Raw genomic sequence first — 57671 nt, 5'->3', positions numbered from 1 at the left:
TGAGAGTTTTAATTTATTTTCTTCTCCCCTAATCAGCCTTTTTATATTCTCCCTATGCCTATATATTACCAAAATAAAGAATAGTATACAGAACCATACACCCAATAGGTCTGCCCTAATATACATCAGTATTGGAAATAATAGGACTCCAAATATAGAGCCCACTGATACATACCTAGTAATCGAAACTAGTATTATAAAAAACAGCATCGCAAACAGTGTTGATAGGGGTGAGATAGCAAGCATAGCTCCATAAGTAGTAGCAACACCCTTACCACCTCTAAATTTTAGAAATACTGGCCAACAATGACCTATCACCACACTAAGAGCTGCCAAATACCTACATAAATCAATGTCTACCCTAAAGTAGCCAGCAATAAAGTAGGCAATTAATACAGCTATAGTCCCCTTGAAATAGTCACCCAAAAAAGTCAGGAGCCCTGCCTTAAAACCAAATACCCTAAGAGCATTTGTAGTGCCTGGATTTTTTGATCCCTTGGTTCTTATATCACTGTCAAATACATACTTGCTAATAATATATGAACTTGATATATTACCTAGCAAATAAGACAAAATAACAATTAAAATATATACTAGCATTGTAAATTCCCCCAACTATCTTCTTTTTTGTTTATAATCAATTCTAATTGAAGTACCCTCATATCCAAAGTTTTCTCTCATCCTATTCTCAATATATCTTGTGTATGAGAAGTGAGTAAGCTCCTTGTCATTTATAAATAGGGTAAATGTAGGCGGTTTTACTCCTGTCTGAGTACCGTAGTATATCTTTAGCCTTCTACCCTTGTCAGACGGTGGCTGGTTAAGCATAACAGCCTCTGCTATTACCTGGTTAAGAACTGATGTAGATACCCTCTTATTCTGCTCGGATGATACATATACAACAGTCTCTAGTATTTTTGCTATTCTCTGGTTAGTTACAGCTGAAACAAATACTATAGGTGCATAGGACATGAATGGGAACTTCTCCCTAATACTCATCTTGTAATTACCCATAGTCTTGTTGTCCTTTTCTACTAGGTCCCACTTGTTGACTACGAATATACATGCCTTCCCTTCATCATGGGCAATACCGGCTATCTTGGTATCCTGTTCAGTAACACCCTCAGTTGCATCTATTACTATAAGTACTACATCAGCCCTATCTACAGCTGACATAGACCTGATTACAGAGAACCTCTCTACATTTTCATATACCTTTGAACGTCTCCTGATACCTGCAGTATCTATTAGGAGGAACTTGTTGTCTCCCTGCTCAAAGTATGTGTCTATGGCATCTCTTGTAGTTCCTGCTATTGGAGATACTATTACCCTCTCCTCACCTAGGATATTATTTAAAATTGAAGATTTACCTGCATTTGGCTTACCAGTTATGGCTACCTTTATCACATCTTCATCGTATTCAGTATTTAAACCATCTGGAAAATTCTTTACGATTTCATCTAGTAAGTCACCAAGACCTATTGCATTGGCTCCTGATACAGCAAATGGCATATCAAGTCCAAGCTCGTAAAAGTCATATACATTGTCCCACTGGCTCTTAGAGTCAATCTTGTTGACAACTAGTAATACTGGCTTGTTAGTCTTTCTAAGTATGTCTGCAACCTCCCTGTCAGCAGCAGTAAGACCGCCCTTACCATCTACTACAAATAGGATTACATGGGCCATATCGACTGCTAGCATAGCCTGGTTTCTCATCTGAGATATGATTATATCATCGGATTCAGGTTCTATACCACCAGTGTCTATTATTGTAAAGTACTTGTTTAACCACTCTACTTCACCAAATATTCTATCTCTTGTGACACCTGGAGTGTCCTCTACTATCGATATCTTCGTTCCTGTCAATTTATTGAATAAGGTAGACTTACCAACATTAGGTCTACCAACTATTGCTACTATCGGTCTATTATCCATATTTTCACTTCCTTTTCTTATATAAATATACGCTCTTTACCACAATATACTATTATACATTATATTCAATCAAATATGTTAAAATTAGCCATATTTAACAAAAATTTTGTCTTGACTTATTCTTCCTCTTGTCTTTTTCTTATTTTTACAAGGTCAAACTCTATCGTAAATTTGGTGCCTAATCCCAGCTCAGACTCTACAAAAATCTTTGCATCCAATGACCTGACTATATGCTTGACTATAGCCAGTCCTAGCCCAGTACCCTCAATATTTTGAGACCTAGACCTAGACACCCTATAAAACCTTTCAAAGATCCTATCTATGTCATCCTTGTCTATACCTATCCCATTGTCCTCTATTTCAAGCACAAGCCTTGTAGCATCTTGCCTATACTTTATTTCTACCTTGCCGCCCTTTTGATTGTACTTGATTCCATTGGTCACTAGGTTTATCAAGAGGTCCTTGAAGTACTCCTTTTGAGTATAGATTAGGTCGTCTATATTTGAGTAGTCAAAATTAACTGATACTGAGTAACGCTCAGCCTTTTCATTTAATAGGTCGCCGACATACTCACTGACTTCCCTAATAGAAAACTCTTCTTTAGTAAGCTCTACTTGACCCTCTATTGACGATATCAAGAGTATATCATTTATCAATATTGTAAGCCTCCTAGACTCATTCTCTATAATATCTAAAAATCTTTTTCTAACCTCTGGGCTGATATCCTCATCCTTACTCTTTAATGTCTCAACAAATCCCTGTATGGAAGTAAGAGGGGTCTTTAATTCATGACTCACATTGGCTGCAAAGTCTCGTCTTACATTTTCAAGCTTCCTCATCTCAGTCACATCTTCAATATTTACAACAGTAGATATGCTCAGGTTGTCTATATCCTGCATTCTGACTGGATCTATCTTGACCCTATATATCCTGTTTCCTTCAACCTTTAACTCCTTGGTTATAGAGTAGTTTATACCTATATTATACACCAAAAAGTCCTTTAGTCCCCCATCTCGTATAACGTCGATTACATATTCACCCTCTACAATAGCTTGTGAATCACAACCTAAGAGTAATTTTGCTTCTTTGTTTGCAAGATATATCTTCTTGTTTATGTCCACGACAAGTATTCCGTTTGTAACAGACTTGATGATAGCATCCAACTGGTCATTCTTACTCTGAACCTCATTGAAATACCTATCTATCATCTTTGCCATCCTATTTAGGTTCTTTGCCAGCCTATTGGTGTACCTAGATTTTGGTATATCCATCCTAGCCTTAAAATCCTTGTTCCTAACCCTATTTGTAAACTTCATCATGGTCTTTGTAAACATCCTAACCTCCATGAAATTCTTGTACATAAATAATATTGCAGTCCAAGAAGCCACTAAAAGGATAGCTATCAAGTATAGTGTTGTTTTCATTTTTTCCCTTTCACTTCAATAAAAATAGGATAATAAATCTAGTTTACTACCCCATAAAAACTTATTTTATTTTGTAGCCAAGCCCACGGATAGTGTCGATAAAATTTTCATCTTCTCCTAGTTTTTTTCTAAGATAACGAATATGGACATCCACAGTTCTAGTCTCTCCAAAATAGTCATAGCCCCATATCTTTTCAAGAATATGTTCTCTGGATATTACCCTACCCTTGTTCTCAAGTAGTAGCTTGAGTATACCATATTCCTTGACAGTTAGGTCTATCAACCTGTCTCTCAAATATACCTCATGCCTATCAAGTTCCAAGATCAAATCTCCAGCTTTTAACTTGTTTGAACCTAGCTTGTTGGTTTTGTTGTTAGAATCTTGCTTATTGTACCTCTTTAGGATATTCTTGACCCTAGCAGACAACTCCTTGATACTAAAGGGCTTGGTCACATAGTCATCCGCCCCTATGGTAAGCCCCTCTAATTTGTCTTCTTCCATGTTCTTGGCAGTCAACATTATAACTGCTATGTCGTCATAGTCTTCATCGCTTCTAATAATATTCAAAAGCTCTATACCACTCATCTTGGGCAACATCCAGTCTAGTAAAACTAGGTCGGGCTTGTCTTGCTTGATTATATCTAGACCGTCAAGACTTGACATAGTGGTTATAACTTCATATCCCTCCAGGCTAAGGTTAAAGTCTAGAAGTTCTAATATATGTTCTTCATCATCTATTATTAATATTCTATCCAAATTTCCCCTCCTAGCATTAAAGTATCTCTATAATTGTACCTATTCTCTTGTCTGTTTTGTTATGAGCTCTATATGAATAAAATAGGTCTGAATTTTCTACAGTACATATATTCAGCTTGTTTATATTTTCTGATTTGACTCCCAAAGCAAGCATTAAAAGTTCGTTAATCCTACCAAGATCTAGATGGTAACTAAAACCTATCTTGTCATATGCAGTCTGCCAATCAGACATAGATATAGACTTTTCTTTCATAAACTCTTCAAACTTGTAGTATAGGTCATCCCCTACCTCAAAATTGCCTAGTCCTATAAAGGGACCTATATAGGCATGTAGGTCGCCCGGTTCAGTATTGTATTCTTTTTCCATCATCGAAATTGACTCTTCAACTATGGAGCCATAAGTACCCCTCCATCCAGCATGAATAGCCGCTACAGCCTTGTTAATAGGGTCTATCAATACTACAGGAACACAATCGGCCGTATATATTATAAGACCAGTATCTTCAATATTGCTAGTCATAGCATCTGCATCTTTGATATAAGTTCTAGTGCTTTCGTCAATTTTTCTGACAAGGTTTGAATGTATCTGATGGTTAGATACTATCCTAGAATTGTTTATACCGACCTGGTCAGCCAGTTGACCTATGTCATCTGAAGACTTGGCATCTATTGATGAAAGTGTATAGGTCAACCTAAAATTATTATTCTTTAGGACTATGCAGTTATCACAAATGTCTATATCACTTAATAAGGCTTCTTCTAATTTATTGTTTGAGAAGAGCCTCTTAACTTTATCGACATCAATCACTTTTTTATTCGTCTTCTCCACCAAACCTATCTCCTCTTTCCTTAAGGATATTTTCTAGCTCATTGACAAAGGTATTTAAGTCCTTAAACTGCCTATATACAGATGCAAACCTAACATAGGCTACCTCATCGACTTCTTTTAGCCTCTCCATCACCATTTCTCCTATCTTCTGTGACTCTATCTCATCAAGAAACATCTTATTTATTTCAGTCTCAATTGAATCCACTAGGTTCTCTATTGTGGCAACGGATACAGGTCTTTTTTCACATGACCTAATTAATCCAAATTTTATCTTATCTCTATCGAATGACTCTCTTCTGCCATCCTTTTTGATCACCATAACAGGTATCATTTCAATTTTTTCATATGTTGTAAATCTTTTCTTGCATTTTTCACATTCACGACGACGTCTTATAGAACCGCTGTCTATGTGCCTTGAGTCTAGCACTTTAGACTCTTTATGTTCACAATAAGGACAAAGCATATTTTCTCCCTTCTGGATACTAGTGATTTTTAACTAGTCCCTCAAAAATACAAAGTATCTGCACCCTCAATTATAAGTTATATTTATAAGGGGTCGTTTTTATAAAAATAGGCTCAACTATAAGCTGAGCCTTTATTCTTAGATATTATTTATTATTTTTTTCTTCTTAAAAATGTAGGTATCACCATATCATCATCACCAGCAGTTACAGGCTCATCGAAACTATTTGTAAATGTCTTTTCTGGTGCTGGTGCTGGCTTAGGCTGTTCAGTTGCCCTTGGTATTTCGTTATACTTTGGTGTAACTGGCTGTGCCTGTCTTCTAAGCTGTGGAGATGTAAATAAATCATCAGCATTGTCCTGTAGGCCGGTAGCAACAACTGTAATCACTATTTCATCACCAAAGTCTTCTCTTGTAGCAGCACCGAATATAATCATTGCATCCGGATCGCACTTCTGTCTTATGATATCAGTCGCTTCACTGACTTCAAGTAGACCAAGGTCTTTACCACCTGTAACGTTGATAAGAACTCCCTTAGCTCCATCTATTGTAGTCTCAAGAAGTGGAGACTCAATAGCCTGCTTAGCTGCAGCAATAGCCCTGTCTTCTCCTGAAGCTGTACCCATACCCATATGAGCAAGTCCCTGGTCCTTCATGATGGCTTCAACGTCTGCGAAGTCTAGGTTGATTAGGGCTGCTTCTGAGATTAGTCCTGATATAGACTGGATACCCTGCTTTAATATATCATCTGCCTTTGAAAGGGCATCTGTAATACTTGTTCTCTTTTCTATTATCTGAAGAATCTTGTCATTTGGTATAGTGATTAATGTATCAACATTCTTTCTTAGCTCTGCTATACCTTCTTCAGCCTTGTTCATCCTTACCCTACCTTCAAATGAGAATGGCTTAGTAACTACCGCTACTGTTAAGGCTCCTACACTCTTGGCTATCTGGGCAACTACTGGAGCAGCACCTGTACCTGTACCACCACCCATACCAGCAGTGATAAATACCATGTCTGTTCCTTCTAATTCTTTCTTGATTTCATCTGCAGATTCTTCAGCTGCCTTCTTACCCTTGTCAGGATTAGCACCAGCTCCCAAACCCTTAGTTAATTTTTCACCTATCTGTAATATATGATCAGCCTTAGATGACTCTAGGGCCTGCTTATCTGTATTTACAGCTACATATTCTACTCCTCTAACACCAGAGTTAATCATTACGTTGACAGCATTATTACCGCCGCCACCTACTCCGATAACTTTAATTTTAGCAGCACCAGTCTGCTCTTCAACAAAGTTCAACATTTGTAAACCCCCATTCGCTTATGTATTATGTCTAATTCATTTTAACTTATCAATTTAATAAATAGTATTTCTCCTAAGTAAAAAGTTTTTGACCCTAATCCTTATGAATTTGGGGAATTTAAACTTTTCAGTTGAAATATAAAGACATTCCGTCTATTCTATGATAACCCATTTTAGTATATAAATGCAATATTTTTTTTAAGTTTTTTACTTATTTAAGGCATTTTCTATATGCTTATATATTATTTTTAGTGCATCAGGCTTTCCAAATTCCTTCGAAGCCTTTGACATGGCTGCCAACCTATCACCATCATTTATTAAGGAGAATATAGCCCTGTCAAGTGACTCTGGATTTAGTTCTTTTTCAGTTATGCATATTCCCGCTCCAGCAGCCTCCAAACTCTTGGCATTGTACTCTTGGTGGTTCTCTGCTGTATAAGCCTTTGGTACTATTATAGCTGGTATACCCACTGCTGTTATCTCAGCAAGGGATATGGCGCCTGCACTACCTATAGTAAGGTCAGCTGCAACCAGGTTATTGGCCATATCATCTAGGTATGGTACTATCTTCTGGTCTTGATCTAGGCTTAGGTGTCCATAGTCAGCCATAAATTTGTCATAGTAGGTCCTACCTGTGGCTACCATAAAGGCTATTTTATCCTCTACCATCTTTGGTAGGGCTAACTTTAGGGCGTCATTGATTTCCTCTGAACCCCCACTACCCCCAGACACTAGGACCATCCTCTTGTCTGTATCTATTCCAAGTTTTTTTCTGGCATCTTCTTTTTTGGTAGTCAATATATCATCTCTGACTGGGTTGCCTGTAAGCCTAAGCTTGCCCCTGACTCCCTCAGCAAACCTCTTATGAGAATCCTCGAAACTAGTCATGACAAAATCCACATTTTTAGACAACATCTTATTTGTCATGCCTGGAAAAGAATTCTGCTCATGGATACAAGTCTTGATTCCCATCTTGCTTGCCCTAAGTACAACAGAGCCACTTACATAGCCTCCTGTGCCGATTACCATGTCAGGCTTAAACTTTTTAATTATTCTTTTTGAGTCAGACAGGGATTTTATAAACATTAGGACTCTTTTTACGTTTTCAAAATCTATCTTTCTCTTAAATCCTTTTACTCTTATATATTCAATATCATATCCGTACTTTGGTACTATTTCAGACTCTATGCCTTCTTTAGTACCCACAAAGAGAATCTCTGCGTCCGGATTATTCTCTTTTATTTTATTTGCAATGGCTATGGCTGGATATACATGACCACCAGTTCCACCACCTGATAATATCACTCTCATAAACTCCTCTTTTCATCTTATCCTATAGACCCTTTAAACAAAATTACTTTTCTAGGTCAGCTACTAGGTTTTTGAACTCCCTACCTCTTTCTTCATAGTTGTTGTACATACCCCAGCTAGCACAAGCAGGAGATAGGAGTACTATATCTTTTTCATTGGCAATTTGGGCTGATTTTTCAACTGCTTCTTTTAGGTCATTAACCCTATAAAGGTCGGTAAAACCATGCTTTCTTGCTGTCTCTTCTATCAAATCTCCAGTCTGACCTAGTATAACAACTGACCTTACATAGTCTTTTGCTATCTCAAAGAGTTCGTTAAAGTCACTACCCTTGTCATAACCACCAGCTATTAGGATTATTGGATCCTTGTAAGATTGGACTGCCTTGATAGTTGAGTCTGGATTAGTTCCCTTTGAATCATTGACATATTTTACACCCTTAACAGTGTCCACATACTCCAACCTATGCTCTACAGCCTTGAAGGTCTTTAGGACTTTGACTAGCACTTCTATTTCTACTCCTAGGGCTAGGGTCAAACCAATGGCAGCCATACAGTTTTCTAGGTTGTGGCCACCTGGTAGGCTTAGTTCGTCTGCCTTTAAAAGGGCAATTTCTTCTATTTCATTGTTGACAATTATATTATTATCGTCATCTAGGTAGATTCCTCTTTCAAACTTGTCTTTTCTTGAGAAAAATACAACATCAGCATGACATCCTTCTGCCATTGACCTTGTAGTAAGATCGTCATAGTTCAGTATACAGACAGTATCGTCAATCTGGTTCTCAAATATTCTCGCCTTGGCCATAGCATAGTTTTCCATTGTGTGGTGTCTATTCAAATGGTCCTCTGTAAGATTAAGAACTGTAGATGCTGTAGGAGAAAACATATCTATGCTCTCAAGCTGGAAGGAAGATAGTTCTGTTACAAGGACAGCACCATCTCCAGCCATTTCAACTGCCTCTATAGCTGGATTGCCTATATTACCTACTACATAAGTCTCAACACCCTGGGCCTTAAATATCTCACCTACTAACGAAGTTGTAGTAGTCTTACCATTTGTTCCGGTTATGCCTACAAACCTAATATTCTTTTTAAGTCCTGCTTGGTAGGCAAGCTCTATCTCACTTATAACCTTTTTTCTATTATTTTTAATGGCCATGATATAATCAAGGTCTAGGGGTACTCCCGGAGATACCACTGCCATATCAATATCTTGTACTTCATCAGTATTAGGATTTCGTCCAAGTATAAATCTAACATCACCCATAGACTCTAATTCTTGACATATACCCTTTAAGTCCTCTTCAGACTTTGAGTCATTGACAACTAGGACAGCACCCTGCCTTAGAAGGTACCTTGCTGCAGCTAGACCAGACCTGGCCATACCAACCACAAGTATTTTTTTATTTTCGTACATATAAAACACCTCTATCTATATACATTTTTGGTATAAAAACAATCATTCAAAGTATATTATATCACAAAAAAATATAAATAAGGGAAATTAACATTAATGTAAGCACTAAAATTATCTACTAACTAATCTGTAACAAGCATGCCCATTAGTATATCTACCTAATCAAAGTATGCTTCCTGATCCGGGTGAAAAATCCTAAGCAAAATCAATGTCTGTAGCATCTGATTACGATAGAAGTCTAGAGGCTTGCTGGTCCATAAGCTTTAATTATTATCTCTCTGTTTCAAAAGTCTCTCGTACTCTGCTTCTAATTCTTCTCTTTCTTCTTTTGGAATCTCACTTGCCAAACGATTATTAATGGCAGTTAATCTAAATTCTATAAGAAAATCATTAGAATTTTTATTTTCTTTCAACTTTTCTCTACAATTTTGATACTGAGCTAGATTGCCCGAAAAACTCTCTATCTTTTTGTTCTTAATGATAATAAGTCCATCCGCTATGTTATTTATAAACGAGACATCGTGGGTCACAAACAGTAGCGGTCTATCATATCCTATCAACAAATCTTCTAACGCTTCAATTGCTCTAATATCCAGGAAGTTCGTTGGTTCATCCATAATTAAAAAATTAAAATCAGATGTGACAAGATTTGCTAGTTTTACCTTTGCTCTTTCCCCATCGCTTAGAACATCTACTTTCTTAAATACCTCATCTTCTTTGAATCCTAACCTAGCTAAAATAATTCTAGTCATCGTTTGATCATAGATTGAGCTTTCAAAAACATTTTCTAATACTGTTTTCTTTTCATCAATAATTTCACCCAACTGACTATAATAGCCAATTTTAAGATTAGGATGACACCATACTTCTTTGTCTACAATCATATTTAAAAGAGTTGTTTTTCCTGAACCGTTATCTCCTAATAAAGCTATCTTTTTGTTATTTGAGATTTCAAGATTAGCATTATCGAAAAGAACTTTATCATCAAAGCTTTTACTTAATTTTTCAGATCTTACTAGTACTTTGGAAAATATTTTATCCTTTTCATCAATAGTTAATTTAATTTCAGCTTCTTCTTTTGGCTTTTCTTTAACTTCAAGCTGATCTATTCTTGATTTAACAGATCTAACTTGCTTATCTAGTTTTTTCTTATTGCCTTGTCCACCCATTTTATGGAGTCTAGCTTCTGAATTCCCCATTCTTTTGGGAGTTGTTCTCACTTTTGACGATTGAACTTTTATGTCATTTGCTATTCCTGTCAATCTTTTCTTTTCATTAACATAGCCTTCGTATTCTTTCTGAGCGAATTTCTTCCTCTTAACTCTTTCATCCAGGTAGAAAGAATAGTCACCATTAAATACTTCTAGTTCTCCATGTGATAATTCAAAAATCTTATCACATGTTTGGTTTATAAAATCACGGTCGTGAGAAATAAGAATATAACCTTTATCTCTATTTCTTAGACTTTCTGCTAACTTTTTCTTCTGTTTAATATCCAAATGAGATGTTGGTTCATCAATCAATAAAAAACTATGTTCATTCGATAAGAGTTTCGCTAGCTTCAGTCTTTGGTATTCACCAGGACTAAATTTTTCCTCTTTATTAAGTTTAGCTTTAACATAGTTATCATGTGAAAATTTTTCTTCTTCATAGTCATTTAAAAGATGGGCTATTTTAATTTGTACATCAATTTTCTCACTGTAGTCTCCATCTTGGCCTATTAGAATTTTAAAGAAACTTGTTTTACCAGCTCCATTATCACCGATTAAACCAATTTTATTGTCTTCTCCAATGGTTAAATTTTTTATTTCAAATAACGTTCTTGTGTTAATTTCTTTTTTTAGATTATCTATATATATCATAAATCCTCCTTATTTTTTGAGAGGACTTAACCTCTCGTATTATTCAAAATAAAATTTATTAATTTTCATCTGTATATACCTCCAAATTCTTTGAAACTTATATCCTTATTTTATCAAACACTTTCATAATTTTAAAATATTATTCATTATTTAGTGAATAAAATCATTCATAATTTTTGTGTTTTAATATGATTTTGTTCCATAAATACTCTATCTATTCAGGTGAATTACTAATACTACAAACTGGGAGTCAATGATTTATTTTTACCCAAAATATGGCATAACTGATTGAAACATAAAAGCAATTACAATTGATAATCCTAAAACAAGAGCAAATTCTTTTGGCTTCCTATATAAGATAATTATACCTAGTATCCATGTGATCACTTCCATAAGGCTATACATATAAAAACCTTGTGATGGGCTAAGGCTAAAAGCCTGAGATAATAATATCCCAATAATGATGCTCGAAATGAAAATTGCAATAGGTCCTTTTCCTTTTGCATACCAACATATGTATGCCATAAAAAATGATCCAAATGACATTACTGTCCATATCATCATATAAGTTCTTGGCAGGAATCCCAAAACAAAATTACTAAACAAATAATAGCCTGACAACATACTTATATAGAACGAAAATGTATTAATTGAAGCTCTTAAAGGTGATTTCGAATAAACAGAAATTATCGTACCTAACAAAATCCATATTGCCAATCTACCAAAGTAATTACTAATATCAAGTTGTTGAAAAATCATTGGTAAGTAGTTACTAGCTGTACCGTCAATCCACTTCTGAAACACACCAAGTGCAAAGCCAAATAATACAAATCCCGCAGTTGCCAATATTTGTTTTGACATATCACCCTTTTGGGGCATTCTTATTTTTTCAAGGAATGCTTTCATTCACTATTCCTCCACAAATTCAAATTTATTTATTCAATTACAAACTAACAGTTATTATTACTTTCCTTCTAATCTTTTAATGCCACTATCACCAAGTTTTTGCAGTGATATTAATTGTGTTCTAGCAAGTTTTCTAAGTTCCATCATTCTTTCTTTTTGCTCCATACCTTTTCCAATAAGAATCGCATTATAACTTTCCATATTGGCAAGTACAAGTAACTCATTCAGACTTGCATAATCTCTCATATTACCTTTTAGATCTGGATTTTCTTCACGCCACTGTTTCGCTCTTTTGTTAAATAAAGCAACATTAAGCATATCTGCTTCACTTGCATATTTATAAGATAACTGTTCGTTGGTAAGATCTTTTAAGAGATATTCTTTGATTGCGTCTGTTTTTTCTACCCATTTCTTAGGTGACAGTGTAAAGGAATTATATCCAGCTTCCGATTTAATTCGGTCGAATTCGACCGAATTGAAATTCATGTTGTTTAAGCTTTCCCATAAACCAAGAAATTCAATTGTATCTTTTCTTCTCATCCAATTTTTAATTACATCACTTGGTTCATCGCTTTTATATCTAGCAATATCCGTAAGACTTATATAGTCATTTTTAAAGTCTTCAGTATAAATCTGAATAGCAAATCCTTTTGCTTCAATCGTCTCTTTTTTTACCTTAGACATATAAGTTCCTCCTTTATGCTGATGTACTGTTTAGAATATTTATTTTCATAATAACTGCTCTAAACAGCACACCAACTATTTATTTTTTTATAATAGCTTTTATGAAACATTCTCCACAAAACCACTGTTTGTATTTTTCATCAACCTTTTCCTCATCCTTTAACGCAAAAAATGGTAAAGGGTGTGAAAAAGAAATTAGCATTCCACATATCTCTTCAAACAAATCTCCCTCATCTGAAACATTAATATTCAACTCATCACATATTGGAAATAAGGGTTCATCATCATTATCATAAGCACCAAAATAAAATTCTTCATGATACTTTGGAATACCACATAAGTCTCCACAAATTATTGCACGAATCATATAAATCTCAGAAAATAGACTTTCTTCCTCATTTTCTGGAATTGAGCAATGTTTTATCATAACTTTAGATAAGTCGATACCAAACTTCTCAAAGAAATATTTTTGCTCTAAAGTTAATATATCACTTATATTTATATTATCATCACATTCATTACCTTCTGAGCAAAATTTTTTGTAATAATCTTGTGTAGCATCAATATCTATGCTTATTTCCCAATCCCCGAACTTTTCAAACTTTTTCAACTAACTTCTCCTAACTTCAAAAATTTTTCAAATCATTATGTTAAATATTCATATTATTTCCTTTTATTGTCTTCATGATAACATTCTAACTATAACTAGTCAATAATATTTATTAAAATGCAAAAAAACGGACTAGGGGAAAATCCTCTAATCCGAATATTTATAGGTATTTTATTATTAACATAATCTATGATTTTTACTAAACCTTCTACACTATATCTTATAGATCCATTAAAACATGGCTACTACTCCGATTATAGCAAGTAGGGCTGCCACCAACCAGAAGATAAATACTACCTTAGTCTCTGGCCACCCACACTGTTCGTAGTGGTGGTGAAGGGGCGCCATCTTAAATACTCTCTTTCTTGTCTTCTTGAAATAAAGTACCTGTATTATAACTGATAGGGCCTCAGCAAAGTATATGCCTCCAACTATCGGTATCAGTAGGGCTGAATTGGTAAATAGGGCAAAGGCTGTAACTGCACCACCAAGTGCCATAGAACCAGTATCTCCCATAAATACCTTGGCTGGGTTGACATTGAACCACATAAAACCTATACAGGCTCCAAGAGTTGCAGCTGCAAATTGGCTTATCTCTACATTCTGCACAACTATAAAGGCAAATATTGTAAAGAACAATGCAACTATTGCTGTTATACCAGATGCTAGTCCATCTAGTCCGTCTGTTAGGTTAACTGCATTTACAGTACCTAGGACTACTATCATCATAAATGGAATATAGGCAATACCTATATTTATCTCAGCCTGGACAAATGGAACAATAAACTGACTACCATCTCCTACGACCTTATACTGGTAGTATGAAACAGCAAAGGCAAGAATCACCTGTAATAGAATTTTCTGCTTGGCTGTCAGTCCTAGAGACCTAGTCATCTTGATCTTCACAAGGTCATCCATCAGACCTATTAGACCAAATCCTAGCATACACAAGAGCGCCATCAAAACATTGGCATTAATGCCCGCTCTCAACAATGTAACCGCTGTAATAGCAACCATAAACATGACTCCACCCATTGTTGGTGTTCCATTCTTCTTTAGGTGGGACTGGGGACCATCGTCTCTTACAGTCTGTCCAAATTTCATCTTGTGCAATACTGGTATCAAGAAAGGTCCCATAACCATAACTAGGATATATGACATCAATACAGTAATTGCTATACTTCTAAATCCAATCATTTACTATTTTGCCTCCTTCAAATAGTTGACTATATCTTCAAAAGCCATCCCTCTAGATGCTTTGACAAGTATAGCATCCTGATCTTCAAGTATGTTTTTCAAATCTTCTATCAACTCTTCTTTTGTATCAAAATGGTATATATTGCTTAGGTCAAATCCATGTTCCTGAGCCTCAATACCTATAAACCTAGCAGCCTTTCCCTGAGTTATTATAACGTCAGACCTTCTGACTGACTGTAGGCCGACCCTTCTGTGGCCTTCTTCTTCATAGTCTCCCATCTCAAGACAGTCTCCCAAGATAGCAACCTTTCTCCTGTCCTTATTTAAGGCAAGTACCTTTAGAGAAGCTATCATAGAATCTGGGCTTGCATTGTATACATCATTTATGACAAGGTACTTACCAGTATCTATAATATTTTGTCTGTCACCAGTGGCAACAAAATTCATAAGACCCTGTCTGATCTCATCAATGTTCATACCTAGTCTTAGGCCAACCAAGATAGCTGACATGGCATTGTATACATTGTGTTCTCCAACGGTAGGTATAGAGAACTCCTCTTCCTTATCTTCAATCTTGACTACAAAGTTAGTCTTGTTGTCAAGATTTTCAATAGACTTAAGGACTATTGTATTTTTCCAATCCTTACCAAAGCTACAAAGTGAGTAGCTAATAGCGTCTTTTTCAGCCCTTAGCTTGGATAGGTATTCATCGTCTCCATTTACAATCAGGCAACTATCCTCAGAGAAATAGTCACTTATCTCCATCTTGGCCTTGAATATGCCCTCTTGAGATCCTAGATGTTCTATGTGTGATGTACCTATATTAGATATAACAGCTATGTCTGGTCTCACTATATCAGCTAGGTAGTCTATTTCACCAAAACCTGACATACCCATTTCAATAACCGCACACTCATATGAACTATCTAGGTTGAAAATTGTAAGTGGAACTCCAAACTGATTGTTTAAGTTCTTCTCATTTTTTAAAGTCCTAAACTTGTTTGACACAACAGCATATACCATGTCCCTAGTTGTAGTCTTACCTACACTACCTGTTATACCGACAACTGGTATGTCAAACTTATTCTTATAGTATTTTGCAAGTTGTCCCATAGCTAGTTCAGTATTGTCTACACAAACTATACTAGATCCATCTAGCTGGTCTAAAATATCCAATTCTTGACTAACCATAAAAGTCCTGCAACCAAGATCATAGGCAGACTTGATATACTTGTGTCCATCAGTATTCTCACCTATAATGGCTATAAACATAGTATCCGGTCCAGCCTGTCTACTGTCTATAACAATAGAACTAAGACTAGCCTCAAGGTCTCCTATGACTAATCTTCCATTTGACTTTTGACCCCTTGTAGCTTCTAGCACTTCTTTGATTTTTAAGCTAATCATTTCTTGCCTCCATCTAAATATATTACTTCCTAATCACTATTTTTTCTCTGCAACCCTTAGCTTGGCACTCCTAGAGCGTGGGTTGACCTCTATCTCTTGTTTACTTGGTAGAATAGGCTTTCTAGTAATTATCTTAACCTCGCTGACCTTGTCACATGAACAAAATGGTAGTTCTGGTGGACAGATACAGTCTAAACTCAAGTACTTATACTCATTTTTCACTATCCTGTCCTCCAAAGAATGGAAGGTAATAATACATATCCTTCCCCCAGGATTCATCATGGATACTGAATCATCTATCATCTTTTTGATGACACCAAGCTCATTATTTACCTCGATTCTAATGGCCTGGAAAGTCCTTTTGGCTGGATGTGGACCATCTATTCTAGCCTTTTTAGGTATGGCCTTTTTGATGATGTCCACCAACTCAAAAGTAGTATTTATATCTTTTTCTTTTCTCTCTTCTACAATAAACTGGGCAATTCTACTGGCCCAATTTTCTTCCCCGTAGTCTTTGATAATCCTATGTAGGTCTTCCTGTGAATAAGTATTTACAACATCCCAGGCAGACATAGAATTTCTATCATCCATTCTCATATCCAAGGATGCATCATTCATATAGGAAAAGCCCCTGAACGCTTCATCCAATTGGTGGGAAGACACACCTAGATCTGCAAGAACACCATCGATACTGTCGATGTTTCTTTCAAGGAGTTCTTCTTTAATATTCTCGAAATTGCTATGGACTAGGATTACCCTGTCTTTAAACTCTGCTAGTCTTTCTTTGGCTACATTGATGGCGTTTATATCCTGGTCAAAACATATCAGACGTCCATTTTCACCCAAACGCTTGGCAATTTCCTTGCTATGGCCTGCTCCACCCATAGTGCAATCCACATAGGTACCGTCTGGATTAATATTTAAATTGTCAATACACTCATCCAATAATACTGACACGTGCTTAAATTCCATCTTTACACCTCTTTTTTAATATAAAATGCAGGCAAAGTCCAAAAGCAATGCCTAATAGACTTACAAACTGAGCCATTCTTATAGGACCAAACATAAGTGAATCTGTCCTAAGCCCCTCTATAAAGAACCTTCCAAAAGAATACACAGTCATATATACTGCCATCAGTTGTCCCTGGTATTTCTTGTTCTTTCTAAGCTTCATTAAGACTGCAAATAGGACAAGGTTCCATATAGATTCATATAGAAAAGTAGGGTGTACTTTTTGTCCATCTACAATTATACCCCATGGTAGGTCTGTTGGTCCACCGTGGGCCTCCTTATTGATAAAGTTGCCCCACCTACCTATTGCCTGGGCAAGGGGTAGTCCTAGTACAACTATATCCATCAGCTTGAAGAAATCCAGTTTTTTTATTTTTGAATATATAAAAGCAGTAAGTAGACCTGCTATAATTCCACCGTGAATAGCTAGACCACCGCCCCTGATATTGAATATCTCAGACAAGTTGCCAGCATAGTCCTGCCATGAAAATATAACATAATAGGCCCTTGCACCAATTATTCCAATAGGTATCATAAATAGGCAAAGATCCATTATATAGTCTTCGTTATAACCTACTCTTTTAGCTTCTTTTGTGGCTATAAATACAGCTAGCATCATACCTATCGCAATCAATATTCCATACCACATAACGTCTATGCCCCATAGGCTAAATGCTACTCTATCCATCTTACCTCCAAAATTTCTTAACACTTCTTTAATACATATGGCTTATACAAACAGGCTTTTGACTATAAAGCTTATAAATATATCCCTTATTGCCAGTCAAACAATAGATTATTGGCTATAGAACTAGCCAATAACCTATTATATAACAAATTTATAAATTTTACTAGTTATCCTTTTTAGGACTAACTATAGATATGACACTCATATCCTCTTTAAAATATTCTCTCAACCTAGCATCTATCTCTTCAAGTTCTATACTCTTAAGTACTTCCAAATAGTCTAAGAAGTTTATCCCCCTAAAGGAATATGATAATAGGTTGTGAGCTACATAGCTAATTGAGTCAAAGGACTTTAAGAAACCACCTATTTTTTTCTTCTTGTTGATTTCAAATTCACTCTTGTCTATGCCCTTTTGTCTCAAATCCAATATATAGTCATCAACTACTGACTTTAACCTTCTAGGATCCTTTGATGAACCTGAAACCAAGGCATAAGAGTAGTCCTTCTGTGCAAGGTAGCCACCATTTAGGTTGCCCATGACAAGGCCCTGCTCATATAGTTGGTTATATAAGTCTCCACTTTCGGAAAATATGATGTCGTACAAGATATCACTCACTATCTCTTTTCTAAGTACATCTTCCGGCTTAGTCTTGTCCACTATATCCTTGTATCCTATATAGAACATAGGCATGGAAACCTTGAACTCTTCCTCAATTTCTTTTTTATTTATCTTGTCGGGCTCTTTTGGCATAAATCTCTTAATATTTTTTTCAACCATCAAGTCATTCTTATTAGATGCTTTGACAGATTTTATTATTTGATCTGGATCCAAATCACCCACTATAAATAGCTTCATATTTGAAGGGTTGTAAAAAGTCCTATAGCACTTATATAGCTCTTCTGGATTAATTTCCTGAATCGACTCGACACTACCAGCTATATCTATATTGACATGGTGGTCTGAGTACATGGCCTTTAGGCAGTTCATGTAGACATTCCACTCTGGATCATCATTGTACATCTTTATTTCTTGGGCTATTATACCCTTCTCCTTATTGACATTCTTGTCTGTATAATAAGGTGTCTGTACATAGTCTATCAAATGCTCCAAAGACTCATAGAAGTTATCTGTTGCAGAGAATAGATAAGCAGTCATATTGAAACCAGTAAAGGCATTGGCACTCGCACCAAATGCAGAGAACTTATCAAATGCATTGGTCTCATCTGGTTGTTCAAACATCTTATGTTCTAAGAAATGGGCTATACCATCACTCACCCTTATCCTCTCATTTTCTCCAATCGGAAGAAATTCCAGGTCTACAGACCCAAAATCAACACCTAGTATCGCATACTTATTTACAAAGCCCTTTTTTCTCAAATAATATACCTCAAGACCATTGTCCATAGTCTCTGAATATAGCTCTTCATTAATAATTTCGTTGTATACTCTCTTCATCCTAGACCTCCTATCTCAAGAAATACACTGTATCTTCAATTACTTCTTGTGATACGTCTATTATATCTTGTCTGGTAACCTTGGAAACATAAGCTATAACCTGGTCCAATGTCAGGTCATTTCTCGATATGTGCTGGTTGTATATAAAATCTGTCTCTCCAGATATAGAATCATATCCAGCCTTCATAGAGTTTATTATGCTTCTTTTTGCATTTTCTATTTCAAGGTCAGTAAAGTTACCCAACTTGACATCTTCTAATTCTTTTCTTATAAGTTTAAGAGCACGATCGTACTGGTCAGGGTCTATACCTGAGTTGACCATCATAAGTCCCTTACACTTTTCAAGACCAGAATTTGCATAATAGCATATAGATTCTTTTTCTCTTACATTGTTAAATAGCTTAGAGTGGGGACCTCCTCCAAAAATAGAATTTGCTACTAAAAGACTATAGTATTTATCAAATTCTTGGTGGTCTACATTAGTTCTGTGACCTATGACCAACTTGCCCTGCTTGTTGCCAAAGTCTTCCTGGAAATACCTAGTTTCCTTTGGCTTGTTCAGGTAGTTAGAACGCCTGATTTCCTCTATATTGCCCCTCTTAAACCTAAACTTTTCCCTGCAAATTCTCTCTACATATTCCTCATCAAAGTCCCCTTCGACAACAACAAAAATAGGAGATGTCTCAACCAGTCTCTTATATATATCATACATTTGTTCTGGACTTATGGAGTCAATGTCTTCTACATAACCGCTAGAGTTGATTGCATACGGCTCGCCCTCGCACATGAGGCTGATACACTTAGATGATGCGTAGGCTTTTTTATCGTTTATCTTTGATTCTATCTCTTCTCTTAAGTTTTCCTTTTCTATATCTATAGCCTTTGGATTCAACTTAGAATCTACAACCAAGGGATTGAGCACAATTTCATTTACAAAGTCTATGACGTCCTCAAATATAGGCTGGTCTAAATAAGCATCGGATATAGTCAAAAACTTAAAAGAAATTAGCAACTTTTCTCCATGCTTTGACACACCATTTGTCATAGACATTCCGTACAGGTCATCCAATCTCATGGATACCTGCTTCATATTCTGGTACTTCTTAGTTCCAACCACCATCATATTCGATAACAGGGATAGGGCTGTCACTTCTGACCTGTCTATATTTCTTTCAAAATAAACGGATACCAAATTAGATTTAAATTTTTCATTTTTAATGAGTCCCAGTGTCAGGCCATCATCCAACTTTATTTTTCTAATATTTGACATTTCGTCACCTTCTTTACTTTATCACTTATTTGGCAGTCTAAATTTTCAATTTATTTTTTTACAAACCTTATATGACGTAGGGGTAGCTTGTTCTCTATGTCTGTACCCTTGATATTTATTGAGTCTATATTGGCTATATCATTTAGGGCCATAACGTCTTTTATATTATTATAGGAAATATTAAGTGATTCAAGCCTCCTAAGGCCTTCTAGTGGCCATATATCCTCGACTTTATTCTTATGAAAATCCAATATTTCAAGTTTAGAACACTCTTTAAGAGGACTGATATCCTCAACTTCATTATTGCCCATATAAAGCAACCTAAGGTTTGTAGCTTTTTCTATTCCACCTAAGTTTGTTATACCCTTATTATCTAGGTCTAATAAATCAAACTTATCCATCATCTCCTGAGTGACTTCACTACCATCAAAAGACTTGTCAATTTTGTCTCTATAGTTTTCTATTATTGCATTTTTCAAATTGTCACACTTAAATTCCACAAACATAATAATATACCTCCTAAAATCACAAAACCACTGGCTGATTCTACTAGTAAACCTAAGACAATAAGCCAGTTTTCTATTTACTTTTAACAGTCTATCCTAATTGCCCTTATACATTAAACTTGAATAGTATAACGTCTCCGTCTTTAACTATATATTCCTTACCTTCAAGTCTTACTAGTCCCTTTTCCTTGGCTGCTGCCATAGTTCCATGCTCAATAAGATCCTCATAAGCTATTGTTTCAGCCTTGATAAATCCTCTTTCTATATCTGAGTGGATCTTTCCTCCAGCTTCTGGTGCCTTAGCTCCATTTCTTATAGTCCAAGCCCTTACTTCCTGAACACCTGCTGTTAGGAATGATATAAGTCCTAGTAGGTGGTATGATGACTTGATCAACTTGTCTAGACCTGACTGTTCAAGTCCTAGAGTCTCTAAGAACTCTAATTTTTCTTCATCAGTTTCAAGTTCAGATATTTCAGCCTCAATCTGGGCACAGATTACAACAACCTCTGAATTTTCAGTTGCTGCAAATTCTCTAACAGCTGCCACCATCTGGTTGTCAGCACCATCATTTGCTAAGTCATCTTCAGATACGTTAGCTACGTATATTACAGGCTTTGAAGATAATAGGTCTAGTCCATTTACAAACTTCCACTCGTCTTCACTAAGGTCCATAGTTCTTATTGACTTACCTTCTTCAAGGGTTTCCTTCAAGTTCTTTAGTATGTCTAATTCACCCTGTAGAGTCTTGTCTGCCTTTAGGGCCTTTGTTGTCTTTGTAATCCTTCTATCTAGTATTTCCATATCTGAGAATATAAGTTCAAGGTTTATTGTTTCAATATCCCTAAGAGAGTTGATTGATCCATCAACGTGAACTACATTTGAGTCTTCAAAACATCTTACAACGTGAACTATGGCATCTACTTCTCTTATGTTTGATAGGAACTTGTTACCAAGACCTTCACCCTTTGACGCACCCTTTACTAGACCTGCTATGTCTACAAACTCTATAGCAGTCTGCACTATCTTCTTAGAGTTGTATAGGTCCTTTAGGACATTTAGTCTCTGGTCTGGCACTGATACCACACCTACATTTGGGTCTATTGTACAGAATGGGTAGTTTGCTGATTCAGCACCCGCCTGTGTTATTGCATTAAAAAGGGTACTCTTACCAACATTGGGTAAACCCACTATACCTAATTTCATATATTACTTCCTCCAATTTCAATTTATATAATTAATACTTTTATTTATATAATCCATATCTCAATTTAACTTATTATATATACTATTTCATTCTATATTCTATTTTATTCTATATTCTATACAATTCATATATAAATATGATATTATCTGTTTGATCTGTTTTCCATAACCTTTTTACCAGCCTTGATAACCTCAGCCTTTTCGTCATAGAATACCCTTTGACCATGGATGTACTGGTATTTTTCATGACCCTTACCAGTCACAAGCACCATATCTCCATCCTCAGCCATCTCTAGGGCCTTGTAAATAGCCTCTGCCCTATCTACAACCTTATGCACTTCAGAATCTGACCCAACATATGACTCAGCTATCTCATCTATTATCTTCATTGGGTCTTCGTCATCTGGATTGTCAGTTGTTATTATTGAAACATCACATAATCTAGCTGCAACATCACCTAACTCTTTTCTTCTGATGGCTGCCCTACCACCTATTGATCCATATACACATATCATCCTATTGTGGTCATACTTTAAAAGAGTATCAAGTACATTTTCAAGACTTAGACCATTGTGGGCATAATCAAGTATTACAGTTGCATTGTCAAGCACAGGTATAACCTCTACCCTGCCATCAACCTTTGCATCTGATAGGGCCTCTAGCATCTTGTCCTTGTCTATACCAAAATGGTCACACACGCCTATTACAGCAAGGGCATTGTAGATTGAGAACTCTCCAGGAGAACAGATATGAGTCCTTACAGTATCCTGGTCCTTTAGCTTGTAGTCAAAATCAACACCCAAGCTAGCACTAGACCTAGTAAGCTCAATATTACCAGCCTTGATATCAGATTCCTTGTCTATAGAAAAACCACAAGTAGGACACTTAGCATGGTCTACCATATACTGGGCGTTTTCGTCGTCCACATTTATGATTCCATACTTGCATAGTCCAAACAATCTTGACTTACACTCCCTGTAGTGTTCAAATGTAGGGTGTTCCTTAGGTCCTATATGGTCAGGAGATAGGTTGGTATATACACCTATATCAAAATCTATATCGTCTACCCTACCCATCATAAGTCCACTTGAAGATACCTCCATGGCTACACATTCAACTCCTGCATCCAGCATTTCCTTTATAGTCTTTTGTAGTTCGTATGATTCTGGAGTAGTGTTAAGAGTCTTTTCAGCAACATCATTGTAGAATACTCCATTTGTACCTATAACACCTGTGTTCATACCCGATTTAGTAAGGACAGTCTTTATGTAGTTACTAATAGTTGTCTTTCCCTTTGTTCCAGTTATACCAACAACCTTAAGCTTTTTTGTAGGCTCAGAGAAGAATATTGCTGACATTCTTGATAGGACCCTTCTGCTATCAGGTACTATTATCTTTATTGCATCATCTTCTATTTCAAGGTCATGATTGATTATAAAGACCCTAGAGCCCTTGTCATAGGCTCCCTTTATGTAGTCATGTCCATCTACTGTTTCGCCCTTGATAGCCACAAATATGCTATCTTTTACAGCCTTTCTAGAATCGTATACTATATCGCTGATTTCTATATCTTCTAACTGACTTTCCTTAATGTTGCTTATATACTCTATATCTTTCAATAGGTCTTTTAGTTTCATTATTACACCTCGTTTTATTTACTAGAAAACTCTTCCTTTAAGTATGCTCCTGCCTTTTCTATTGACTTGATTACCAAAATCTCTGTTGAGTCGACAAAGAAGTCATCAGGAAGCTTCTCATCCTTTTTGATAATAGATAGCTCAGTACAGCCCAAAATCGCACAGTCGCATCCATTAGCCTTTAATACATCCACTATTTCGTTGAACACATCCATATCTGCCTTTTTACCAGCCTTGACATCATCATATATTATTTTCATGACCTTTTTCTGCATATCATCATCAAGGATATAGTAGTCAACTCCCTTTGACTGACACATAGACTGGTATAGACCTGTTTTAATATTGCCAGTAGTTGCCATGATTCCGATCTTTTTGTGACCCTTCTTAATGGCATGACCAACTGTCTCCTCCAACATATTGAGAATTGGAACATTGATTGAGTCCTTGATCTTATCATAGAAGTAGTGGGCTGTATTACAAGTCAATACCATAAAATCAACCCCACAAGCCTCTAATCTCTTTGCATCCTCTATTATATAGTCTAAGGGACTATCATCTGATTGGCCAACTATGTAGGCTGTCCTATCAGGTGTGGATGCCCTATTTACTATTATCATGTCTACATGGTCCTGGTCACACTTGGCATCTGTCATCTCTACCATCAAATCGTAAAAATAAACTGTCGCCATTGGTCCAAGTCCACCTAGCACACCAATTGTCTTATTTGCTTTCATATAATTCTCCATCATCTTAACTAGTTCAAGTCTTAAATACAAGTTCTAAGATAGAACCTATATATAAACAAACTCCTAGTATTTTGTACAGTATTTATTAAATTTCCTTCTCTGGTTCAGTCCAAATAAGAATATATATAGACTCCTCTTGAAGTTACCAGATAGATCATATTTGTAGTGGTAGGCAGAACCGCTCTTACCTTCCTTAACTAGGACCTTACATCTCTTAACCAAGGTCTTGTCCTTTACAAAATCATAGACAACACTCGCTGGTATTACATGCCAGAAAAATGGGTCCTTCTGTATCTTCAGATCCATTTCCTTATTGTATACCCTGTCCTCTACAACATACTTGGCTATATTGTTGCCTGATGCAGTGACATAGTTGTTAGACCTACCCTGTCTAAGGTTGATTTCAAATACCTTGAACTTACCATCCCTATCATCATACTTGATATCAAAATTGGAGAAACCTACATAACCTATCTTCTCCAAGAATTCCTTGTACTTTTCCATCAACTCTTTTTCGTACTCCGTTATGATGGCTGCATGGTTACCTATTCCCTTTGGAGTATGCTCCTCTAGTAGGACGTGGCCTAGACACATCATCTTTACCTTGCCATTTTGGTCTGAGTAGCAAGTCAATACCCTCATATGGTCATCTTCACCAGGTATTAGGTCCTGGATTATCATTGACTTTTCATAGCCATGTGAATAACAGTCCTTGATGATCTTGTCAAACTCTTCCTGGTTGTTGGCAACATAGGCCTTATTCATACCCTCAAATGGGTTCTGGAAGAACGATATAGAATCAGATGCCTTTACTATTACTGGATAGTTAAAACCAAAGTCCCTAGTAGCATCTCCCTTGTTGTATATGTAAGTCTTTGGGTAATCAAGACCATATTCCTCACATACATTATAGAATGATTCCTTTTCAACAAGTCTGTTTTTAAGGTCTGAGCAAATGTAAGGAACAATAAAATACTTACTTAATTCATCTCTATGGTCGATTATTAGTTCAGCATACTCGTCAGTGCAACCCATCAGTATCAACTTTTCGTCATCAGAATGTTTCTTGGCTTCGTCAATTAATATGCCTACAAACTTATCAGGGTCATTGATGTCAGGAGTCACCCTAAAATCTATAAACCTACTATCCTTTGTAGCACCGAGATAGTACCTTCCAAAAGCTATAGACGTAACACCGTAAGCTTCATGGTAGGCCCTTGCAACAGAATAGCAATTTAAATCTCCACCGCATAGTATTGGCTGAATCTTAATATTTTCCATTTGTATTCACCTCTTATATTTATTGTATATTAATTACTAGTTTGTCCTTGTATATCCTATAGGTAGATTGCCCTAACGACACTACTACCCATTAAATATAATATCTCATAATGGATATATTTGCAAGGTTTGGGGCAAATAAAAGGGGTATAGTATCAATACTAACCCCTCTTTACATTTTTTATAAAGTTAACACCTATATTTTTACCTATCTGCCTTACATATTTTAAATCCGCTAATAATAGCATCTCCCACAAGGTCATCTGTCCCATTTACTATCCTGTCCCTATATGATATATCTGCTGGAGACCCACTTGGCCACCTAGAATCAAACCACTCCAAAAACCTATCCCTATCATACCTAATAGGAAGTGCCTCTATATATAGACCATCCAAACATTCCCTATATATAGCCTTGTCACTAGCCCTCTTAGATATCCTCGTAAGCAATCCAAAATTTTCACCCTCAAAATTAGGCATCCCCGATGCACCATTGTTTATAACTGCATTTTTACCATCTGAATACGCAGCTGGAGCACAAGTATGGGTACAAGCTATTATATCTATATCGTGTTCTTCAAACCAAGCCTTAAGGTCTTCTTGCCTAGATTTATCCGATAGATTTTCTCTAGAACACTTCCAACCTGCCAAAGACTCCTCATCCCCATGTGTGATAGCTATCCTTTTACCTCCAAGAGAAACTACCATGGCCTTTTGCCTTTCCTTTAAGATGTCTATCATTTCTTTTTCTTGGTAGATATTAGACTTCATCATGGAATGAATGAGGTTTGACCTATCTACTGCGCCATCATCTACACAGTCTGGATATGAACAACCACAACCAACATTTATATCAGATTCCCTGATTAGCTCGGCCTCAACATTACCCAATATCTCATAATGACTAGGCTTATTCACATCAGAATCAAAACTTATATTATTTATACCTTCTTCTATTTTTTTGAAGTCTTTTAACTCTATGTCAAACCAATGTATATCTCCATTAAACATTATAATTGGTTCATAATCTTCATCAAGTCTCATTTTCTCAATTTCCTTGAGAGCCTCATGATTACCGTACAGGCCTCCTACAACATATATGGTATCTGCATTTATATCATTTGTTTTATCAGTATATATTCTTTGGTCTACCCTATAATCTATGGGGCAAGTTCTACCTGGTCTATTCATAACTTATCTCCTTTAATCATCTATATATATATTATTATACCCTGTATAGCTAATAAAAGCAAAATACAGGGCCTTAATAATGTCTTTTTTATATAGTTTTTAACTTGTCTTTTCACCAAAAACTAGGCCAGCCACAATATAAGCTAATGTACAAGCAATCAAGCCATATAGGTTGACTCCTAGTAACATTGCATACTTTCCTGTGCCTATATCAAACCAAGCTGGTATAGCATTAAAGGTCATTGCAAATCCCAATATGATTCCTATCCAAAAACTAAGGTGGAAGCCTATTTTAGTAGGTCTAACAAGGCCATGCAATAAGAATACTGGAGCAAGACCAATGACCATTGTACCACTTATAGTAGTAGCTTTTAGGATGTCTGTTCCTAAGATCATAGGCAGATTACCTACTAAAGCTATAATCACCATAACCAACATACCTAATTTTCTAGACTTATCTCCAAGATCTCTTCCTGTCATTCTAGGAAGATCATAGGCAGTAAGCTTGGCCAAACTTGAAAATGTCGAATCTAGAGTAGATCCTGCTGCCGATACCATTACAGCTATCATAAGGAAATAGGCCCCTGTACCAAGAGTCCTTCCTAAGTCTGCAGGTACATTGTCTGATATAGCCATACCTGTGATTTTGGCATGTATACCTATAAAGGAAAATACAACAATAGCTATAAATCCTAGCAACCCTGAAACTATAAAGGCCTTTAACATTGTTTTTTCTTCAGATACAAAACCTCTATCAGTAAGAACTGGATCATGAAATGGATAAGAAAATATCTGTAGAATTGATACTAGTAACATATCTACACCTGCATCAATCTTCCAACTACCTGTTGTTAGCATTTCTCCTACAGTATGGTGTGGCATGATTATAGCTACAACCCACACTACAAATACTACAAAAATTATTGCCTGTATAGTGTCTGTAACTATAGAACTTCTTAGACCACCCTTCATTGAATATACCAAGGTAATAAGGGTAAATACCACTGCTGCAATTATAAACTCCTTGCTACCTGACTTACCGTAATATCCACCGACAACTGATGTATTTGACCAGACTTCATTAAATAATCTAATAAGTATAGCAGCTGAAAATGCAACCGCTGCTCCATGGCCGTAGTTTTCAGTCAAGAAACTCACAAGACCCTTGGCAGCATATCTAGTCCTCAACCTATAAATAGCAAAACCAGCTAGCGGTATACACAACCAGTAGGCTGCATAGGCAACTCCACCCACTATTCCATAAGTAGCTCCTAAGTTTGCAGCATTTGTAACTGATTTGGCAAATATCCAACTTATAAAAATACTTGCTGTCAGCATAAATGGAGATGCTGATTTTCCATCCTTATCATGCCCCATAAAAAATCCGCCGACACTTTCTACTTTTGGAGACAGTACCATCATTATAAGTCCATATACTATCAAGAATCCCCAAAATAATAACCCGATTTCCATCTAAATAAATTACCTCCTGTTAATAAAATATAATGACTGTCTACACTACTTATAATTGACAGTTACTCTATATAATAACATGATTTTAAATTGTTTTAATATACCTTGTATAATATTTTGTAATTTTTAAGTTTTTCTTAAAAAACGCCCCTTGGGTTTAAAACCCAAGAGACGAATATTCCGTGTTTTTTCAAATTGTCTATATATTTATACAGATCAAACTATCTAATACCAACTCTTCCAGCTTCTGCCTTAACAGACTTGCCTTCTGATACTTCTATAGTCTTACCAGCTTCAAGGTTTGTAAATATAACAGGTGTTATAGTTTCATAACCCTTTGACTTTATAAATTCAAGGTCCATATGAGCTAACTTGTCTCCAGCCTTTACCTTATCGCCAACTGAGCAGAATAATTCAAATCCTTCTCCTTCTAGCTTAACTGTATCTATACCCATATGAATTAATACCTCTAATCCATCGTCTGTAGCTACTATTATAGCATGCTTTGTAGGGAATATCATTCCTACTTCACCGCTTACTGGTGAGTATATATCTCCATCTTCTGTCTGGGCTGCAAATCCTTCACCCATTAGCTTCTGTGAGAATACTTCATCATTAACCTTTGATAGGTCATGGATAGTTCCATTAACTGGTGCCAAAACTTCTAGAGATGAGTCTAAATCAAGTATTTTCTTAGGTTCTTCTTCAACCTTAGTTGCCATACCATCAACATAAGCATCTTCTACTGTTGAGCTTTCAAGATATTCTTCAAGGTTTGACTTGATTATAGATACCTTTGGTCCGTATATAACCTGAACACCTGAACCAGACTTGATGACACCAGCAGCTCCTGTAGCCTTAAGTACGTCATCCTTTACCTTCTTAGAATCAACAACAACACACCTAAGTCTTGTAATACAGTTGTCAACACTTTCTATGTTTGACTTTCCACCTAGACCATGAACTATAGCTATTGATAATTCATCATCACTTGCATTTGCACCCTTTGAAGATGCCTTACCCTTTTTAGCATTTACATCAGCCTTAGTATATAACTTAACTTCAGCATTTGCATCATCTTCTCTACCCGGAGTCTTAAGGTTAAACTTCTTTATTAGGAAGCTGAATAGGAAGTAGTAAACTACAAAGTAACCTATACCTGCTATAACTATTCCAATCCAGTTTGTCTTTGACTGACCCTGTAGTATACCAAATAGTGTCATATCTATTAGACCACCTGAGAATGTCATACCAACTGCAACCTTCATGATGTGCATTAACATATAAGCTAGACCTGCAAATATACAGTGAATTAGATATAGGAAAGGAGCAACGAATAAGAATGTGAATTCTATTGGCTCAGTTATACCTGTAAGCATTGATGTAAGTGCTGCTGAGAATAAAAGACCACCTACTAGCTTTCTCTTTTCAGGCTTTGCAGTTTTGTACATAGCAAGAGCTGCACCTGGTAAACCAAATATCATTAGTGGGAACTTACCAGCCATAAATCTTGTAGCATCAACACTGAACTTCTGTACTGTCGGATCAGCTAGCTGAGCAAAGAATATATTCTGAGCACCTTCCACCATCTTCCCACCAACTTCTAGAGTACCACCAACTGATGTCTGCCAGAAAGGTAGGTAGAACACGTGGTGAAGACCGAATGGTATTAGGATTCTTTCCATGAAACCATATATCCAAGTACCAAAGTATCCAGATACTCTTACCAACTGACCAACCTGGTTGATACCTAACTGAACTGTAGGCCATACGTAGAACATTAATATACCAACAACTAAGTATACTATAGCTGTTATAATTGGCACAAATCTAGTTCCTGAGAAGAATGATAATGCCTGTGGTAACTGGATCTTGTAGAACTTGTTGTGTAGATAAGCGACACCAAGACCAACTATGATACCACCGAATACACCCATCTGAAGTGACTGGATACCAACTGTCATAGCAACAGAACCTGCAAGCATCTTGTCCGCTCCACCATTAACTGTAATCATAGCTGCTATAGCAGTATGCATAATGAAGAATGATAGCGCACCAGCAAGTGCTGCAACAGCCTTTTCAGCCTTAGCCATACCTATTGCAACACCCATCGCAAATAGGATTGGAAGATTGGCGAATACTACTTCACCTGCCTGAGACATAACTGTTAGCAATGAGTTTGCAAATGTCCCAGGACCTAATACTGCTGTTAAATTGTAGGCTTCTATTGTTGTTGGATTAGTAAATGAACCACCTATACCCAAGAAAAGACCAGCTACTGGTAGAATTGCTATTGGAAGCATGAATGATCTACCAATTCTTTGTAAAATACCAAAAATTTTGCTTTCTCCCATGAGAAATACCTCCTATAATTTTATAAATATATTTTTGAAAATTAAATGCCGATTACTAAAATTCCAAATTTCAAGAGTGCAAGATTACGAGCTCTAAAACTTACTAGTGCAGGCAAAATTCAAACTGTTTAAATAACAAAATAAAAAGACCTAAGTAATGGATTTTGCAAAATAGACAGCGCCCTATACCACAGTGCTAGCACCAAAATATAGAGATAAATAATACCAATAAATAAATTAAGATATATACTCACTCACCCTATTTACACAAATCTTCCATACACCTAAGTCTTGCCTTCTTCAGTAACAACCCCAGAATCATGTATCTTGAATTTGTTTGAGACCCTCTCGATATGCATAGTCAAATACAGCTTTTCATCATCCGACAAATACTGTCCATAGTTGTTGGATACATACTCCTCTATTTTTTCTACACAACCGTAGGCCTTATCATATTTAATTTTCACAACTTCAAACAATTCTCGACTATTGTCTTCCCTGTGATCGCTAGCCAGAAGTCTCTTTGCAAAAAATCTAACGTGCGTCACAAGCCTTTCATAGTCCAAATCGCTCTCTCTGTAGTCTATTTTATAATAATATCGTATAATATTCAAGACATCCTTTAAAATTTTCAAAACTTTTATATCTTGCTGATATTTTTCAGACTTACCCTGGTAGTAAGAATTTACTATGTGGACTGCAATAAAGGCGGCTTCGTCCTGTCCCAAGTCAATACCGAGTCTATCCTTTATATAGTTTACAGCTATCATACCTGCCTCAAACTCCTTGGAATAAACACGCTTAATTTGGTATAGAATAGTATTTCTAACCACAATCCCCTCTTTGTTCCTTTTTAGAGCAAATGCGATATGGTCTGCAAGGGCTGGATATATGTATTCATACAAGTTTTCCCCTAGAAAATCTTCGATCCTATTCACTATAGAGTTGGTCATTTCAAATATTTCAGGATCTATTTCACTTGCAAGACTGACAATCCTATTCATGATACTATCATCACTAGATATAAACTTCTTTTCTATCTTCTCAATGTCAACCTGCATACCCTTCTTTTTCTGAAAACCAATACCTGCACCAGTAAGTATAAATTCTTTGCCCTCTATATCATCTCTGACAAGGACGACATTATTATTAAAAATTTGCTTTATTACCATACTACTCCACCCCTACTGATTAAAGATATACTCACTATTGTCAATTATACCCCAAAAATATCTATATAGCAAATATATTTACTAAAATCTCCTATATATTTTAAATTTCCACTTATATATTTAGCCATATTTGTTAGCTATATTATAAGGCTAATATTTGTAGTATTTATCTATATATTTTCTATATAGTTCCATTGTGTTTTATACTTATTTGCAATCGTTGATACTAGAATAAAACATCGGTGGCCAAATCCAATTAAGGACTTGACCACCGACGCTATTATTTTTTTATTTTTAATTTGCAAATGACTTGTTTAACAAGATTTATTTTTCAGCTAATTTCTTGTAGCCTTCATATCTATCACGAGCATTTTCTTCAGCCATAGTGAATAGTTCTTCTGACTGTTCTGGGAACATCTTAGCTATTGAAGCATATCTGTTCTGACCCAATATGAACTCTCTGAATGATTCAGTTGGTTCCTTAGAATCAAGGATGAATGGGTTCTTACCTTCAGCCTTAAGTTCTGGGTTAAATCTGTATAGGTGCCAGTATCCAGCCTTAACTGCATCAGCTTCGTTTTCAACTGATTTACCCATACCCTTCTTAATACCGTGGTTGATACATGGAGCGTAAGCTATGATTAGAGATGGTCCATCATGCTTTTCAGCTTCCATTATAGCCTTAAGAACCTGGTTCTTATCAGCACCGATAGCAACCTGAGCAACGTATACGTTACCGTAAGTAGCAGCCATCATACCAAGGTCTTTCTTCTTAGATCTCTTACCTGAAGCAGCGAACTTAGCCATGGCAGCAGCTGGAGTAGCCTTAGAAGACTGTCCACCAGTATTTGAGTAAACTTCTGTATCGAATACAAGTACGTTTACATCTTCACCTGATGCAAGAACGTGGTCAAGTCCACCGTAACCGATGTCATATGCCCAACCGTCTCCACCAAGAATCCAGTTAGATCTCTTAACAAAGTAGTCTTTTAATTCTACAAGTGGCTTAACTACTTCTGGGAACTTACCTTCTCTATCTAAATCTTCAACTAAAGTTGTGAATACATTACTTGTAGCTATTGTAGTTTCACCGTTGAACATATTTTCAAGGTATGAATCAACAACATTCTTGTCATCTCCAGATACTAGTTCAGATAATTCCTTAGCTAGACCTTCTACCTTGCTTCTAAGCTGAGTAACAGCTAGGTACATACCATATCCATATTCAGCATTGTCTTCGAATAGTGAGTTTGCCCATGATGGACCCTTACCTTCGTGGTTAACTGTGTATGGAGTTGATGGAGCTGAAGCACCCCAGATTGAAGAACAACCTGTAGCATTTGCAACCATCATTCTTGGTCCAAATAACTGAGTAACAAGCTTCATGTAAGCTGTTTCACCACAACCAGCACAAGCACCTGAGAACTCAAGAAGTGGCTGTCTGAACTGTGATCCCTTTATAGTTGTAGCAGGCATTACATCTGGCTTAGCAGATACCTTAGAGAAGTCAGTTGCAAAGTACCAGTTTTCTTCCTGTACTTCCTTCTGTTCTTCCATTGGCTTCATAACAAGAGCCTTAGTCTTAGCTGGACAAACGTCAGCACAGTTACCACAACCTGTACAGTCCATAGCAGATACCTGTATTCTGTACTGTAGGTTTTCTAAGCCCTTACCCATTGCCTTCTTAGTATTGAAGTTTTCTGGAGCATTCTTAGCTTCTTCTTCTGTTAATAAGAATGGTCTAATAGCAGCGTGTGGACATACTAATGAACACTGGTTACACTGGATACAGTTGTCTATCTGCCATTCAGGAACATCAACAGCTATACATCTCTTTTCGTATGCAGCAGTACCCTGAGGGAATCTACCGTCTTCTCTACCTAAGAATGCAGATACTGGAAGTGAGTTACCTTCAACAGCTGTCATTGGTCTTAGGATATTCTTGATGAATTCTGGTTCGTTGTTATCAACTACTGCTTCTTCATCTGCAACGTCAGCCCAAGAAGCTGGAACATCTATCTTAACAAGAGCATCTATACCCTTATCAACTGCAGCATAGTTCATGTTGACAACCTTGTCACCCTTCTTGCCGTAAGTCTTCTTTATAGAATCCTTTAGGTATCCAACAGCATCTTCTACTGGTATTATATCAGCTAGTTTGAAGAATGCTGACTGACAGATCATGTTTATTCTGTTTCCTAGTCCTATTTCCTTAGCTATGTTAACAGCATCTATAGTGTAGAACTGGATGTCATTTCTAGCTATGTATCTCTTTAACTTAGCTGGTAAATGTTCTTCTATTTCTTCTGGTGACCAGATAGTGTTAAGTACGAATGTACCACCCTTTCTTAGTCCCTTGATTACATCATACTGATATACGTAGCTCTGCTTATGACATGCTATATAATCAGCTTCGTCAAGTAGGTAAGTAGCTCTGATTGGAGTATCACCGAATCTTAAGTGAGACATTGTTATACCACCAGACTTCTTAGAGTCATAGTCAAAGTAAGCCTGAGCGTACTTGTTAGTGTTGTCACCGATAATCTTGATAGCCTGCTTGTTAGCACCAACAGTACCGTCTGAGCCAAGACCCCAGAACTTACATCTTACAGTACCAGGAGCAGCAATCTTAACTTCTTCTGAAGAAGAGATTGAGTGGTTTGTAACATCATCTACTATTGATATAACGAATCTATCCTTAGGAACATCTGATACAAGGTTTTCGAATGCAGCGTTTAGGTCAGTTGGAGTAACGTCCTTTGAACCAAGACCGTATCTACCACCGATTACCATAGGAGCATTTTCCTTACCATAGTAAACATCTCTTACGTCTAAGTATAGAGGTTCACCTATTGAACCTGGTTCCTTAGTTCTATCCATAACAACGATTCTCTCAACAGTCTTAGGCATCTTGTCTAAGAAATGCTTAACTGAGAAAGGTCTGTAAAGGTGTATCTTTAAGATACCGTATTTTCCGCCTCTAGCGTTTAATACATCTATTAATTCTTCAGCAGCTTCTGTAACAGAACCCATAGCTACCATTACATACTTAGCATCTTCTGCACCATAGTAATCAAATAGGCCATGTGGTCTGCCAGTTAACTCTGACATCTTGTTCATATATTTTTCAACTATTCCTACCATATCATCGTAGAACTTGTTAGATACTTCTCTTGTCTGGAAGTAAATATCAGGGTTCTGAGCAGTACCCCTAGTCATTGGATGGTTTGGAGAAAGTGAGTTATCTCTAAAGTCCTTAACTGCATCGAAGTTAAGAAGCTTAGCATAGTCTTCATTTTCCATTAATTCAACCTTCTGGATTTCGTGAGAAGTTCTGAATCCATCGAAGAAGTGAATGAAAGGTAATCTACCTTCTATTGCAGCCAAGTGAGCTACTGGAGCTATATCAGCTACTTCCTGTACTGATCCAGATGCTAGTAAACAACATCCTGTCATTCTCGCAGCCATAACGTCCTGATGGTCACCGAATATAGAAAGTGCCTGAGATGCAAGCGCACGTGCTGAAACATGGAATACACCTGGTAATAATTCACCAGCAACCTTGTACATATTTGGTAACATCAAAAGAAGTCCCTGAGAAGCAGTATAAGTAGATGTAAGTGCACCACCAGCTAAAGAACCGTGGAAAGCACCTGCAGCTCCACCTTCAGACTGCATTTCAACAACCTTGACAACCTGACCGAATATGTTCTTTCTTCCCTGAGAAGCCCATTCGTCAACAACTTCTGCCATTGTTGAAGATGGTGTGATCGGATATATAGCAGCTACGTCTGTAAAGCAATATGATACGTGGGCAGCGGCTGTATTTCCGTCAACAGTTTTCAAAAATTTTGCCATTACTAATTCCTCCTTAAGAAATTTAAAAGTTAAGTATAATGTTTCTTGTATACAATATGAAACAAATAAATAAAATAACCTACCTTTACCTTACTTAACAATGTAAGCGTAAAATAAAAAAATAGAATTACCTTTATCATGAATTTATCCCATATTAAATTACAATTAAATAACTGAGAATTTATATCATTATTTCTAATAAAATAAATATAATTCAATTATCAAGCTTAATTATACTAGACTTATGAGAAAAAATCAATCATATTACAAAATTATCTTTGTCTAATTATAATCATATTATAGGTGCTTTATTGACCATTTTTACTTTACATTATTACACATAATCCATCATTTAATTTCATATCTTATCATCACACCCTAATTAAAAAAAATATGTAAATTAAGTAAAAACCTTTTTGAGTTTAATCTTTATTTTAAAACTTTTGTAAAAAAAACAACCCCAACATAAGAAAAATATTATGTCGGGGTAGAATATATTTTGTGTAATTTTTATCATTTAATAAAGGCTAAGAGGATATCATCCTTCTTATCATCATCAACTGAGAAATGTTTAATGAGTTTGTCCAGCCTTTTTTTAATGGTTTTCTCGTCGCTATCTATATTATCAGATAAGAATTCGACTAGTCTTTCATGGCCAAATTCCTCATGTTCCTGATTCTTCATCTCAATTATACCATCAGTAAACATACACATAGCCTTGCACTTGTCTTTTGAAAAGTCTATCTCTATCTGCGAATACTGTTCATTGTTAATTATACCAATTGGGATACCCTTGGCATCAGTATCTATTTCAACATACTTGTTGTCATTATCAAATATTATAGGTTGGTAGTGGCCTGCATTGGCAAGCTCCAACTTGTTTGTATTTTTATTGATAGCGCCAACCACTACGGTGGCATATGCACCCATATTATCAAACTCATTGTACAAGTTTTTATTTAATTTAGTTATTATTTCTTTAGGGTTTGGAACCTTTCTGACTAGAACTTCAAAAGCACCCTTAATCAAGGCAACCATGTAGTTGGCGACTATACCATGCCCCATTACATCTGCCAATATAAATATAACCCTGTCATCTACAAGCATAGAATGGTAAAAATCTCCACCTACGACCTTAGCTGGTTTCATAAAATAGAACAAGTCACGATCTGCAAATTTTTTCATACTATTATTGTCCATTATCAGTTTTTGCTGGTGTTTTAGTACAACTAATTCATCATTTATGGCCTTGTTTTCCTCTAGTTTTTCGCTGTAATCATAGCTCTTAACACTAGTTGCAATCTGTTTAGCAAGAGCTCCAATTATATTGAAATCATCTTCAGTGTATACCTTATCACCCACTGCCAAAATTACTAACATTGATTTTGAATCAATTATGACCTTATAAAAAATCCTATTCGTATATGACTTTCCATCAACCAAAACTTCACCATCTGTTTTGCCATAATCATATATTCTGTGGTCTTTTAAAATTATAGGCATCCTTGCTGCAAGACTATTTATAGCATTCTGGTCGTTGGCACATGTAAACTTCTGACCCATAGGACCACCATTTTCACCTATATTATAAATATTGACCATAGAAAACTTACTATCAGTAGTATCAGCTACGACATTTGCCATCTTTTGCAAATAGTAGAATATGTCCTGAGTTGAAAATAACCTTTTTGAAGCCTTGTTTATATTTGTAATAGACTGCCTTAACTTGCCTATCAACTTATTTATACCATCATTCTTTTCAGTTATGGAAATTGAAAGCGACATCATTGACGCGACCTGAGTTATAAAGTCTATGTCTTCTGGCTTGAGTTTTTCCTGGTCAGAAAGATAGCATGTCATAAATCCGATTACCTTGTCGTTTATTATAAACGGAAAAATAGCCCTACCAATATAGCCCTCGTTAATAGCTAGGTTCTCCTCCCCCTTGGCTTTCTCATTTTTAAATATATCATCAACTATAACTACCTTCTTCTCTTCTACAGCCTCATGGATATAGTCCGGATACACAGAAAAATCTATCTTAGCTCCATACTCCTCGTTCTGCGGAAAAATCTTAGGTATATAGTTTAGGGTGGATGAGCATACTAGGTGGGCATAGTTGTAGTCATTGTTGTAGAATAAATTCACACAAGCCTTAGTAGGATGTACTACAGCCAACATATTGTTTATAATCTGATCTTTTACTTCATAAAAGTTGTCTGACTGAGTAACTATTCTGGAAATCTCAACTAGACTCCTCATTCTCTTGTATTCATTCATAACCAAACCTCCCAAGCTATAAACTAGTCTATCTCCACTTCCCTTAAAATAACAACGGTTATCACTTATTTAATATTATACGATAGTGTGTATGACATTGTCAATCACCTGTCTTATAATGTATTTTTAAAAATGCGCCTTAATAATTAAATTTTATAATAGGTCTTATTTTATGTTTTATTAGATTAAATATATATTTATTCGACATAATTATATGAATATTTTGTTTTTATATCTAGATTTTTTCGAATTTTTGATGTATCATTAAACTAGAGGTGATGTAGATGCAGTTTATTCATTTGGATTTACAAACTAGGTATAATATTTACACTCACACAAAGAGAGTTTTAAGAAAGTACCAAAAAGGTATTATTTCTGGAAAACTTACTTCGGATCAATTTGTAGACAATATGCTAAGAGATAAATCTATTGTTGAAATTTTAAATAGAATCCCTATTTCTTCAAAAGAATTTAGATCTACCTATAAGGATTACGTAGACAAGCTAATAGATATACAGAACGAGACTCTTGCAGCTAATAAGTATAGGTCAAAAACGAACTCATCAAGTAAGGCTGAATACTCTAGCATATTTAAACTCAACAAATTACTTAAGGATAGCGGTTTCTATTTATCAATGCCAACGCAGTACCTATCTCAAAAAGACATAGAAAGTATAGAAAAATTTATCATGACCGGCAAAATTGATTTAGGTGAAGAGAAGATTTACCACTATGTTTGTAAATAAATAAAGAGGGGCTTTTGCCCCTCTTTATTTATTTTATCTGTTTTTTATATATAACAAACTAGTATTTAGTATCACATATTTATATATCACAAGCTCTTCTTTAATATAGGATAATATTTATATACCAGATCCATTTGCTTGGGCTGCATTTATGCCTGCTAGATAGGCTGTTGAGTATGCAATTTGAAGGTTATAACCTCCTGTAAAGGCATCAACATCTATAATCTCACCGCAAAAATAAAGATTTTTTACTATCTTTGACTCCATGGTAGATGGATTAATTTCTTTTACATTTATACCACCTGATGTAACTATGGCTTCATCTATAGGTCTTGTTGACTTTATATGGAATTTTATAGATTTGATAAGGCCCACCAAGTTATGTCTTTCTTGTCTAGTAATCTGGTGAACCAATTTTTTTCTATCTATTCCAGATTCATCAATTATATAGCCGATTATAGACTTTGGAAGCAACTTAACTAGCGAGTTTTCAAAATCCTTGTTAGAAAATTCTTCAAAATCCCTCTGCAATCTCTTATCTAATTTTTCAAATGAAAGGGCAGGTTTTAGGTCCAATTCAACCTCGTAATCACCCTTATCAGATATATAGCAAGATGCTGACTTAATGATTGGGCCATCTATTCCATAATCCCTAAATTCCAACTCACCAAAATCACTATATATAGGCTTAGCGTTTTTTAAGAGTTTAATACTTACATTCCTCAAGTTTAGGCCCACCAAGTCACTACTAGGTCTAGGCATAGTCTCAAGCCCTACCAAGGAAGGACTAAGCTCTGTACAAGTATGTCCTAACTTCTTAGACATTTTATAGCCGTCTCCTGTTGAACCAGTAAGTGGATAGGACTTGCCACCAGTAGCTAGGATAATAGAGTCGCAAGATACAAGGTCATTTTCAGCAGTCCTAAGACCTAGTATGTTCTTATCTTTATCAACTTCTATAGATTTGACCCTATTGTTCAAAATCAACTTGACACCTGCATCCTTAATCATCCTATCAAATGTATTAACTACATCAATAGCCTTGTCGCTCTCAGGGAATACCCTCTGTCCCCTTTCGATCTTGATTTTAAGCCCATATGACTTAAATAGGTCCATAGCCATGTCATTGGAAAATGAATAGATTCCACTGTACATAAAATTACCATTTTTGTAGATGTTTTTTATTATATCTTCAGGATCTTGGGCATTGGTTATATTACACCTACCCTTTCCTGTTATCCTTAGTTTCTTGCCTATAATTGGATTTCTTTCAAATATAGTCACATCTGCACCCGATTTTGCTGCATGATAGGCAGCCATCATACCGGCTGGTCCTGCACCAACAACCAAAACTTTCTTCATACTTGCCTCCTAGTCAATCCATCCAAAATGTTTACATGCATACTCTATGCCGTCATCATCTGCATCTTTTGTGACAAAGTCTGCAAGGTCCTTTAGAGAATCTACTGAGTTTCCCATTGCAATTTTGGTCCATTCAGGCCTAAACATTTTTATATCATTTGTATTATCTCCAAAAACAACTATATCCTCGTCCTTGATATCCATTATTTTCATCAGTTTCTTTATGCCCTTGGACTTATCATCTGGTTCTATTATTATATAGTGGTCAGAATACCTAGTGTAGGTAACATTCTTAAGACCTTCAAGCCTTGCCTCTTCTTCTAAATTGAGATATGCAAACCCCTTGTATATAGTATCATAGTCCCTGATATTCATATTTTCTACAATGGTTGTGTCCATATATGATTTTAGTCTAAGTATTTTTTCCATAGCATCTGGAAATGTCCTATCTTTTGTATACCACATCCTTGTATCGTCAAGGCATATACTCCAAGGTATATTTTTTTCTTCAAACTCATCGACAATGGATATTACCATATCCCTGTCAAGCGGTTCTATATCAACCTTTCCATCTACTACTAGACCATTTCCACCGTCTGTCACCATGTTGTTTATACCCAAGTCTTGGCAAAAGTCCTTGGCCATAACGTGCATCCTGCCTGTAGCAATAGACACATAGTGCCCCTTGTCTTGTAGGGCTTTTATGGCTCTTCTTGTAGACTCAGGTACAACCCTGGGAAATCCAATAGCTATAGTATTGTCTATATCAAAGAAAAAATATTTTCTTTTTCCCATCCTAGATATCCTCTACCATTGCTATATAAGGAAGATTTCTGTACTTTTCATCATAGTCTATACCATATCCTACAATGAACTTATCTTCAATAGTAAATCCAACATAGTCTACATCAATATGTACCTTTCTTCTTTCAGGCTTGTCCAATAGAGTACATAGCTTTAATGACTTAGGATTTCTTGTCATTAGTGTATCGTATAAGTTTCTAAGAGTAGCTCCTGAATCTATTATATCCTCAACTATAAGGACATTTTTTCCCTCTATATCAACGTCTAGGTCTTTTAGTATCTTCACTGTTCCTGAAGACTCTGTACCACTACCGTAACTAGAAACGCTCATAAAGTCTATATTTACATTTAAGTCTATCTTTCTCATAAGGTCAGCAACAAATACACTTGCCCCCTTTAATATACCCACAAGCAGTATATCCTGTCCTTCATAATCTTTCTGGATTTTTCCAGCAAGTTCTACAACCTTCTTTTCAATTTCTTCCTGACTTAGCATAGTCCCTGTAATCTGATACATATTTTTCTCCTTACTTTAATTATAATAGGTGAATTCCTGCTGCTGCACAGTCTTTTACCATGCCCTTTGGCCATATACCAACCTGCACCTCACCTATATGAGCCTTCCTTAGGAAGAATAGACAAATTCTTGACTGTCCTATACCTCCACCGATAGTATATGGTAGGTCACCATTTAATAGGTCTCTATGGTATTCAAATTTCTTTCTATCCTCTGCTCCTGCAATTTCAAGCTGTCTTTCAAGGGCTTCTTCATCAACTCTTATACCCATTGAAGACAACTCTATTACGTCATCTAGAACAGGGTTGTAGAATAGGAAGTCTCCATTCAAGTCCCAATCATCGTAGTCAGGAGATCTACCATCGTGTTTTTCACCTGATTCTAGGGCCTTTCCTATTCCTGTTAAGAATACAGCCTTGTGTCTTTTTACTATTTCTCTCTCTCTTTCCTTGGCTGTTAGGTTTGGCCATTCATCCTCTAGCTCCTGTGATGATACGAAAGTTATTTCATCTGGAAGAAGTGGTTCAAAGTCTGGATACTTAGATAATATAAAATCATCTGTCCTCTTAAATACATCGAATATTTTTCTTACAATCCACTCTAACTTTTCATAAGTCCTGTCTGATTTTTCTATATGGTATTCCCAGTCCCATTGGTCTACATAAAGAGAATGTAGGTTGTCTAGGTCTTCATCCTTTCTGATGGCATTCATATCTGTGTATATACCTTCATTTACAGGTATTTCATACTTCTTTATGGCTGTTCTCTTCCACTTTGCTAATGAATGTACTATCTCAGCCTTTTTATTTAAAAATGGAACTGTAAATGAAACTGGTGTTTCAATACCATTTAAATTATCATTAGTGCCTGTCTCTGGAAGAACAAATAGTGGAGATGATACTCTAAGTAGGTTTAACTCACTCGCTAGTTCATTCTGGAAAAAGTCCTTTAACTCCTTTATAGCTTTCTGTGTCTCTAAGACACCCATTTCGCATTTGTAATCTTTTGGTATTATCATTACCATAATACACATCCTCCTGTTTACTTTAATTTATATATGATCGACCTTGCTAGTTTGAGTTTAACTGTCACCGATAGTTTTGGTGAACAAACTACATATAAACTCAAATACCCTTGTGTATTAGTATACTATCTGGTCTACGCTCATAACTTTGTAATTTTTATATTGTTTGTAGGGTGTTTTAAAACCGGCTGATATCTGAGTTCTAATTGTAGATACCTGCTCTAAAAAATATGTGTTATATGCCTTGTCTGGCTTTGCAGACTTAGAATTAAGGGTTACACCAAGCTGGGTGGCATACCTGATTATATGCGACCTAGGATCTGCTCCAAGACCTGCTACCCTACCACCAAAGCCATAGTTGGTATTGAAAAAGCTAGAAATCTGTCCGTTAAGTAGATTATAATTTTCACTCATCCTACCAATCTGCTTTAGTCCATATATATCCATCATAAATTTAGTTGAATTTCTTTGAGATAGCTCAGCTATAATAAACTTATCACTAACCAACCTATTCAATAGCACTTCGTCTATGTCTCTGGATGTTGGATAGAAGTTTATATCATTTCCGTACTTAGAAATATACTTGCTGATCTCATTGGACACATATGCCTTCTTAGATATCCTGTCCATACCACTTGGGATTTTAATTTCTTCATATGGTGTATCTATCTTTGACGACTTGTCCCTAAGCTCAGCAAGAAGCTCTTGCTTATGGTCATGACCGAGTGACTCTTCATCAACTATACTGATAAACCTCTCTGCACCCAATGTTTTTGCTATATCGACTATTTCCTTGGCATCTGTCTTTTTTTCATAGTCAAGGGATATATCAAAGTTTTCTGCTAGGTCTTTGACATCTTTACTTGAGAAAGCAGATATAGTTATTATATCCTTTCTAGCCCTGTCTAAACTTTTAATATAATGTATTATACCAGAATTTTCAGAAGAAACAACCAAAGTATTTATATCTTTATCATTTTTTATCTTATCAAATATTTTATTCATAGCCTGACTATCCATATCATCTGGTAAAATGCTATGACTTATGTCTAATTTTTCATCCTTATCATGTTTTTTCTGGTATTCATTATTCTTCACTAAGGCTTCAGCTGATGAATATTCATTGGGTTGAAGCTTCTCACTGTCAGTAAGTATCACCACTTTAGTAAATTTATCATATTTTGTATCGACAATTTCTTTTTTCTTTTCCCCTGAACCACATGCTGTCAATGTAGCCATCAATACTAAACCTACCAGGGTAAATCTAATTTTCTTAAAAGTCATATCAACAATATACCTCCTAGTAAATTCTTGGGCTTAGGTATATAGACCTAACATATCCATAAGCAGAACCTGAATACTGGGGTTCAACTAAAAGTCCCAATTCTTGATTAGCCCTATCCCTGATAGAAGAATCCTCATAGCATTCCTCTAAGGCAAAGCTCTTATCGTACATATATAAAGCTGTCTCTATTGCTATCTCAGTAGTAATCCCCTGTCTGCTCTCACTTAGTCCAGCTATTCTACCTTTCATATTCTTCTTTTCAAGAACTGATGAAACCTTCTCGTCAAAATCTTTTCGTTTTAGGCTATGCATTTCTTTTTCAAGCCCTAGCTCCTTGGCTAGTATAAGAGAATCTTGGTCACTATTTATATTAGGTACTATGTAGCCCAATTTCAAGGAGTCCTTTAATATATCCCCCGTCAATTTCACCTCACTAGTATATACTGCTATTTCCTTGCCATTTTCTTTGACAAGCTTGTCAGTAACCTCATGTATCTTGCCTGATTTCACATCATTTATAGACATAGGCACTTCTACAAACTTGATTGATGACTGGTTGCAGTATTCTCTAGCTTCACTTAGGTCTAGATACTGTTCTGGGTCATTAGAATCTTTGTTGTATATATAGGCAAAAGTATTAGCTCCCATCTGGCTTGATAGGGTAGCTATATTCCTTGCTTTCCTATTTTCATCAATATTCATAGCAACCTCTATATTAGTGTCCTTTCTAAGATTCCTACTGTCATCTTCTCTGGATTCCTGCATATCAGCCGCAATAGTTATTATACCAGGTAGCTTTTTCTTGACCTTGTCAAATACGCTTATAAGGCCCTTGTTTTTTGAAGATATAATCAAGACCTTAACATTTTTATCTATGCTATTTGCAATTTTGTCTATTTCTTTTTGTTCAAAATCACCCTTGACTGGTGGCAAGTAGTTTATCGCAATATCGTTATTATTAAAATACTTGTTATCTATGTACTGGCCCTTAGGCATATAGACAGTTATCTTAGACTTTTTATTTGTATATTTTGCATTAGTTTGATCTTGCTTATTTCCTGAAGAACAAGCGCTTGTAAGTGCCAATATAGAGCAAAGAATCAAACTAGAAACACATTTTTTCATTTACTTCCTCCTAACCCTCATATCCATTTGGGTTTTGTTTTTGCCAGTTCCAAGAATCTCTACACATATCATATATATCATACTTGGCTGTCCATCCTAATACCTTTGAAGCCTTTGTAGAATCCGCATAAGAGACTGCAGCATCCCCTGGTCTTCTAGGACAAACCTTATAAGCTATATCAATACCTGATGCCTTTGAAAAGGCCTCAATAAGCTCGTACACACTGTATCCCTTACCTGTTCCAAGGTTTATATGTTGTAGACCGAATCCACCCTCTAGAAGCTTTTCTATTGCATTTACATGGCCACTCGCTAGGTCTAAAACATGGATATAGTCCCTAACACCTGTTCCATCCTTGGTATCATAGTCATCTCCAAATACATTTAGATATGGTAATTCACCCAGGGCAACTTTGGTCATATATGGCATTATATTGGCTGGAATTCCTGTACTCTCCTCACCAATCAAACCAGATTCATGGGCACCTATAGGATTGAAGTATCTCAATATAGCAATTGAATAGCTATCGTCAGCATTATAAAGATCCTCTAATATCTGTTCACCCATCACCTTAGTGCTTCCATATGGATTCACACTAGTTCTTGGGTAGTCTTCCTTGACAGGTAGGTGTTTTTCTTCTACTACACCGTAAACAGTTGCAGAAGATGAAAATACAATCTTCTTTACATCATACTTGTCCATCAGCTTCAAGGTATTGATCAATGAAAACAAGTTGTTATCATAGTACTTTATTGGATTCTTTACAGAGTCTCCCACAGCCTTGTAGGCTGCAAAATCCACCAATAAGTCTATATTGTTTTCTTTAAAAACCCTCTCTAAATCTTCACTCCTAGTATCGACCTTATAAAATTTAGGCCTCTTACCACTTATTTTTTCTATTCTATCAATAACTAATTCATAGCTATTAGAAAGGTTGTCTGCTATTATTACGTCATAGCCTCTATTTATCAATTCTACAGCAGTATGACTTCCTATATAGCCAGCACCACCTGCTAATAATATGCTCATTCTTCCCCTCCTAAATCATTTTACTTGCAATATCAGAATCAACTATTTCAATTAAATTATCTTCATCCATTTTTGAATCTCCCAAAATCAACCTATCTAGGTCAACCTCCCTATAGATTACGCTTTTTTGTCTCTCTTCAAAATCACATAACCTATATTCTTTGTTTAATATATCATTTATAATCACTATCTATATCCTCCAGTATAATAAAAGTCGCTGTCAACCTTCATTTTTCCAAACTTCATCAATGAATATAAATCATCTATAAGGTCTTTTCTTAAAATTTTAGAATCTTTGTCTACACTAAACTGCCTAAATACATGGGCTGACTTTATCCTATCCATCATCTCTAGCTTTACCTCATCCTCATCCAATGTCATATAATTTGAATAGATGTTTTCATATATTTCAAATACTTTTTTGACAGTTCTTGATACATAGTGAGGTAGTAAATTGTATATTAGGTGACTAAGCTTCTTGTAGGATAAGTCACAATAAAAATCCAACTGGTATAACTCAGACTCTTTCATCCTCTTGGCAACCGACTTTCTCATTTCTAAAGGGAGAAATAATTGGTTTACATTTTCCATGCACTTTATAATTTCAAAAATATCTTCTTTGATGTCATTTCTTATCTCAAAAAAGAGTCTTTCAAGCCTTTCTATCTGTGAGAGATCACATGATTTTCTAAGTGACCTAAAGTAGTTTAATTCATTAGTTTCAAGTATTTCAGCCATATATACTGAAGTTAAGTCTATACTCTCCAACCTATCATGAAGGTCTAAATACAGGTCATTGATAAAATTTATCTTGTCAACGCTAGTGATATCCCTGTCAGCCATATATTGGTACTTGCTATTCATAGCGTATATATGACCGTAAAAATTAAATACGATCATATCGGATATAGATTTTATCCAATTTTCATATACCTCGTCCATACCTACAGAATCCAGAAGGGTCCTTTGATACTCAGAAAAAATTTCCTCAGATAAATCTTTCAATAAACTTTTTCTAATGTTAATTACAATATATTTATCCTTATATTTGATTTGTGTCTCAACATAAAAGTCTATATCACTGTCCTTATCATCTATAACTGAAATATCAGATACCAAGTTTTTCTCAATATCAAGAACGCACTTATCGTAAGACTTGTATATACCAATCCTATCTTGATCTACCTTGATAAAGAATGGCCTATACTCTTTTGTATAGCCTATGTACTCATTTGATACAGGCTTTATCCTATCAAACCCAATCTCTTGAGCATTTTTGTCATTTAAATATATATTATACACATCCTGACCATCATAAACAATATAATAGCCATCTCCTATATCCAACTTTGTAAATTCATGGATACTTTTGCATATAACTTCTTTTTTGGACTTCTTCTCATACATGACAAAGAGATCTTCATGCCTTATAAGGTACATATGCTTTTGTAGGTAGTCATTGGAGTTCATGATTCCACTCACCTTACAAAATACAATAGGGTCATTCTTAGGTAAAAATCCCAACTTGAAGTTTTCATTTACCAGTTCATCAAAATTTGAAGGTATAAAATCGTTGATTCTCTTGGTAATAAAAGATATCTTCCTGCTAACTTTAGACTCTCTATCACTATAGAAATAACCCTTTATAGTCAGCCTATCTTCATCTAGGCAATATGCCTCAATATCCTTGTAAGAAAACTCAAACCTCTTGTCCCAACTATTGAATACAAACCTCTTGTCTGCCCTTTCAAAAGTTCCTGCATAAGCCTCTCTTGAATCTATAGTTACAATAGCCGACTTGTCCTCAAAGTCAAATATCATTTCATCAAGTCCATCATTTATCTGTGCAAACTCTTCCATATCCAAAACCATAAGCAGGTTGGTAAATATGTTAGAAGTCTGTCCATCTTCTGATACATAAAAATTGATACTAGGAGATACGATGTTTATATTATCCCCATCAACCTCTGCTTTTAATTTAATCTTGCTTTCTGTATAGGAATACTCTAGGTGGTCTTGTTCAGCTTCCTTTAAACAATCAACCTTGGAAATATAAATATTTCCAAGGTTTGTTAAGTGTAGGCATTTATCCTCTAATTTATATTCTTCAATTCCACTTAGGGCAAATCCTGATTCAGCAACAAAAATCACTTTTTCTGAATCTGACAAAAGATTACCCCCTTATTGCTTACTTTTTAATCCCGCTTCGTAAATTTCGTCTAAGTTAGAAATATATCCAGCATTTTTGCCACTCGATACAATTTGATTTTTCAAATCATTATAGTCAGTTTTAAGTTGTTCGGATGTCAACTTAGGAATCCTTGTTTCAAATGCTTTAATTTTAAGGTCATAGTACTTGTTCTGGGCAGATATATAATTCTGTATGCCCTTTGCACCTATCCTACTTGATTCAGCTGCAGCCTGGTTGTAATCGAAATACTCACCAACCTTCAACATATAGTAGCCAGCATTTCTTACGACAACAGGGTTAACTCCTCTTGCCTTAAAATTATTGGCAACGGATTCTGCACCATCTTTGTCCTTTGTAGCCCCTACAAATACTGTATAGTAACGACCCTTATTCTTGTACTCATCTGCTTGCCTATCTAATTCTGAAGCCTGCTTTGTTATAGAATCCTCTTCTTCTATCTTAGAGTTCTTCTTTGCAAGTTCCTTTGTATCAACTTCATCACCCTGGTCCTTAGTTGAACCCTTAGTCTTGTCTTGTGACCTCTTGTCAGCCTTCATCTGGCTTGTCTTGTTTGTCTCTGAAACACTAGGCGTTGAAAAGTTCTTTATTACATGAGTATATCCAAAGAATACCACCAACATAAGGGCTATAACTATTACCGAATCCCTCACTATCTTACCCTTTGTATATCCAGGTTCATCATCAGATTTTATCTTTGAAAACATACTAGTTATACCAGATTGTAGTTTTGATTTTGTATCTTCTTCACTGTCTTCAAGTACATGAGTATTTTTTGAAGCCTTTTTAGAGAATAGGTTCTTAGGCTCATCGTATTCAAATTCATCTATTTCCCTATCCTTGCTGTACTTCTTAAGCTCTCTTTCAACCTTTTTGCTTGCCATTTTTTCCTTGAAAGCATCATATTTGTCCTTTAGGCCAAATATACCAGTATCCTCAAAATCATCTTCAAAGTCTTCATCTTCTTCTATTTCAGACTCTTCATATGTATCAAGGTCCTTTTGGGGTTCATTGGATGTCCTATCTTCTTCAAGGTCAAGTGACTTGTTTAGCTTATTTGACTCTATTTTTGCTATGTCCTTACTTTCAAGTTTCTTTGACCTTACCTTGTCTTCACCTGTCATAGATATCATATCTTCAAGTTCTTTAAACTCTTCTTCAGTAGGATTCTCTTCAGTAAAATCTTCCTTAGTAGAATCTTTTTTGATATCTTCATTGTCACCAGCCTTACTTACCTTGCAAGTCTTAACTCCATTTTTGTATATGATATCTTCTTCCTTTACAAATACATCAGAATTTCCAAAGTAAGGAGCCATGATATTATTTTTTAGGTTTTCTGCTATATTTCTTTCATCCTTTAATTTATCAAGTTCTTTTTTACTCTGAACATTTTCCTTGTTCTCACTCTTTTGTCTCAACTTTAGAATTGCAACTGCACTCTGGTCCTGAATTTCTTTTTGGTTTGACCTGAACTTTTCATCGGTTGAATATGGTTCTTGAACATCTTCTTCATCTTGTTCCTCATCATATTCCTCATCAGATTCTTCATATTCATCATCCTTTTTAGCAAAAAATGATCCTATCTTAGACAAGAATGATGGCTTATCGTCTTCATCGTAGTCTTCATCATAGTCTTCGTCATATTCTTCGTCGTATACTTCTTCTTCCTCATCATCATAGTATTCATCGTCATAATCTTCATCTTCAGTATCAATCTTGTTGAAGAACTTAGCAAAACCAAACAGCTTCTTTCTAGGTCTTTCATCTTCATCAAATTCATCATCTTCATACTGGTATATAGAATCCACTTCTTCTGCGATAGTTCCATTACCACTGAAAGATTCTACCAACCTTAGGTACTGAGTTGTAGACAATTCATCTTCATCTGGGCTCATACTCTCTCCAAAGAAGTTGCTGTTTTCCATATTAAAGTCACACTTTACAATACTCTGACACTCCAACCAAGTCCTTTTGTCCATGAAAGTATTATCTCTAACCAATCTCTCAACGATCTCTTTGAACTGTCTTTCGCCGATTTTACCTGCTACAAATAATCTGAAAGTATTAGCAAATAACTTTCTATTGTCAGCAGAAACATAATCCATCAATAATACAACGCATGAAACATATTCCTTATATTCTTCTGAGAAGAGATAAGACATCTCGCTCATTTTTTCCATTTCAGATGTCTTTCTATGTACATCATTAATTTTAACAAGTACCTCAGGGGCGCTAAGCATTGAAACATACTTTATAAAGCTCATACTCTTATGTTCATCAGCTAGTTCTTCGCTACCAACCTGCTCTTCATCAACTAGGGCTTCATCCTTGAATTCTCTCTTTTCTTTTGTCGCAGTAAAAAGAATTGAATTTATTTCATTAAAAATTTCATTCATTATATCTATTTTAGCTGACTCTGTACTCATTTCAAGAATAGGACTATACTTGTCTACATCCAGAGAGATAACATTAATTACCATACCAAGAATGTCCTTATAAAGGTTAAGTATTTTATAGTCATTTTCTATTTTTTCTATTCTTTTAAATCCAGTATTCTTATCATAAGACAAAAATATCTTCTTGTCCTTTTCATTGAGTACCTTATTGCCGTTCTTCATAGCATTGTTAACATACTTTCTTGAACTATCAGTTATGTTTTCAATACTCTTATCAACTGTTTCTGTACTAAATATTACATCGTTCTGGATCCATACTTCAAGTATAGATTCCAACTTTTTAATTATTGATTTATAGAAAATAATATTATATCTCAACAACTCTATATATTTTTTTTCATCTTTATTTACTTTTTCATACTTATTCTTCAAAGCCTTGTCAAGATCTGAATTGACTTTAGACTTGTCTACTATAAAATGTTCATCTACTTCTCTTACCGCTTCTTTTATAAGACCTTTTCCAATGTTATTCAAAGTATTCACTCCTTATTTATATTAGTCCTGTGCACACAAATTCATATTTTAATAATAATATATTTTTGGTATAATACTTTAGTAAAAGTTTTTACAGTAAATATACCAAATTAAATACTTATAGTTATTATACCATAAATTATAGATAAGCTCTGCATATTTCCCAAAATAATAGGTATAATTAAACAATATATATACGAGGAGGACTAGATTATGTTTGACATTAAGATTTTTGAAAATTTAACACTTGAGGAAAAGTACCAAAGTATGCTATCAGCCCTAATAGGACTAGTTGATAACAGCGACTCTCAGACAGCAAAGTTGGCCAACTCATCAGCACTGATAAATGCTCTTGTAGGTAGACTAAATTGGTGCGGATTCTATCTAGATAACGGAAAGGAATTAGAACTCGGCCCATTCCAAGGTATGCCAGCCTGCACAAAAATACCTTACGACAAGGGTGTCTGTGGTAAATGCTATTCAACTAAGGAAACAATTATGGTTGATGACGTCAATGCCTTTCCTGGTCACATAGCCTGTGATGCTGCATCAAATTCTGAACTTGTTATACCTATTATTGTAGGAGAAAAGTGTGTAGGCCTACTAGATATGGATAGTGCTGAACTATCTAGGTTTACTCAACTAGAGGAAAAATACTTGAAGGAAGCAGTAAAGCTAATAGAAAAATATGTCTTCTAATTTATAAATTATAGCTTCATTTTTTATTATTTATGACTATGTATATATTATATACTCTTGAAAATACATCTATAAGAATGGTAGAATATATACATTCAATAATTTAAAAGGGGGTAAAGTTTATGAATTTCAAAAAAATTTCATCTCTTTGTATTGCAAGTATACTGGGATTATGTCTTTTCACAGTCAGATCCATTGGTAGCACAAACTCAATAGATTCTAAGGTCTTAAATGCTCATAAAAACAAAAAAGACTACAAGGCCCCTAAATCCAAGGCAAATAATTTTGTAAGAGCCAGGGTGGTCAAGGTTGTAGATGGAGACACAATCTCTGTTAGTATTTCAGGTAAGGTCCATAAAATCAGGATGGTCGGTGTTGATACACCTGAAACAGTTCACCCTAAAAAACCAGTTCAATACTATGGAAAAGAGGCAAGTAACTATACAAAGTCCCAACTTACAGGAAAAACAGTATACCTACAAAAAGATGTAAGGGATACAGATAAATACGGTAGGTTGTTAAGATATGTATGGATTCAAAGACCGTCATCTAATAATCCTAGCAAAAATGAAGTAATATCTATGATGTACAATGCTCAGCTAGTAAAAAACGGATATGGTCATGTATACACTTATCCACCTGATGTAAAATACATCCCTATTTTCAGAGAACTTGAATCCCTAGCTAGAAAAAATAATATAGGTCTTTGGAAGAAATCTAATACAAATCCAAAACCTATTGAAAAACCAAAGCCTACTGCAAAACCAAAGACTACTGTAAAACCAAAGACTACTGCAAAACCAAACCTATCTTCAAAACCTAAAAACACACAGGTTGTAACTCAGGGCAAGGGGCCTGTTAGGGCTAATAAAAGAACCAACATATACCATATGCCTGGTGATAGGTACTACAATAAAATCAGCCCAAAAAATATAATATACTTTAGGAGCCCTCAAGAAGCAGAATCTGCTGGATATAAGCACTCTAAAGTTTAAATAAATAAGGCAGGACCTAGATACGATATCTTAGGTACTGCCTTTTTTGCAATACTAATTTCTATGCTTATGTCCACAATAACCATCATGGTGGTGACCTTCACTGTGGTCATGTCCACAACAACCGTCATGGTGGTGATGGCTATGTTTACCTTTATTTTTACCCATATCTTCGACTAGGTCATACCTTTCCCTATCAATATCTAGCATATCTTCATCATCCATATCACTTTCAAGATTATCTAGCATGTCTTGGGCTACTTCTAGAGTTATAGCTACCTTGTCCACTATTCTGTCAATATAGTATTCATCCGCTATTCTCTCATCCTTGTAGGTACACCCTATCATCCCATAAATCTGCATCAGGTGCATATTTATCTCCATTGTCTTCCTAAGATTGCCTATCTCTTGGATTGCCTCCTGCTTGTCTAAAGATTTTAATCTATCATCCATAGCAAAGGCATCTAGCATTGTGTCTCCCATGTATGACCCTAATATAGACAGTATGCAGGCAACATCTAGTATACTCATACCTTCCTGTTCATCAATTTCATAGACATAGTGGTTGGCAGTTCCAAATGTATTCACCTTATATTCTACCAAATCAATATCTATTGGCCCAATTTCAAGAATCCTATCTATTATTGCCCCTTTGTCTCCTACCAAGAAATCTACAGACTCCATGTCATCTTGAGTCATTAGGACCATATTGTACTCAGACATTACAAGCCCTAAAATATTTATTAGTTCTAGGGTACTTAAGTCCTTTGTCGCATTCACTTCAAAGATATTTTTTTCAATATCCATCTTTAAATTTATTCTATTCGTTTCTTTCATGGTACACCTCCATAATATGATTATAAATAACAACTTTATAAGTATTACAAGTATTGCTTTCACTACTAGACCTTTATACAATACCTATTCAAGTTACATATAAAAACGCTTATCCTATAATTGACTATAATTATAGCAAATTTGTTGGGTTTTTTCCACTCTTATATAAAAGTAAACTTGCAAATATTTCTATATGTTGCTTCATTAGCCCATCATAGTCCATTAAGAATTATAGCTAAATGCACAATAAATCTAAAAACAGAGAGGGCAATACCCTCTCTGTCAAATAAGATAATTAAATTGACCGTTTATTATAGAGATTCTGCATAGATAGCTCTTACAACTTCTCTAGTTGCTTCTACTGGAGCACATCCCAATAGTCCATCAAGTGATGGTGTAGTGAATGCTAGTTCAGTCAACTTGTCTAGATGGTCTTCTGAAAATCCTTCATCTTTTAGAGTGTTTGTAAGTCCTACAGATCTTAACCATTCCTTGATTAGTTCAGCAGCCTTGTTGGCATCTATATCTTTTTCATCACCAAATATTGGTGCAAATACTTCTTCTATAGTTGCTCTTCTTGATTCAAAAGTATGTCTAACTACTGCTGGAAGTAGTATTCCTAGTCCATATCCATGAGTGAAATCAGTCTTTATAGCACTTAGTGGATGTTCCAGAGCATGTGTAAAGTGTAGTAATCCATTATCAAATGATGAACCTGCTATCATAGATGCATATACTAGGTAGTATCTAGCTTCTATATCCTTAGGGTCCTTTAGAGCCTTTGGTAGGTAGTCATGTACTAGTCTAACTACTTCTTTTGCAAGTAATATACTAAGTGGGTTGGCTACTACTGATGTACAGGCTTCAAATACATGGTTAACTGCGTCTACAGATACAGACATAGTCTGGAATTCTGGTAGGCTTACCATTAAGGCTGGATCATCTATGGCATACATAGGATATATACAGTCATATGCTATTGCTGGTTTGTATTCTTTTTCTGGTATAGATACAACAGCAAATCTATCTACTTCTGTTCCTGTTCCGTGAGTAAGGTTGATAGCTATTACTGGAGCAGCCTTATCTGGTGTAAATTCGAACTCATAAAGGTCTGCACAAGTCTTTTCTGGATATGATAGCAATATAGCAGTTGATTTTGCTGCATCTATAGGGCTACCACCACCTATACCAATTACACAGTTGGCTCCTATTGTTTTAGCTAGAGCTACTGCATCATCAACGTCCTTATGCTCTGGATTTGGAGTGATCTTATCAAATAATACATATTCTATATCATTTGCCTTTAATGCTGGCTCAACTACATCCCAAGCACCTGTCTTTTTATATGCACCCTTGCCTGTAAGTATAACAATATTATCTAGACCTTTTGCCTTTAATTCCTGAGCTATGTCATTGAACTTGTTAATTGCACCAGCTCCTAGATATGCTGTAGTTTTTAATCTTATCTCCTTGACTTCATTTACATTAATGTCTTTTTCCCACATGGTAAAACCTCCATTATATATTTTTTATATGCTCTCCCAACCCTATTTGAGGTGGATAATATCTAGCATAAATTCATTATATTATTCCTGATTAATAAAGTCAATATTTTAACTATAATTTATGTGTTTTCATTATGTTTTTGTTTAATTTTTGCTATCATATTTTTATTTTGGGATAATATCCGAGAATTTTTTGAGTATTTTTCTATTTTAACGGTTCTATCAATAGAAATTTACAATAGTCGATTGTTATTTTAATAGCTATATTGATATATAATATCTTTTTTGATCTTATCTTTTATTTATACTGGGTATGTAATATGGTATAATATTACATTGGTGACACTATTGTGCTTTGCCAATATAACAAGAATATAGAGCCAAAACTCTAAAATCAACTTTTGGGAGGTATATATGACAATAGCGGATAAAAATTTACAAAATCTTTGCAATGAAATAATGACTTCAAATAATTCAACTGAAGGCGAAAAAGTAAGACCTAAATATGCTGATGGTAGCCCATCTCATACAATATTTGTCAACCAAGTGTTCGAAAAATATGACCTATCTAAGGGGGAACTTCCAATAGTTACCCTACGACAAACAGCATGGAAGTCTGGTATCAAGGAGATACTATGGATATATCAGGACCAGACAAACGACCTTGACATATTAAAAGACAAGTACGGTATAACTTGGTGGGACGAATGGGATATAGGGGACAGGACAATTGGCCAAAGATACGGTGCAACTGTTAAAAGATATGACCTAATCAACAAACTTCTTGATGGCCTAAAGAACCAGCCATACGGTAGAAGGCATATAATCAATCTTTATCAGGAGGCGGACCTTGCTGAGACTAAGGGCCTACACCCTTGTGCTATGGAAACTCAGTGGACTGCTCGTGATGGCTACTTGGATATGACCTTGATACAGAGATCATCTGACCTCTTAGTTGCCAATGCCATCAACAAGATCCAGTACGTTGCCCTACAGATGATGGTAGCACGTCATGTGGGTCTAGAACCAGGTGTCTTCTGTCACTACGTAAACAATGCCCACATCTATGACAGGCATATTGATCAGGCAAAAGAAATAATGTCTAGGAAGCCTCAGGAAAATGACGAATCAGTAAGACTTGTTCTAAATCCTGAAAAGACTAATTTCTATGATTTCACTATAGATGATTTTACTATGGAAAACTACAATCCAGTAAAACCAAACCTTAAATTTGAAATGGCTATATAGGTGATATCATGTTAAATATGAATATATCAAATGAACCAAAGAATAACGATGCTAGACTTGCTCCAGTAAAAAATATATATATGATAGTTGCAATGACTGAAAAAACAAATGCAATTGGTATAAACGGAGATATGCTATTTTACCTAAAGGATGACCTTAAGTATTTCAAGGAAACCACTCTCAACCACACTATTGTATGTGGTAGAAAGACTTATTTCTCATTCCCAAGAAGGCCCCTTCCAAATAGAAAAAATATAATCCTTACTCGTGGGGATGGTTCCTATGAGGGTGCCTATACCCTACATTCCAAGGAAGAACTTGTAGATTATGCAATAAATAATCCCAAGGAGGATATTTTCATATGCGGTGGAGACAATGTTTACAAGCAGTTTATGGATGTAGCTAGCAAGCTATACGTTACTATTATTGATGAGGATCAAGCTGTTGAAGCTGACTCATTCTTCCCCAAATTTTGTGATGATGAGTGGCAGTTGGTCTTTGAATCTACCTATATAGAGCCTGAAACTGCACCTAGGTATAAATTTACGGTATACGATAGAAAATAATTTAAGTATTATACAATAGGAAAGAGTCTAAAAATAAAAAAGTCTAAAAATCTGAACTACAAAACGCCGAACATTGTACCGACCCCCAAAAGTTAGACCTAAAAACCTAACGATTGGGAGGTCGTTTTTTTTTCATGGCAAAATATACATTCGAACTCAAAAAAAAAATTGTATCTGAATATTTAACCAAATAATCATGACCACCCGTCCAACGGGTGGTTTGCACACGGGCTATAAGCCCAAGGGTTACCGGCCAGCGTCTAAAGGCGCTGGCTTTCACTCTGTTCAAGCTCGGCCTTTGACTCGTCGCTACCCTTTAAAGGGTATTTGTATTACTTGCCATCCCTAAAGGGATCTTCATACTCCTTGACACTTAATTTGTCCAAAGCTATATCGTGTCTTTCCTGTTCCTGAATATATTTCCTTATTGTTGCCTCATTTAATCCCACAGTACTTACATAATATCCTTCAGACCAAAAGTGTCTATTTCCAAATTTGTACTTTAAATTTGCGTGCTTATCGAACATCATCAATGCACTTTTTCCTTTGA

Annotated in this window: 48 protein-coding genes (1 of these 48 running past the window's edge); 5 read left to right on the top strand and 43 right to left on the bottom strand. The window is 35.6% G+C overall.

Going from position 1 to position 57671, the window contains the following annotated elements; translation table 11 throughout:
* From plsY to F823_RS0102605, 30 genes are all read right to left on the bottom strand, one after another.
* Positions 1-600, bottom strand: partial view of a glycerol-3-phosphate 1-O-acyltransferase PlsY gene (gene plsY, locus F823_RS0102750; protein WP_002844819.1) — the 5' portion only. Its footprint begins 9 nt before the window's first position; the window shows 600 of its 609 coding nt (coding positions 1-600); the start codon lies at positions 598-600; its stop codon lies off the left edge, out of view.
* A 15-nt stretch (positions 601-615) separates the two neighbouring features.
* Positions 616-1935 carry a ribosome biogenesis GTPase Der gene (der, locus tag F823_RS0102745; protein WP_002844817.1) on the bottom strand — a complete coding sequence of 440 codons (1320 nt, stop codon included), beginning with the start codon at positions 1933-1935 and terminating at the stop codon, positions 616-618.
* A 116-nt stretch (positions 1936-2051) separates the two neighbouring features.
* Positions 2052-3359, bottom strand: coding sequence for a sensor histidine kinase (locus F823_RS0102740; RefSeq protein ID WP_002844815.1), 1308 nt, complete (start codon positions 3357-3359; stop codon positions 2052-2054).
* A 61-nt stretch (positions 3360-3420) separates the two neighbouring features.
* Positions 3421-4116: a response regulator gene (locus tag F823_RS0102735; RefSeq protein ID WP_002844813.1), complete on the bottom strand. Its 696-nt coding sequence runs from the start codon at positions 4114-4116 to the stop codon at positions 3421-3423.
* Positions 4117-4132: 16 nt separating this feature from the next.
* Positions 4133-4945 (bottom strand): peptidoglycan editing factor PgeF, encoded by an 813-nt coding sequence (pgeF, locus tag F823_RS0102730; RefSeq protein ID WP_002844811.1) that lies wholly within the window; start codon positions 4943-4945, stop codon positions 4133-4135.
* Positions 4929-5408, bottom strand: a complete 480-nt coding sequence (gene nrdR / locus F823_RS0102725) for a transcriptional regulator NrdR (RefSeq protein WP_002843806.1) — start codon at positions 5406-5408, stop codon at positions 4929-4931. The genes pgeF and nrdR overlap by 17 nt, the downstream gene beginning before the upstream one ends.
* A 152-nt stretch (positions 5409-5560) precedes the next feature.
* Positions 5561-6715, bottom strand: a complete 1155-nt coding sequence (ftsZ, locus tag F823_RS0102720; RefSeq protein WP_002843760.1) for a cell division protein FtsZ — start codon at positions 6713-6715, stop codon at positions 5561-5563.
* Between the two features lie 207 nt (positions 6716-6922).
* Positions 6923-8026, bottom strand: coding sequence for an undecaprenyldiphospho-muramoylpentapeptide beta-N-acetylglucosaminyltransferase (gene murG / locus F823_RS0102715; protein WP_002844808.1), 1104 nt, complete (start codon positions 8024-8026; stop codon positions 6923-6925).
* Positions 8027-8069: 43 nt separating this feature from the next.
* Positions 8070-9443 (bottom strand): UDP-N-acetylmuramoyl-L-alanine--D-glutamate ligase, encoded by a 1374-nt coding sequence (murD, locus tag F823_RS0102710; RefSeq protein WP_002844806.1) that lies wholly within the window; start codon positions 9441-9443, stop codon positions 8070-8072.
* Between the two features lie 263 nt (positions 9444-9706).
* Positions 9707-11305, bottom strand: a complete 1599-nt coding sequence (gene abc-f / locus F823_RS0102705; RefSeq protein ID WP_019595352.1) for a ribosomal protection-like ABC-F family protein — start codon at positions 11303-11305, stop codon at positions 9707-9709.
* A 264-nt stretch (positions 11306-11569) separates the two neighbouring features.
* Positions 11570-12211 (bottom strand): DUF6518 family protein, encoded by a 642-nt coding sequence (locus F823_RS0102700; protein WP_002844792.1) that lies wholly within the window; start codon positions 12209-12211, stop codon positions 11570-11572.
* Between the two features lie 57 nt (positions 12212-12268).
* Positions 12269-12895: a KilA-N domain-containing protein gene (locus F823_RS0102695; protein WP_002844790.1), complete on the bottom strand. Its 627-nt coding sequence runs from the start codon at positions 12893-12895 to the stop codon at positions 12269-12271.
* Between the two features lie 79 nt (positions 12896-12974).
* The gene (locus F823_RS0102690) at positions 12975-13505 is read right to left on the bottom strand and encodes a hypothetical protein (RefSeq protein WP_002844789.1); all 531 of its coding nucleotides are present in this window, start codon (positions 13503-13505) and stop codon (positions 12975-12977) included.
* Between the two features lie 231 nt (positions 13506-13736).
* Positions 13737-14702, bottom strand: a complete 966-nt coding sequence (mraY, locus tag F823_RS0102685; protein ID WP_002843721.1) for a phospho-N-acetylmuramoyl-pentapeptide-transferase — start codon at positions 14700-14702, stop codon at positions 13737-13739.
* Positions 14703-14705: 3 nt separating this feature from the next.
* On the bottom strand, positions 14706-16109 hold the full coding sequence (locus F823_RS0102680) for a UDP-N-acetylmuramoyl-tripeptide--D-alanyl-D-alanine ligase (protein WP_019595351.1): 1404 nt from the start codon (positions 16107-16109) through the stop codon (positions 14706-14708).
* Between the two features lie 36 nt (positions 16110-16145).
* Positions 16146-17081: a 16S rRNA (cytosine(1402)-N(4))-methyltransferase RsmH gene (rsmH, locus tag F823_RS0102675; RefSeq protein WP_002843851.1), complete on the bottom strand. Its 936-nt coding sequence runs from the start codon at positions 17079-17081 to the stop codon at positions 16146-16148.
* A complete protein-coding gene (lgt, locus tag F823_RS0102670) occupies positions 17071-17808 on the bottom strand; it encodes a prolipoprotein diacylglyceryl transferase (RefSeq protein ID WP_002844785.1) in 738 nt (245 codons plus the stop codon). Before lgt ends, rsmH begins: the two co-directional genes overlap by 11 nt.
* Before the next feature lie 163 nt (positions 17809-17971).
* Positions 17972-19264 carry an EF-P 5-aminopentanol modification-associated protein YfmH gene (gene yfmH / locus F823_RS0102665; protein ID WP_002844784.1) on the bottom strand — a complete coding sequence of 431 codons (1293 nt, stop codon included), beginning with the start codon at positions 19262-19264 and terminating at the stop codon, positions 17972-17974.
* Positions 19265-19274: 10 nt separating this feature from the next.
* Positions 19275-20534, bottom strand: a complete 1260-nt coding sequence (gene yfmF, locus F823_RS0102660; RefSeq protein WP_002844783.1) for an EF-P 5-aminopentanol modification-associated protein YfmF — start codon at positions 20532-20534, stop codon at positions 19275-19277.
* A 50-nt stretch (positions 20535-20584) separates the two neighbouring features.
* Complete coding sequence (locus tag F823_RS0102655) at positions 20585-21040, bottom strand: leucine-rich repeat domain-containing protein (RefSeq protein WP_002843741.1); 456 nt, start codon at positions 21038-21040, stop codon at positions 20585-20587.
* Between the two features lie 106 nt (positions 21041-21146).
* Entirely contained in the window at positions 21147-22244 is a 1098-nt protein-coding gene (gene ychF, locus F823_RS0102650) for a redox-regulated ATPase YchF (RefSeq protein WP_002844781.1), read from the bottom strand.
* Between the two features lie 143 nt (positions 22245-22387).
* Positions 22388-23881 (bottom strand): UDP-N-acetylmuramoyl-L-alanyl-D-glutamate--2,6-diaminopimelate ligase, encoded by a 1494-nt coding sequence (locus F823_RS0102645; RefSeq protein WP_019595350.1) that lies wholly within the window; start codon positions 23879-23881, stop codon positions 22388-22390.
* A gap of 14 nt (positions 23882-23895) precedes the next feature.
* Complete coding sequence (gene cuyB, locus F823_RS0102640) at positions 23896-24618, bottom strand: cysteate racemase (RefSeq protein WP_019595349.1); 723 nt, start codon at positions 24616-24618, stop codon at positions 23896-23898.
* Between the two features lie 75 nt (positions 24619-24693).
* A complete protein-coding gene (locus F823_RS0102635; protein WP_002844777.1) occupies positions 24694-25911 on the bottom strand; it encodes a carboxylate--amine ligase in 1218 nt (405 codons plus the stop codon).
* 204 nt (positions 25912-26115) lie between these two features.
* Positions 26116-27102 carry a hypothetical protein gene (locus tag F823_RS0102630; protein WP_002844776.1) on the bottom strand — a complete coding sequence of 329 codons (987 nt, stop codon included), beginning with the start codon at positions 27100-27102 and terminating at the stop codon, positions 26116-26118.
* Between the two features lie 99 nt (positions 27103-27201).
* Positions 27202-28575 (bottom strand): sodium:solute symporter family transporter, encoded by a 1374-nt coding sequence (locus F823_RS0102625; protein ID WP_002844775.1) that lies wholly within the window; start codon positions 28573-28575, stop codon positions 27202-27204.
* Positions 28576-28796: 221 nt separating this feature from the next.
* Positions 28797-30929, bottom strand: a complete 2133-nt coding sequence (locus F823_RS10495; RefSeq protein WP_002843799.1) for a PTS sugar transporter subunit IIABC — start codon at positions 30927-30929, stop codon at positions 28797-28799.
* A 284-nt stretch (positions 30930-31213) separates the two neighbouring features.
* Positions 31214-32101, bottom strand: coding sequence for a BglG family transcription antiterminator LicT (gene licT, locus F823_RS0102615; RefSeq protein ID WP_002844773.1), 888 nt, complete (start codon positions 32099-32101; stop codon positions 31214-31216).
* 324 nt (positions 32102-32425) lie between these two features.
* Entirely contained in the window at positions 32426-35959 is a 3534-nt protein-coding gene (gene nifJ / locus F823_RS0102610) for a pyruvate:ferredoxin (flavodoxin) oxidoreductase (protein WP_002844772.1), read from the bottom strand.
* A gap of 513 nt (positions 35960-36472) precedes the next feature.
* On the bottom strand, positions 36473-38239 hold the full coding sequence (locus F823_RS0102605) for a GAF domain-containing SpoIIE family protein phosphatase (RefSeq protein WP_002844771.1): 1767 nt from the start codon (positions 38237-38239) through the stop codon (positions 36473-36475).
* A 284-nt stretch (positions 38240-38523) separates the two neighbouring features.
* On the opposite strand from F823_RS0102605, the gene F823_RS0102600 reads away from it, so the two are divergent.
* The gene (locus F823_RS0102600) at positions 38524-38985 is read left to right on the top strand and encodes a hypothetical protein (protein ID WP_002844770.1); all 462 of its coding nucleotides are present in this window, start codon (positions 38524-38526) and stop codon (positions 38983-38985) included.
* 117 nt (positions 38986-39102) lie between these two features.
* Here F823_RS0102600 and F823_RS0102595 read toward each other — a convergent pair whose 3' ends face one another.
* The 10 genes from F823_RS0102595 to F823_RS0102550 all read right to left on the bottom strand — a co-directional run bounded on the left by F823_RS0102595 (position 39103) and on the right by F823_RS0102550 (position 51280).
* A complete protein-coding gene (locus F823_RS0102595) occupies positions 39103-40347 on the bottom strand; it encodes a BaiN/RdsA family NAD(P)/FAD-dependent oxidoreductase (protein WP_002844769.1) in 1245 nt (414 codons plus the stop codon).
* 9 nt (positions 40348-40356) lie between these two features.
* Positions 40357-41142 carry an HAD-IIB family hydrolase gene (locus F823_RS0102590; RefSeq protein WP_002843819.1) on the bottom strand — a complete coding sequence of 262 codons (786 nt, stop codon included), beginning with the start codon at positions 41140-41142 and terminating at the stop codon, positions 40357-40359.
* Position 41143: 1 nt separating this feature from the next.
* On the bottom strand, positions 41144-41668 hold the full coding sequence (gene hpt / locus F823_RS0102585; RefSeq protein WP_002843759.1) for a hypoxanthine phosphoribosyltransferase: 525 nt from the start codon (positions 41666-41668) through the stop codon (positions 41144-41146).
* A 19-nt stretch (positions 41669-41687) separates the two neighbouring features.
* Positions 41688-42692 (bottom strand): aspartate--ammonia ligase, encoded by a 1005-nt coding sequence (gene asnA / locus F823_RS0102580; protein WP_002843785.1) that lies wholly within the window; start codon positions 42690-42692, stop codon positions 41688-41690.
* Between the two features lie 117 nt (positions 42693-42809).
* A complete protein-coding gene (locus F823_RS0102575; protein WP_019595348.1) occupies positions 42810-43976 on the bottom strand; it encodes a DUF3798 domain-containing protein in 1167 nt (388 codons plus the stop codon).
* A 16-nt stretch (positions 43977-43992) separates the two neighbouring features.
* A complete protein-coding gene (locus F823_RS0102570; RefSeq protein WP_019595347.1) occupies positions 43993-45102 on the bottom strand; it encodes a DUF3798 domain-containing protein in 1110 nt (369 codons plus the stop codon).
* Between the two features lie 10 nt (positions 45103-45112).
* A complete protein-coding gene (gene galE / locus F823_RS0102565; RefSeq protein WP_002844761.1) occupies positions 45113-46132 on the bottom strand; it encodes a UDP-glucose 4-epimerase GalE in 1020 nt (339 codons plus the stop codon).
* Between the two features lie 10 nt (positions 46133-46142).
* Positions 46143-46319: a hypothetical protein gene (locus tag F823_RS11135; protein WP_002843747.1), complete on the bottom strand. Its 177-nt coding sequence runs from the start codon at positions 46317-46319 to the stop codon at positions 46143-46145.
* Positions 46319-48301 (bottom strand): hypothetical protein, encoded by a 1983-nt coding sequence (locus F823_RS0102555; RefSeq protein ID WP_019595346.1) that lies wholly within the window; start codon positions 48299-48301, stop codon positions 46319-46321. The genes F823_RS11135 and F823_RS0102555 overlap by 1 nt, the downstream gene beginning before the upstream one ends.
* Before the next feature lie 12 nt (positions 48302-48313).
* Positions 48314-51280 carry a sporulation and cell division repeat protein gene (locus F823_RS0102550; protein WP_242831485.1) on the bottom strand — a complete coding sequence of 989 codons (2967 nt, stop codon included), beginning with the start codon at positions 51278-51280 and terminating at the stop codon, positions 48314-48316.
* Positions 51281-51484: 204 nt separating this feature from the next.
* Between F823_RS0102550 and F823_RS0102545 the strand changes: the two genes are divergently transcribed.
* Entirely contained in the window at positions 51485-51970 is a 486-nt protein-coding gene (locus F823_RS0102545; RefSeq protein ID WP_002844757.1) for a GAF domain-containing protein, read from the top strand.
* A gap of 122 nt (positions 51971-52092) precedes the next feature.
* Complete coding sequence (locus tag F823_RS0102540) at positions 52093-52965, top strand: thermonuclease family protein (protein ID WP_002844756.1); 873 nt, start codon at positions 52093-52095, stop codon at positions 52963-52965.
* Positions 52966-53019: 54 nt separating this feature from the next.
* Here the strand turns inward: F823_RS0102540 and F823_RS0102535 are convergent, their stop codons facing one another.
* Together F823_RS0102535 and F823_RS0102530 are read right to left on the bottom strand one after the other, a co-directional pair.
* Positions 53020-53802: a hypothetical protein gene (locus F823_RS0102535; RefSeq protein ID WP_002844755.1), complete on the bottom strand. Its 783-nt coding sequence runs from the start codon at positions 53800-53802 to the stop codon at positions 53020-53022.
* Positions 53803-54113: 311 nt separating this feature from the next.
* Positions 54114-55307 carry an iron-containing alcohol dehydrogenase gene (locus F823_RS0102530; protein ID WP_002844754.1) on the bottom strand — a complete coding sequence of 398 codons (1194 nt, stop codon included), beginning with the start codon at positions 55305-55307 and terminating at the stop codon, positions 54114-54116.
* 414 nt (positions 55308-55721) lie between these two features.
* On the opposite strand from F823_RS0102530, the gene F823_RS0102525 reads away from it, so the two are divergent.
* Complete coding sequence (locus F823_RS0102525; protein WP_002843727.1) at positions 55722-56555, top strand: thymidylate synthase; 834 nt, start codon at positions 55722-55724, stop codon at positions 56553-56555.
* A gap of 8 nt (positions 56556-56563) precedes the next feature.
* Entirely contained in the window at positions 56564-57121 is a 558-nt protein-coding gene (locus F823_RS0102520; protein ID WP_002844753.1) for a dihydrofolate reductase, read from the top strand.
* 332 nt (positions 57122-57453) lie between these two features.
* On the opposite strand, the gene F823_RS0102515 is transcribed toward F823_RS0102520, so the two are convergent.
* Positions 57454-57671: IS200/IS605 family transposase (locus F823_RS0102515; RefSeq protein ID WP_019595344.1), on the bottom strand; the 218-nt coding region annotated here is incomplete at its 5' end.

This window comes from Peptostreptococcus anaerobius VPI 4330 = DSM 2949 (genome assembly GCF_000381525.1).
GTDB classification, from domain to species: Bacteria; Bacillota; Clostridia; order Peptostreptococcales; family Peptostreptococcaceae; genus Peptostreptococcus; species Peptostreptococcus anaerobius.
The sequence above is the reverse complement of the archived record's forward strand: the minus strand, read 5'-3'. Positions and strand labels throughout refer to the sequence as shown.

Excerpts from the sequence above, each read along its gene's own strand:
- der (WP_002844817.1), bottom strand. The coding sequence starts at position 1,935 with ATGGATAATAGACCGATAGTAGCAATAGTTGGTAGACCTAATGTTGGT.
- F823_RS0102740 (WP_002844815.1), bottom strand. The coding sequence starts at position 3,359 with ATGAAAACAACACTATACTTGATAGCTATCCTTTTAGTGGCTTCTTGG.
- nrdR (WP_002843806.1), bottom strand. The coding sequence starts at position 5,408 with ATGCTTTGTCCTTATTGTGAACATAAAGAGTCTAAAGTGCTAGACTCA.
- ftsZ (WP_002843760.1), bottom strand. The coding sequence starts at position 6,715 with ATGTTGAACTTTGTTGAAGAGCAGACTGGTGCTGCTAAAATTAAAGTT.
- murG (WP_002844808.1), bottom strand. The coding sequence starts at position 8,026 with ATGAGAGTGATATTATCAGGTGGTGGAACTGGTGGTCATGTATATCCA.
- murD (WP_002844806.1), bottom strand. The coding sequence starts at position 9,443 with ATGTACGAAAATAAAAAAATACTTGTGGTTGGTATGGCCAGGTCTGGT.
- abc-f (WP_019595352.1), bottom strand. The coding sequence starts at position 11,305 with ATGATATATATAGATAATCTAAAAAAAGAAATTAACACAAGAACGTTA.
- F823_RS0102700 (WP_002844792.1), bottom strand. The coding sequence starts at position 12,211 with ATGAAAGCATTCCTTGAAAAAATAAGAATGCCCCAAAAGGGTGATATG.
- F823_RS0102695 (WP_002844790.1), bottom strand. The coding sequence starts at position 12,895 with ATGTCTAAGGTAAAAAAAGAGACGATTGAAGCAAAAGGATTTGCTATT.
- mraY (WP_002843721.1), bottom strand. The coding sequence starts at position 14,702 with ATGATTGGATTTAGAAGTATAGCAATTACTGTATTGATGTCATATATC.
- F823_RS0102680 (WP_019595351.1), bottom strand. The coding sequence starts at position 16,109 with ATGATTAGCTTAAAAATCAAAGAAGTGCTAGAAGCTACAAGGGGTCAA.
- rsmH (WP_002843851.1), bottom strand. The coding sequence starts at position 17,081 with ATGGAATTTAAGCACGTGTCAGTATTATTGGATGAGTGTATTGACAAT.
- lgt (WP_002844785.1), bottom strand. The coding sequence starts at position 17,808 with ATGGATAGAGTAGCATTTAGCCTATGGGGCATAGACGTTATGTGGTAT.
- yfmH (WP_002844784.1), bottom strand. The coding sequence starts at position 19,264 with ATGAAGAGAGTATACAACGAAATTATTAATGAAGAGCTATATTCAGAG.
- yfmF (WP_002844783.1), bottom strand. The coding sequence starts at position 20,534 with ATGTCAAATATTAGAAAAATAAAGTTGGATGATGGCCTGACACTGGGA.
- F823_RS0102655 (WP_002843741.1), bottom strand. The coding sequence starts at position 21,040 with ATGTTTGTGGAATTTAAGTGTGACAATTTGAAAAATGCAATAATAGAA.
- ychF (WP_002844781.1), bottom strand. The coding sequence starts at position 22,244 with ATGAAATTAGGTATAGTGGGTTTACCCAATGTTGGTAAGAGTACCCTT.
- F823_RS0102645 (WP_019595350.1), bottom strand. The coding sequence starts at position 23,881 with ATGAAACTAAAAGACCTATTGAAAGATATAGAGTATATAAGCAACATT.
- cuyB (WP_019595349.1), bottom strand. The coding sequence starts at position 24,618 with ATGAAAGCAAATAAGACAATTGGTGTGCTAGGTGGACTTGGACCAATG.
- F823_RS0102635 (WP_002844777.1), bottom strand. The coding sequence starts at position 25,911 with ATGGAAAATATTAAGATTCAGCCAATACTATGCGGTGGAGATTTAAAT.
- F823_RS0102630 (WP_002844776.1), bottom strand. The coding sequence starts at position 27,102 with ATGAATAGACCAGGTAGAACTTGCCCCATAGATTATAGGGTAGACCAA.
- F823_RS0102625 (WP_002844775.1), bottom strand. The coding sequence starts at position 28,575 with ATGGAAATCGGGTTATTATTTTGGGGATTCTTGATAGTATATGGACTT.
- F823_RS10495 (WP_002843799.1), bottom strand. The coding sequence starts at position 30,929 with ATGGGAGAAAGCAAAATTTTTGGTATTTTACAAAGAATTGGTAGATCA.
- licT (WP_002844773.1), bottom strand. The coding sequence starts at position 32,101 with ATGGTAATAAAGCAAATTTTTAATAATAATGTCGTCCTTGTCAGAGAT.
- nifJ (WP_002844772.1), bottom strand. The coding sequence starts at position 35,959 with ATGGCAAAATTTTTGAAAACTGTTGACGGAAATACAGCCGCTGCCCAC.
- F823_RS0102605 (WP_002844771.1), bottom strand. The coding sequence starts at position 38,239 with ATGAATGAATACAAGAGAATGAGGAGTCTAGTTGAGATTTCCAGAATA.
- F823_RS0102600 (WP_002844770.1), top strand. The coding sequence starts at position 38,524 with ATGCAGTTTATTCATTTGGATTTACAAACTAGGTATAATATTTACACT.
- F823_RS0102595 (WP_002844769.1), bottom strand. The coding sequence starts at position 40,347 with ATGAAGAAAGTTTTGGTTGTTGGTGCAGGACCAGCCGGTATGATGGCT.
- F823_RS0102590 (WP_002843819.1), bottom strand. The coding sequence starts at position 41,142 with ATGGGAAAAAGAAAATATTTTTTCTTTGATATAGACAATACTATAGCT.
- hpt (WP_002843759.1), bottom strand. The coding sequence starts at position 41,668 with ATGTATCAGATTACAGGGACTATGCTAAGTCAGGAAGAAATTGAAAAG.
- asnA (WP_002843785.1), bottom strand. The coding sequence starts at position 42,692 with ATGGTAATGATAATACCAAAAGATTACAAATGCGAAATGGGTGTCTTA.
- F823_RS0102575 (WP_019595348.1), bottom strand. The coding sequence starts at position 43,976 with ATGACTTTTAAGAAAATTAGATTTACCCTGGTAGGTTTAGTATTGATG.
- F823_RS0102570 (WP_019595347.1), bottom strand. The coding sequence starts at position 45,102 with ATGAAAAAATGTGTTTCTAGTTTGATTCTTTGCTCTATATTGGCACTT.
- galE (WP_002844761.1), bottom strand. The coding sequence starts at position 46,132 with ATGAGCATATTATTAGCAGGTGGTGCTGGCTATATAGGAAGTCATACT.
- F823_RS0102545 (WP_002844757.1), top strand. The coding sequence starts at position 51,485 with ATGTTTGACATTAAGATTTTTGAAAATTTAACACTTGAGGAAAAGTAC.
- F823_RS0102540 (WP_002844756.1), top strand. The coding sequence starts at position 52,093 with ATGAATTTCAAAAAAATTTCATCTCTTTGTATTGCAAGTATACTGGGA.
- F823_RS0102535 (WP_002844755.1), bottom strand. The coding sequence starts at position 53,802 with ATGAAAGAAACGAATAGAATAAATTTAAAGATGGATATTGAAAAAAAT.
- F823_RS0102530 (WP_002844754.1), bottom strand. The coding sequence starts at position 55,307 with ATGTGGGAAAAAGACATTAATGTAAATGAAGTCAAGGAGATAAGATTA.
- F823_RS0102525 (WP_002843727.1), top strand. The coding sequence starts at position 55,722 with ATGACAATAGCGGATAAAAATTTACAAAATCTTTGCAATGAAATAATG.
- F823_RS0102520 (WP_002844753.1), top strand. The coding sequence starts at position 56,564 with ATGTTAAATATGAATATATCAAATGAACCAAAGAATAACGATGCTAGA.